The 57,085-nt window shown below is 56.9% G+C and carries 51 protein-coding genes, 2 tRNA genes and 1 pseudogene (2 of these 54 only partly in view); 25 read left to right on the top strand and 29 right to left on the bottom strand.

All coding sequences use genetic code 11. From position 1 onward, the window contains the following. From cobO to H6F57_RS09535, 3 genes are all read left to right on the top strand, one after another. Positions 1–43 carry the 3' end of a cob(I)yrinic acid a,c-diamide adenosyltransferase gene (cobO, locus tag H6F57_RS09545; RefSeq protein WP_190625373.1) on the top strand. It extends 635 nt beyond the left edge of the window, so the window shows 43 of its 678 coding nt (coding positions 636–678); the start codon falls outside the window, past its left edge; it ends in the stop codon at positions 41–43. A 202-nt stretch (positions 44–245) separates the two neighbouring features. Continuing rightward, the gene (locus H6F57_RS09540) at positions 246–986 is read left to right on the top strand and encodes an oxygenase MpaB family protein (RefSeq protein WP_199289553.1); all 741 of its coding nucleotides are present in this window, start codon (positions 246–248) and stop codon (positions 984–986) included. Between the two features lie 69 nt (positions 987–1,055). Further along, positions 1,056–1,646, top strand: coding sequence for a GIY-YIG nuclease family protein (locus H6F57_RS09535; RefSeq protein WP_190625372.1), 591 nt, complete (start codon positions 1,056–1,058; stop codon positions 1,644–1,646). A gap of 34 nt (positions 1,647–1,680) precedes the next feature. Here H6F57_RS09535 and H6F57_RS09530 read toward each other — a convergent pair whose 3' ends face one another. After that, positions 1,681–2,106: a YggT family protein gene (locus tag H6F57_RS09530; RefSeq protein ID WP_190625371.1), complete on the bottom strand. Its 426-nt coding sequence runs from the start codon at positions 2,104–2,106 to the stop codon at positions 1,681–1,683. 267 nt (positions 2,107–2,373) lie between these two features. Here H6F57_RS09530 and H6F57_RS09525 point away from each other — a divergent pair, with 267 nt between their 5' ends. Then, positions 2,374–2,901, top strand: coding sequence for a GNAT family N-acetyltransferase (locus H6F57_RS09525; RefSeq protein ID WP_190625370.1), 528 nt, complete (start codon positions 2,374–2,376; stop codon positions 2,899–2,901). Here H6F57_RS09525 and H6F57_RS09520 read toward each other — a convergent pair. The 6 genes from H6F57_RS09520 to H6F57_RS09495 all read right to left on the bottom strand — a co-directional run bounded on the left by H6F57_RS09520 (position 2,898) and on the right by H6F57_RS09495 (position 9,651). Then, on the bottom strand, positions 2,898–4,079 hold the full coding sequence (locus tag H6F57_RS09520) for a TRC40/GET3/ArsA family transport-energizing ATPase (protein WP_190625369.1): 1,182 nt from the start codon (positions 4,077–4,079) through the stop codon (positions 2,898–2,900). The genes H6F57_RS09525 and H6F57_RS09520 overlap by 4 nt on opposite strands. Before the next feature lie 486 nt (positions 4,080–4,565). Beyond that, positions 4,566–5,342, bottom strand: coding sequence for a YebC/PmpR family DNA-binding transcriptional regulator (locus H6F57_RS09515; RefSeq protein WP_190625368.1), 777 nt, complete (start codon positions 5,340–5,342; stop codon positions 4,566–4,568). 52 nt (positions 5,343–5,394) lie between these two features. Further along, entirely contained in the window at positions 5,395–6,462 is a 1,068-nt protein-coding gene (locus tag H6F57_RS09510) for a glucokinase (RefSeq protein ID WP_190625367.1), read from the bottom strand. Continuing rightward, on the bottom strand, positions 6,440–7,297 hold the full coding sequence (gene larE, locus H6F57_RS09505; RefSeq protein WP_190625366.1) for an ATP-dependent sacrificial sulfur transferase LarE: 858 nt from the start codon (positions 7,295–7,297) through the stop codon (positions 6,440–6,442). The genes H6F57_RS09510 and larE overlap by 23 nt, the downstream gene beginning before the upstream one ends. A gap of 153 nt (positions 7,298–7,450) precedes the next feature. Next, a complete protein-coding gene (locus H6F57_RS09500) occupies positions 7,451–8,659 on the bottom strand; it encodes a glycosyltransferase family 4 protein (protein WP_190625365.1) in 1,209 nt (402 codons plus the stop codon). Continuing rightward, positions 8,659–9,651, bottom strand: coding sequence for a glycosyltransferase (locus H6F57_RS09495; protein WP_190625364.1), 993 nt, complete (start codon positions 9,649–9,651; stop codon positions 8,659–8,661). The genes H6F57_RS09500 and H6F57_RS09495 overlap by 1 nt, the downstream gene beginning before the upstream one ends. A gap of 166 nt (positions 9,652–9,817) precedes the next feature. On the opposite strand from H6F57_RS09495, the gene H6F57_RS09490 reads away from it, so the two are divergent. Beyond that, a complete protein-coding gene (locus H6F57_RS09490; protein ID WP_190625363.1) occupies positions 9,818–10,732 on the top strand; it encodes a phosphodiester glycosidase family protein in 915 nt (304 codons plus the stop codon). Positions 10,733–10,749: 17 nt separating this feature from the next. Here the strand turns inward: H6F57_RS09490 and H6F57_RS09485 are convergent, their stop codons facing one another. The 5 genes and pseudogenes from H6F57_RS09485 to recJ all read right to left on the bottom strand — a co-directional run. Beyond that, positions 10,750–11,241 carry a hypothetical protein gene (locus H6F57_RS09485; protein WP_190625362.1) on the bottom strand — a complete coding sequence of 164 codons (492 nt, stop codon included), beginning with the start codon at positions 11,239–11,241 and terminating at the stop codon, positions 10,750–10,752. A 77-nt stretch (positions 11,242–11,318) separates the two neighbouring features. After that, positions 11,319–12,020 carry a lecithin retinol acyltransferase family protein gene (locus tag H6F57_RS09480; protein ID WP_190625361.1) on the bottom strand — a complete coding sequence of 234 codons (702 nt, stop codon included), beginning with the start codon at positions 12,018–12,020 and terminating at the stop codon, positions 11,319–11,321. 244 nt (positions 12,021–12,264) lie between these two features. Continuing rightward, positions 12,265–12,927 carry a hypothetical protein gene (locus H6F57_RS09475; protein WP_190794995.1) on the bottom strand — a complete coding sequence of 221 codons (663 nt, stop codon included), beginning with the start codon at positions 12,925–12,927 and terminating at the stop codon, positions 12,265–12,267. Then, positions 12,927–13,877: a reprolysin-like metallopeptidase gene (locus H6F57_RS09470; RefSeq protein ID WP_190625359.1), complete on the bottom strand. Its 951-nt coding sequence runs from the start codon at positions 13,875–13,877 to the stop codon at positions 12,927–12,929. Before H6F57_RS09470 ends, H6F57_RS09475 begins: the two co-directional genes overlap by 1 nt. Positions 13,878–15,515: 1,638 nt before the next feature. Then, positions 15,516–17,240, bottom strand: a pseudogene (gene recJ / locus H6F57_RS28305) (single-stranded-DNA-specific exonuclease RecJ); the annotation flags it as partial. A 222-nt stretch (positions 17,241–17,462) separates the two neighbouring features. Between recJ and H6F57_RS09460 the strand changes: the two are divergent. Together H6F57_RS09460 and H6F57_RS09455 are read left to right on the top strand one after the other, a co-directional pair. After that, positions 17,463–17,717 carry an AbrB/MazE/SpoVT family DNA-binding domain-containing protein gene (locus H6F57_RS09460; RefSeq protein ID WP_190625358.1) on the top strand — a complete coding sequence of 85 codons (255 nt, stop codon included), beginning with the start codon at positions 17,463–17,465 and terminating at the stop codon, positions 17,715–17,717. A 413-nt stretch (positions 17,718–18,130) separates the two neighbouring features. Then, positions 18,131–18,289, top strand: a complete 159-nt coding sequence (locus tag H6F57_RS09455; RefSeq protein WP_199289546.1) for a hypothetical protein — start codon at positions 18,131–18,133, stop codon at positions 18,287–18,289. A 10-nt stretch (positions 18,290–18,299) separates the two neighbouring features. On the opposite strand, the gene H6F57_RS09450 is transcribed toward H6F57_RS09455, so the two are convergent. From H6F57_RS09450 to H6F57_RS09440, 3 genes are all read right to left on the bottom strand, one after another. Beyond that, positions 18,300–18,381: transfer RNA gene (locus tag H6F57_RS09450), tRNA-Leu, on the bottom strand. Then, positions 18,360–19,226 carry a M48 family metallopeptidase gene (locus tag H6F57_RS09445; protein ID WP_190625356.1) on the bottom strand — a complete coding sequence of 289 codons (867 nt, stop codon included), beginning with the start codon at positions 19,224–19,226 and terminating at the stop codon, positions 18,360–18,362. The genes H6F57_RS09450 and H6F57_RS09445 overlap by 22 nt, the downstream gene beginning before the upstream one ends. A gap of 543 nt (positions 19,227–19,769) precedes the next feature. Next, complete coding sequence (locus H6F57_RS09440; protein ID WP_190625355.1) at positions 19,770–20,345, bottom strand: glyoxalase-like domain protein; 576 nt, start codon at positions 20,343–20,345, stop codon at positions 19,770–19,772. 288 nt (positions 20,346–20,633) lie between these two features. On the opposite strand from H6F57_RS09440, the gene H6F57_RS09435 reads away from it, so the two are divergent. Then, on the top strand, positions 20,634–21,398 hold the full coding sequence (locus tag H6F57_RS09435) for a sigma-70 family RNA polymerase sigma factor (RefSeq protein WP_190625354.1): 765 nt from the start codon (positions 20,634–20,636) through the stop codon (positions 21,396–21,398). A 34-nt stretch (positions 21,399–21,432) separates the two neighbouring features. Beyond that, positions 21,433–22,464, top strand: a complete 1,032-nt coding sequence (locus tag H6F57_RS09430) for a tetratricopeptide repeat protein (RefSeq protein ID WP_190625353.1) — start codon at positions 21,433–21,435, stop codon at positions 22,462–22,464. A gap of 84 nt (positions 22,465–22,548) precedes the next feature. Here H6F57_RS09430 and cphA read toward each other — a convergent pair whose 3' ends face one another. From cphA to H6F57_RS09400, 6 genes are all read right to left on the bottom strand, one after another. Next, complete coding sequence (gene cphA / locus H6F57_RS09425; protein ID WP_190625352.1) at positions 22,549–25,239, bottom strand: cyanophycin synthetase; 2,691 nt, start codon at positions 25,237–25,239, stop codon at positions 22,549–22,551. A gap of 197 nt (positions 25,240–25,436) precedes the next feature. After that, complete coding sequence (locus tag H6F57_RS09420; protein ID WP_190625351.1) at positions 25,437–26,180, bottom strand: DUF1995 family protein; 744 nt, start codon at positions 26,178–26,180, stop codon at positions 25,437–25,439. A 20-nt stretch (positions 26,181–26,200) separates the two neighbouring features. Then, positions 26,201–27,367, bottom strand: coding sequence for a cysteine desulfurase family protein (locus H6F57_RS09415; RefSeq protein WP_190625350.1), 1,167 nt, complete (start codon positions 27,365–27,367; stop codon positions 26,201–26,203). A 126-nt stretch (positions 27,368–27,493) separates the two neighbouring features. Then, the gene (locus tag H6F57_RS09410) at positions 27,494–28,402 is read right to left on the bottom strand and encodes a glycosyltransferase family A protein (protein ID WP_190625349.1); all 909 of its coding nucleotides are present in this window, start codon (positions 28,400–28,402) and stop codon (positions 27,494–27,496) included. 1,385 nt (positions 28,403–29,787) lie between these two features. Next, positions 29,788–30,639 (bottom strand): glycosyltransferase family 2 protein, encoded by an 852-nt coding sequence (locus tag H6F57_RS09405; RefSeq protein ID WP_190625348.1) that lies wholly within the window; start codon positions 30,637–30,639, stop codon positions 29,788–29,790. A gap of 399 nt (positions 30,640–31,038) precedes the next feature. Next, positions 31,039–31,503 (bottom strand): DUF309 domain-containing protein, encoded by a 465-nt coding sequence (locus H6F57_RS09400; protein ID WP_242024777.1) that lies wholly within the window; start codon positions 31,501–31,503, stop codon positions 31,039–31,041. 91 nt (positions 31,504–31,594) lie between these two features. On the opposite strand from H6F57_RS09400, the gene glmM reads away from it, so the two are divergent. The 16 genes from glmM to H6F57_RS09320 all read left to right on the top strand — a co-directional run bounded on the left by glmM (position 31,595) and on the right by H6F57_RS09320 (position 46,668). Continuing rightward, positions 31,595–33,067: a phosphoglucosamine mutase gene (gene glmM / locus H6F57_RS09395; RefSeq protein WP_190625347.1), complete on the top strand. Its 1,473-nt coding sequence runs from the start codon at positions 31,595–31,597 to the stop codon at positions 33,065–33,067. Positions 33,068–33,294: 227 nt separating this feature from the next. After that, positions 33,295–34,059 carry a hypothetical protein gene (locus H6F57_RS09390; RefSeq protein WP_190625346.1) on the top strand — a complete coding sequence of 255 codons (765 nt, stop codon included), beginning with the start codon at positions 33,295–33,297 and terminating at the stop codon, positions 34,057–34,059. Between the two features lie 152 nt (positions 34,060–34,211). Continuing rightward, positions 34,212–35,334, top strand: a protein-coding gene (prfB, locus tag H6F57_RS09385; RefSeq protein ID WP_190625382.1) for a peptide chain release factor 2 whose coding sequence is annotated in 2 segments (ribosomal slippage) — positions 34,212–34,283 and positions 34,285–35,334 — 1,122 coding nt in all. Because the reading frame shifts where the segments join, the coding sequence is not laid out codon by codon here. Positions 35,335–35,448: 114 nt separating this feature from the next. Continuing rightward, on the top strand, positions 35,449–35,643 hold the full coding sequence (locus H6F57_RS09380; RefSeq protein WP_190625345.1) for a DUF3285 domain-containing protein: 195 nt from the start codon (positions 35,449–35,451) through the stop codon (positions 35,641–35,643). Positions 35,644–35,646: 3 nt separating this feature from the next. Continuing rightward, positions 35,647–36,165 (top strand): rRNA maturation RNase YbeY, encoded by a 519-nt coding sequence (gene ybeY / locus H6F57_RS09375; RefSeq protein WP_190625344.1) that lies wholly within the window; start codon positions 35,647–35,649, stop codon positions 36,163–36,165. Between the two features lie 72 nt (positions 36,166–36,237). Beyond that, positions 36,238–36,702, top strand: a complete 465-nt coding sequence (locus H6F57_RS09370) for a diacylglycerol kinase family protein (RefSeq protein WP_190625343.1) — start codon at positions 36,238–36,240, stop codon at positions 36,700–36,702. Positions 36,703–36,736: 34 nt separating this feature from the next. Next, the gene (locus H6F57_RS09365; protein ID WP_190625342.1) at positions 36,737–37,342 is read left to right on the top strand and encodes an aminodeoxychorismate/anthranilate synthase component II; all 606 of its coding nucleotides are present in this window, start codon (positions 36,737–36,739) and stop codon (positions 37,340–37,342) included. A 182-nt stretch (positions 37,343–37,524) separates the two neighbouring features. Beyond that, a complete protein-coding gene (gene crtI / locus H6F57_RS09360; protein ID WP_190625341.1) occupies positions 37,525–39,168 on the top strand; it encodes a phytoene desaturase family protein in 1,644 nt (547 codons plus the stop codon). Between the two features lie 323 nt (positions 39,169–39,491). Then, a complete protein-coding gene (locus H6F57_RS09355; protein ID WP_190625340.1) occupies positions 39,492–40,259 on the top strand; it encodes an MBL fold metallo-hydrolase in 768 nt (255 codons plus the stop codon). A 128-nt stretch (positions 40,260–40,387) separates the two neighbouring features. After that, positions 40,388–41,698 (top strand): aminopeptidase P N-terminal domain-containing protein, encoded by a 1,311-nt coding sequence (locus tag H6F57_RS09350; RefSeq protein WP_190625339.1) that lies wholly within the window; start codon positions 40,388–40,390, stop codon positions 41,696–41,698. Positions 41,699–41,713: 15 nt separating this feature from the next. Then, positions 41,714–41,977: a hypothetical protein gene (locus tag H6F57_RS09345; protein ID WP_199289544.1), complete on the top strand. Its 264-nt coding sequence runs from the start codon at positions 41,714–41,716 to the stop codon at positions 41,975–41,977. A 137-nt stretch (positions 41,978–42,114) separates the two neighbouring features. Continuing rightward, positions 42,115–42,187: transfer RNA gene (locus H6F57_RS09340), tRNA-Val, on the top strand. Positions 42,188–42,544: 357 nt separating this feature from the next. After that, positions 42,545–44,863: an NACHT domain-containing NTPase gene (locus H6F57_RS09335; RefSeq protein ID WP_190625338.1), complete on the top strand. Its 2,319-nt coding sequence runs from the start codon at positions 42,545–42,547 to the stop codon at positions 44,861–44,863. A 405-nt stretch (positions 44,864–45,268) separates the two neighbouring features. Then, a complete protein-coding gene (locus H6F57_RS09330) occupies positions 45,269–45,472 on the top strand; it encodes a hypothetical protein (protein ID WP_190625337.1) in 204 nt (67 codons plus the stop codon). A 313-nt stretch (positions 45,473–45,785) separates the two neighbouring features. Beyond that, entirely contained in the window at positions 45,786–46,280 is a 495-nt protein-coding gene (locus H6F57_RS09325) for a response regulator (RefSeq protein WP_190625336.1), read from the top strand. Positions 46,281–46,431: 151 nt separating this feature from the next. Continuing rightward, a complete protein-coding gene (locus H6F57_RS09320) occupies positions 46,432–46,668 on the top strand; it encodes a DUF1830 domain-containing protein (protein ID WP_190625335.1) in 237 nt (78 codons plus the stop codon). Between the two features lie 21 nt (positions 46,669–46,689). Here H6F57_RS09320 and H6F57_RS09315 read toward each other — a convergent pair whose 3' ends face one another. The 8 genes from H6F57_RS09315 to H6F57_RS09280 form a co-directional block, all read right to left on the bottom strand. Beyond that, positions 46,690–47,811 (bottom strand): sensor domain-containing diguanylate cyclase, encoded by a 1,122-nt coding sequence (locus H6F57_RS09315; RefSeq protein WP_242024779.1) that lies wholly within the window; start codon positions 47,809–47,811, stop codon positions 46,690–46,692. 5 nt (positions 47,812–47,816) lie between these two features. Next, the gene (locus H6F57_RS09310) at positions 47,817–48,500 is read right to left on the bottom strand and encodes a PAS domain-containing protein (RefSeq protein WP_190625333.1); all 684 of its coding nucleotides are present in this window, start codon (positions 48,498–48,500) and stop codon (positions 47,817–47,819) included. A 429-nt stretch (positions 48,501–48,929) separates the two neighbouring features. After that, entirely contained in the window at positions 48,930–51,884 is a 2,955-nt protein-coding gene (locus tag H6F57_RS09305; protein WP_190625332.1) for a chemotaxis protein CheB, read from the bottom strand. A gap of 407 nt (positions 51,885–52,291) precedes the next feature. Beyond that, positions 52,292–52,537, bottom strand: a complete 246-nt coding sequence (locus H6F57_RS09300) for a hypothetical protein (protein WP_190625331.1) — start codon at positions 52,535–52,537, stop codon at positions 52,292–52,294. Positions 52,538–52,790: 253 nt separating this feature from the next. Next, on the bottom strand, positions 52,791–54,449 hold the full coding sequence (gene crtO, locus H6F57_RS09295) for a beta-carotene ketolase CrtO (RefSeq protein WP_190625330.1): 1,659 nt from the start codon (positions 54,447–54,449) through the stop codon (positions 52,791–52,793). 14 nt (positions 54,450–54,463) lie between these two features. Continuing rightward, positions 54,464–54,937, bottom strand: a complete 474-nt coding sequence (locus H6F57_RS09290) for a tryptophan-rich sensory protein (RefSeq protein WP_190625329.1) — start codon at positions 54,935–54,937, stop codon at positions 54,464–54,466. 168 nt (positions 54,938–55,105) lie between these two features. After that, positions 55,106–56,065, bottom strand: coding sequence for an aldo/keto reductase family protein (locus tag H6F57_RS09285; protein WP_190625328.1), 960 nt, complete (start codon positions 56,063–56,065; stop codon positions 55,106–55,108). Positions 56,066–56,298: 233 nt separating this feature from the next. Continuing rightward, positions 56,299–57,085, bottom strand: the 3' portion of a protein-coding gene (locus H6F57_RS09280) for an SDR family oxidoreductase (protein WP_190625327.1). Its footprint extends 158 nt past the window's final position; only the last 787 of its 945 coding nucleotides appear in the window; its start codon lies off the right edge, out of view; it ends in the stop codon at positions 56,299–56,301.

Raw genomic sequence — 57,085 nt, 5'->3', positions numbered from 1 at the left:
CCGCGAACAGGGAATCAAAGCCCAGCCCGGCATCGAATTCTAGGGTCTGCGCTGCCGTAGGGTGGGCACTGCCCACCATCAGAAAAACCGTTCCTAGGCCACCCCCTTAAGCCCAAACACCCCAACAACCTATGGATCGCTACGCCACCCTACGCTGCATCCAGAGCCTCAACCCTGAACGCGACCACGCCGAAATCTGCCACCTGCTGGTGGGCTACGAGTTTCCTTAGGATGTCACCCGCGCCCTGGAGGCTGCTCTGCTACGAACGTTTTGTATCCCCAGCGTATCGGCGCTGCTGGATAAAACTGGTGAGTTTCGCCACCACGCCCAAAAGCGCTACGACGACACCGGCATTGTGGTGTCTGAGGTGTTCAAGCACGGCTACGACAGCCCCCGAGGCGAAGCCTTTATTCAGCGCATGAATGCCATTCACCGCCACTACGCCATTGGCAATCGCGACTTCCTCTACGTGCTCTCAACCTTTGTATATGAGCCGATTCGGTGGTGCGATCGCTTTGGCTGGCGGCCTTTTTGTCAGCAGGAGCGGCTGGCCTGCTACTACTTCTGGCGAGCGATTGGCGATCGCATGGGTATTCACGACATTCCGCCTACCTACGAGGCGTTTGAGCAGTTCAACCGCGAGTTTGAGGCCGAGCAGTTTGCCTATGCCCCCACCAACCAGCGGGTTGCCGATGCCACCCGACATATGCTGCTGTCCTGGTTCCCCGTCGTCACCCGGCCAGTGGTGAACTGGGGGCTACCCTGCCTGCTCGACCCGCCCTTGCTAGCGGCGCTGGGATGGCAGCCGGTGCCGGTGGCGGTGCAGCAATTGGCTAACACCGCCCTCAAGACCCGCAGTCGTTTGCTGCGCCGCTTGCCGCCGCGCACCGAACCAGATTTCTTCGCCGATCAATCCATTCGCAGTTATCCCGAGGGTTACACCCTAGAGGATATTGGGCCAGAGGCGCTGCGATCGCGGCTGTAGGCACCCTGCCAACTCTAGCAGTGGGGTTATGCACTATCATCAAGAGCCGTAGCCGCTACCGGTAGCCCCATGCCCGACTATCAGCCCTCCCTGCTCTCCGACGCCGATCTGCGGGCAGCGGATCTGTCGTGGGCCTACAACCGTCCCGCGGGGTCGGCCATGCTAGCCGACGAACTCCAGAGCTGGAAGCAGCGGGTGGCCCAGTTTCAGGCCACCGTCAAGGCTGACCCGTCGGTGCAGGGGACGCTGTTTGATGTCGTCGATGCTTCGCCTGCCGATACGATTGACCCGTTTGCCCTGCCGCCTCAAAATGCCGAGTTTTGGCGAGGGCAATTCCAAGAATCGGGCGTGCCCGCTCTGTACTTTGTGGTCGATCACGACGCGGCGGTGCTGCTCTACGTAGGCGAAACCGTTAAGTCAAACCAGCGCTGGAAGGGAGTGCACGACTGCAAGCGCTACATTCTCAGCTATGTGGAAGCTCACCGGGTTCACCAGCTGCCCGTAGCGGTGAATATTGGTTTTTGGCCCCACGCCGACTGCGATCGCAAGGCCCGTCAGACTCTAGAGCAAGAGCTGATTCGCCACTGGCGATCGCCCTTCAACAAAGAAAACTGGGCAACCTGGAGTACCCCCTTTGTAGGCGGCAAACTGGAGGCCTAGCACCCGCCATGCCGACCTTTTGGGGTGAACACCGCTAACGACTCTGGAAGCCTGGGCCTTGGAGGTAGTTGACGAGGGCGATCGCCAAGCCCCCCAGCAGGGCATAGATGGCCATGGCAATCAAGTTGTTGAGGTCAAAAATTTGAGTGGCGTCAGCGTTAGTGGGGCTAATAAAGAGGGTCGAAAACGGCCGCATAAACGGCTCTGACAAGGTGTAAATAGTTTGGGCAAAGGGGTTATTGGGGTTAGCGCTAGACAGCCGCAGAAACAACCGCAGCGCCAGCAGTACCTCTAACGCCCCGACCAGCAGCACAATAGAGTTGCGCACCCAGGCCAACCGAGCCCGGCGCTGGGCTTCCCGCAGTCGCGCATGCTCCTGCCTGAGACGGTAAACCTCCTGGTTGTGAATGAGTTCTCGGCTGCGTTCAAACTCATCGTATCCGTTGGGTCTTTGGCTCATGGGGGTGTTATTGCCTGCAATTAACGGTTCTTGGGGGTAAAGCAACCGCTACGTTAGCTAAAACATAACGCAGCTTGGCCAGCGCTATAGTTTGGCTCACTTTATATAGGGTATGGCTTAGGAGCTATCTCGGCCAGAGATATTACCAAACCAGCACAAATAGTGCCTACCACCATAAATCAACGAGATAGGTAAGCTATAGGACATCGACGCCGCGATCGCCTAGTAGGGTAGCAATAATGGAGGGGCGCACCCAAGCAGCAAACCATGCCCCTGATGCAGAGCAGGAATCTCTGGTTTGAGCCGCTCACTGCGGCCCATGCCGACGAACTTTTTTCGATTTTGGTCACTCCCTCGGTCCTGGCTTTCATCGATCCGACTGAGAGTCTGCCAACTCGTGCAGATCTCAAGGCGGAGTACGCCAGCCGAGCGAGGGGGCCTGTGGATTCAGCTAACGAGCGATGGTTCAATGTAGCCGTACGCTTAAAAACCCCTCTAGCTCCAGCAATTGGCCGCCTTGAGGCAACAGGGTACGGCGAGTGGGGAGAGGTAGCCTACCTGTTTGGCGAAGCTTGGTGGGGAAAAGGATTAGCCTTTGAAGCCATGCTCTGGTGGCACGACTACCTAGCGGCAGCCGTCCCCGAAACTGTGTGGTGGGCGGCGGTGCACCCAGCCAACAACAGGAGTAGCCGGCTGCTGGCAAGGCTGGGGTACGAGGAAGTGGAACTTAGCCAGGCCCCCAACCTGGGCTCCTATGATCCAGGCGATCGCTGCTTTGTCCGGTCTGCTCCCTAGCCGGCACTGGCAAAGCGAATCTTCAGGTAGTCGTCTTCCATCTTGGCCCCGGCGGGTTGTAAGGCCGCCAAAGCCTGGGGCAGAACTAGGTTGCGGCGGTGGTTGCCAATGCGCACATTCAGCTCATCTGCCGACTTGCTCAGCTCGATTTGATCTTTGGGAATGCCAGGCAGATAGAGTTCCAGTCTATAGCAGCCATCCTCCTGCACCACGCGCAGGGTGGTCTCTTTGTAATAGACCTGAGTGGGGTCTTCGTCGGTGTAGAGAGTTTCTTTGAGGCGCTGGAGGGATTCCAGGCCGCACAGTTCTTCGGCAAATAGGGGCGCCTCTTTTACCGGCAGCGGGTGAAAGTTCTCGTGAATTTCGTGCCTGTACTGCTGCTGTTTTTCCTTCATCCGCTGGAAGAAGGGATCCTGCACTTCGTCGGGAATGATGCGGTTGGCGATCACCAGATCGGTGCCTACGTTATAGAGGCTGAGGTAGGCGTGGGCCCGCAGCGATTCTTTAATCACCATTTTTTCGGGGTTGGTGACCAAGCGCACGGAGGTGGTGCTCGCGTCGGTGAGCACTTTCTCTAGCTCAATCAGCTGCTCGTAAAATTCGTAGGGTGCATCCATCACCTCTTTGGTAGGCAGATTAAAGCCCGCCACCGGGCGAAAGAAGGGCTGCACCAGGGGCCGCAGGGCTTCGGAGACAGCCTGGAAGGGTTTGTAGAGTTTGCGCATATACCAGCCGGCCACCTCGGGCAGGCTGAGCAAGCGCAGGGCGGTGCCGGTGGGGGCCGAGTCGATGATTAGCACGTCGTACTCGCCTTCGTCGTGGTGGCGCTTCATGCGCACCAGGCTGAAGATTTCATCCATGCCGGGGAGAATGGCCAGCTCTTCAGCCTCAATGCCCTCTAGCCCACGGGCCTGAAGCACGTCGGTGATGTAGCGTTTCACCGCGCCCCAGTTGCCTTCGAGTTCCATCAGGGCGTCGAGTTCTGCGCCCCACAAGTTGGGCTGCACCAGGCGAGGCTCGTGGCCTAGTTCTATGTCGAAGCTGTCGGCTAGGGAGTGAGCGGGATCGGTGCTCAGTACCAGGGTTTTGTAGCCCAGTTCTGCGCAGCGTAGGCCCGTGGCGGCTGCGACGGAGGTTTTGCCGACGCCGCCTTTACCGGTCATTAACAATACCCGCATGTGGGTGTCCTCGCCTTTTCCGTTATGGTTTCCCTATTTTTATAATCTATAGGGTTTTTGAGGTTTCCGCAGGGAGGGAGATGGGGCATGTTGAGGAGTGAACCCCGAAAGGGTCATTTTTCCTATGCTTGAAGGTTTTTGGTGAAACCATTTCTGTCGTAGGGGTGAGCAGTTGTTCGCTCCAGCGGGGTATCTGTCCTGACTAGGGATTGGGGGACGACGGGCTAGTGGTTGGGGCAGGGTGGTAACGGCGCACAATAGGGGAAAATGCTCAATCTACTGCTGGGGGCGTTTCGCTGCCCCCAGACCCCCACGACCAGGGCCGTTCCGCCGCCCTGGACCCAACGGAAAGGAGTCACGGATCACGGGTTTAAACGTCTGTTCTGCAAATGGGCCAGTTGGTAGCTTCAGCTTCGTGGTTCACCAGTTTTAACTACTGTCTAGCGTTGAGTAGGGTGGGCATTGCCCACCATTTACCCCGATTTCCTAAGCCGCGATCGCATCCATCAACTCCTCGGCCATGTCGAAGTTAGCGGTGACGGACTGCACGTCGTCGAGGTCTTCGAGGGCATCCATGAGTCTAACCAGCAGGCGGGCCTGGTCGGGGTCATCGACGACTAAGGTGTTGCTGGGCAGCCAGCGTAGCTCCGCCTGGCTGATAGTTAACCCTTGAGCCTTGAGGTTGGTGTCGAGGGTCTCCAGATCGACGGGGGCGCAAAATAGCTCAGCAGCAGAAATTTCTTCGTCGCGACGACCTAGCACCGTGGTCAGTTCGTAGGTTTCGGCCCCGGCCTCCATGGCGGCTTCGAGCAGGGTTTCTTCGTCGCCGGGGTGGACGATGGTGACGACGCCTTTTTGCTCAAACATCCAGCCGACGCAGCCGGTTTCACCGAGGTTACCGTTGCTCTTGCTGAAGGCGGCGCGTAGGTCGGCGGCGGTGCGGTTGCGGTTGTCAGTGAGGGCCTCGATTAAGATGGCGACGCCGCCGGGGCCGTAGCCCTCGTAGCGGATGGCCTCGAAGCTGTTGTCGGCACTGAGGTTGCCAGAACCTTTGGCGATCGCCCTGTCAATATTGTCGTTAGGCACCCCCGCTGCTTTGGCCTTGTCGATGGCGGTGCGCAGCTGGAAGTTGCCCGCTGGGTCACCGCCCTGACGCGCCGCCACAATAATTTCTCGCGACATTTTGGCGAAGACTTTGCCCTTGACGGCATCGACCCGCGCTTTTTGGCGCTTGATGTTGGCCCACTTACTATGACCTGCCATACCTCAACAACAGATGCACTGCGCTCTTGATTTTATCGCCCTAAGGGCAACCTCATGAATCAACTAGAGGGGCAGCGGCTCTCAGAGCGGCTCCGATTAGGCCCACTTGAGGATTGAGCACGATGTGCACGGGCACCCGATCAAGCAGGGGGCTGACGCGACCCTTATGGGTAAAGGCGTCGAGGAACGTTCCGGCGGTCATGGCGTCGAGGTTTTTAGCGGCGATGCCTCCAGCTACATAGAGGCCACCGTAGGGCAGCAGCTTGAGAGCGAGGTTGCCCGCCTCGGCCCCGTAGGCGGAGACGAAAATTTCCATGGCTTTGTGAGAGAGGCGATCGCGACAGCCCACAGCGGCCTGGGCGATGACGGCACCGGGGTCAACGGTTTTGGTGGAGAGGCCGGTTTGGCGTTCCCAAGCGACGATCGCTTCGGCGATCTCTGGGGTTTCGGTGGCAAACTCGCGATCGCGCAAAAATTGGTAGATCGCCACAATCCCCTGGCCCGACACCACCCGCTCCACCGACACGCGAGAGATCTGGTGCTTGTCGATTAGATAGCGCATCAGCTGAAACTCTAGCTCTGAGCGGGGCGCAAAGTCGGCGTGCCCCCCTTCAGATGGAAATATCAGGGGGCGACCGCTCGTGGCTAGGGCAAACCCCTGCCCCAAGCCGGTGCCCGCGCCAATAATGGCCACCGGGGCGTTGCCATCGGGGTCGCCCGCTTGCAGGGTGTGGATGTCTTCGGCAGCGAGGCCAAAGACCCCGTAGCCGACGGCTTCAAAGTCGTTGATCAGCTCAACTCGGTCAAGGTCGAGTTCTACCTGTAGGCGATCGCCCTCTAGCGACCAGGCCAGGTTGGTCAGGCTGGAGGTGTTTTCCACGACTGGCCCGGCGATCGCAAAGCAGGCCCGCTCAGGAGCGTAGGCATGCCCGGCATCGATGGCGGCCTGGTGCAAAAATTCTTTCACCATCGGCACCAGGTCGGAGTAGGCCTGGCTAGAGTAAGTGCGCTCAAACTCGTTTTTGAGAATCACCGGGGTCGATGGACTGGGTTCGCTGGCTTCGACCAGGCGCAGAATGGTTTTGGTGCCACCAATATCACCGGCAAGCAGATAGGTCATGGCTGGAACGTTCTGAGGGGCTAACGACAGTTGCGGGCAGATCCTGGTTTAGCTTACCGCTGCGAAAGCCCTCTAGATCAAGGGTGACATATGTGAAACCGTAGTCTTGCAGCGCCTTTACCAGGGCTTCAAGCTCGGTGGCAGCTACAAATTCTTTAATATTTTCGACAGGAATTTCAATGCGGGCGGTGTCGGCCTGCGATCGCACCCTGAGCTGCCGCAGCCCCAAATGCCGCAGGTACAGCTCTGCTTGGCCCACCCGCCGCAGCTTCTCTAGGGTGATTGCCTCGCCGTAGGGGAAGCGTGAGCTGAGGCAGGGTTGTGCCGGTTTATCCCACCAGGGCAGACCCAGCAGGCGCGAGATCTCACGCACCTCAAACTTGGTGATGCCCACTTCGGCCAGGGGTGATCTGGCGCCGCGCTCTTGTGCCGCCTGAATGCCAGGGCGGTAGTCGCCCAGGTCATCGGCGTTGACGCCATCTACTACGTAGGGGTAGCCCTGCCTTAGGGCCAATGGCTTAAGGGTGTCGTGCAGCTCGCTCTTGCAGAAGTAGCAGCGGTTGACAGGGTTGGCCGCGTAATTGGGATTGTCTAGCTCGTGGGTAGCAACAATCTCATGGGCAATGCCGATTGCCGCCGCCTGCACCTGGGCTTCTTCTAAATCGGCGGGCATGAGCGAAGGGGAGTTGGCGGTGACGGCAAGGGCGCGATCGCCCAGCACGTCGTAGGCGACCTTGGCCACCAGGGTGCTGTCGATGCCGCCCGAATAGGCGATCAGTGCTCGCTCCATCCCAGCGAATAGGGCTTTGAGCTGGTCAAGTTTTTGCGACACCATAGTTGAGCTACAGAAATTGAAAGGATAGGGCCTAGAAATTGGGCTAGGCCAGAGGGCCGCCTACCCCATCCTACCGATGCCCCTTTCCCATTGACTATTTCTCACGGTCGCAGTATCTTTTGCCCTATTCAAACGGCGTTGGTGGCTTCAAATTCAGCCGTTCAGCACGGCTTCGTAGGCTTGCCCTGCGCGCTCCCAGGTGAAGGTGTTTTCAATCAGCTCCCGGCCACGCGCCGATAGGGTGGTCCGCAGTTCAGGCTGGTCAAAGAGTTGGCCGATCGCCCCGACATACTCATCAACAGTATTCGCCCGCAGCGCCCGCTGGGGCTGGTCTACGGCGAGACCTTCAAGGCCGCGATCGCTCGCCACGACTGGCACCCCCGCCGCCATTGCTTCTAGGGTTTTGTTCTTAATACCAAAGCCAATGCGCATGGGCACCACGCATACTGTCGCCCGGTGCAGATAATCCGCCACCGACGGCACTCGTCCAGTAACAACAACTCCCGGCAGATTGCCTAACGCCTCCACTTCTAACGTGGGTTTGTTGCCCACTAGGTAGAGGGTAGCGTCGGGGTAGCGCTGGCGCAGGGGCGGCAGAATAGCTTGGGCCAGATACTTGGCCGTATCTACATTGGCGATGTAGTCCATCGCGCCGACGAAAACCAGGCTGCGGCCGCCAGGGTCCGCGCGGCGATAGGGAAATTGCACCAGATCCACACCGTTAGGAACAACATGCAGGGGAGTAGTCCCGGCAATGGGAGCAAAGAATTGACGGTCTTCCTCAGTGGTGATCACAAGGTCAGAAAACTTTTGGGCGTAGCGGCGCTCGTAGCGGCGGAGCAGGGGTAGGTTGAGGCGATCGCGCAGCGGCTTCTCCGCCGTCCCGGTCTCTAACTGGTTCACCAGCGTGCCGTAGAGTGAGCTGTGAATATCCACCACTACTTTCTTGACTCGCTGACGATAGCTGGGGCGCACGAAGACTTCGTTGACGCTGTGCTCACAGGTAATGACGTCGCAGTGGACGCCTTCTACCCAGTCGTCGATCCACTGCTGCAGGGCGGGGGTGTGCAGGTAGGTGGTGCTTGGGGGTGTACCCGTAGCCAGAAAGTGAGCAAAGCGGCTGATTTTGCCAGGCAGTCCAGGCTGGAGGTCTGCGGCTGTAGGGCGAGGAAAGCACACCAGCTTATCCACGTGGGTGGACAGGGCCTCTACCTCTGCTGCCGTCACTTCGTCGGATCGCTGCGTCACCAGCGTAATCTCGTGCCGCTGAGCTAGGTGCTTGAGTAGATAAAACGTGCGAATTTGCGTACCTCCCAGCGTCGGTGGGTAGGGAAACGTTGTGGAGATCATCAAAATTCGCATCAGACGGGTTCTCCCAGACGAGTAATGGTGCGGGCAGTCTCGGGTAGCTTGGCCTGGGCCTGTCCCTGGGTGCGGGCGTGGGCGCACCACAAATCCAGCGGCGTGATCGCTAGCTCCAAAGCAGTGCCGCGCCCGTTCAGGAGCTTAACGGTTGCCTGGGGCAGCTCCTTTAGGCCCCAGCGCAGCAGACGATAGCGCATTTCTTTGGCGGTGAGGGGACGCATCAGATCTACACTGTGTAGGTCGTGCAGATAGCGGTTTGAGCAGCCGTAGCGATGCCATTGACTGTGCAGACCCTTCAGGCTATCTCGATGGCGATGGTAGACCACGGCATCGGCAGCATGGACGAGTTGCCACGAGGTAGTTTGCTGAATGCGCCAGCACAGGTCCGCGTCCCCGCCCGTGGTCAAATGGGGACGAAAGAGCCCAACTGTACCCAAAATTTCAGCCCGCACAGCTAGATTGGCCGTTTGACCGTAGGACAAAAAAGCATGGTTGAGGGTGTTGTGCTGGGAGAGGGTGCCCTGGCGATCGGCGTAGCGCTCTAGCCAGTTTTGGCTGGGTAAGGCCTTAATCTCCCCTGCCACCAGCCCGACAGAATGGTCGACAAAGGGCTGCACAAGGGAGACGAGCCAGTTAGGCTCAGGATGACAATCGGCGTCGGTAAAGGCGAGAATGTCACCCTTGGCGACGGCGATGCCAGCGTTGCGGGCGGCATAGGAGCTTTGGATGGCGCTATAGATGATGGCCCGCAGCCGAATACCTTGGGAGGCAGCAGTGGCGGCGGCGGTTCGCAGGAGGTCGGGGGTGCGATCGCAGCTCCCATTGTCCACCAGCAAAAAATCGACGCGATCGGCTGGATACTGTTGCCCCATCAGCCGTTGCACCAGTTCGGGCAGGTCGGCCTCACCGTTATAGATGGGCACAATCACCGACACCGAGGGGTAGATCATCGGCTGAGCCGCATCGGTTGTCACAGTGAGAACCGCCATCGTCTGTCACACAATCTGTAGGGCAAACTGGTTCCAGTATGCCCATCACCTCAGGGGATGTCCCGAATCTGGGTCGTTAGGCGCTGGTCGTTGATAGGAAATAAACCGACTGCAAGGACGATCGCGCTTCTCGCTATACTGCTGAACGCAACCCGTTGTTGGCTCTATGCGTTCTATCGTTCAACCTTCTCTCGCCGTTGGCCTGGCCTTTGCCCTGGGACTGTCGAGCTGCGCCCCTGTCCCCAATGGGGCTGACGCGGCTCTGGAGGATGTCGTCCCGGTAGCACCGGCGATGCCTCCGATTTACGAAACTGTGAGATTGCCCAGCGCGATCGCGCATGTGGTGACTATTCCTGACCCGGTGCGCTACCCGGTGCAGGTGGCGGCAGTTGATGGGCTGGCGCGGGTAGATCAGATTGCCTCCCAACTGTGTGGGGCTGGAGAGTGCGTGACTGCCGCCCTCAACGCCGGTTTTTTTGACCCCAACAATGGCCTCACTACGTCTTACGTTGTGAAGGATGGCGCACTGGTGGCCGACCCCAACCAAAACGAGCGGCTGATTGGCAATCCAGACCTGACCAGCTATATGGATAGGATTTTGAATCGCTCAGAATTTCGCCGCTACGATTGCGGCGGGACTCTAAGCTACGACATCACCTTCCATCAGGAGCCTGTGCCAGCGGGGTGCGCCCTAGTGGATGCCGTCGGTGCTGGCCCTCAGCTGCTGCCCCAGGATACGTCTGTGGAGGAAGGCTTTATCGATCGCGCCGCCCGCCGCGATGCCCTGGGTAGTCAGTCGCCCAACGCTCGCTCAGCGGTGGGCCTCAAGGCCGACGGCAGCGTGGTGCTGGTGATGGTAGCTCAGGTGCCAGGGGTGTCGCCCTCAGGAATGACAATGGGGGAAGTAGCAGCTTTTATGAGCGATCGCGGCGTCACCCAAGCACTCAACCTCGACGGTGGCAGCTCCTCAACGCTGATGTACGACGGCACTACCCATTACGGTCGTCTCAATGCCTCTGGCGAACTGGTGCAGCGCCCGGTGAAATCGATTCTCTGGGTCGAAAATCCGCAACTGCAATAGTCACCGGGCAAGCTCTGTTATGGGCAAAAGGCCTCTCCCCAATTCAGCACCGTTGACCGGCCAGAATCCGTACATTCAAAGGGGACGATCTGATTTTCCATCAGGCCAAAGGTTGCTTCCCAGTCTGTTTGATCGAGCTGAAACGTTACCATGCCGAGGGGTTGGCAACGATTGATCAAGCTAGTGCTGAGCTCAGTCATGAGTTGTGGCGACTGCATCACTTCTGGTGCAGATTGCCCTTGAACACGCAACAAGATGCCTATAGGTTTCTGCGCAGGATAGCTGCTGTATAGATCATCCAGATCAACCGCTGAGGCATTACTGATGAATGCTTTGTGCTCATCGTAGATCACAGTATTGGCCTCTTCTAGGGCCAATCGACATGCCTGAACAGCGTCCTCGTGAGAAGTTTGCGCTTGACTAGTTTGCGCCTGGCTGGGCTGAGGGAATTGAGCCATAAACAAAACGCAGGCAAAACTAACCAGTTGAGTCAGTTCTTTCTTTCTCATGGGACAGCTAGGGGTTACTAAGAGTGAGCGTAGTTTTCCCAGATCACTAGCGCTGTGCTCTACCATTCATTCTCCGCTTATTCCATCGCCAGTCGCCGCTCTGCGAATGCCCGATTGTGCTGGAGATTCAGCTCCAGTTCCACCAGTTCACTGAGCTGGGTAGTGAGGGTTTCAATGCGTTTATCGGCTGCGACCTTGCGGTGGAGAGCCGCTCTAGCGAGATCTTCTCGACCGATGGCTAGAGCCTTCCCGGCAACGTGGTGCCATTCGTCGGCTGTTTTATAGGCAGTTTGCTGATCGGCCAGGGTAGTGTTGTAGGCAGTGGCAATGTCGCCCAGAGCTTTTTGGAAGTTAGCGCGGGCTTCGGCGGGGGTGGTGGTGTGGCGATCGCCCTCGGCCAGTCGCCGCAGTTCAGGCAGGTTGAGCTGGTCGGTGCGCAGGCCAAAGTTGGCCAGCTGGCGGCTCTCGCTGCGGCCTGTGGTGCACCAGTTGGCAAAGTGTTCGCAGTTGTTGAGCAAGAGGTCGTACTGGCGCTCGCCCAAGCGGCTGGTGGCCCGCTCAACGACAACTTCAGGGTCATAGATTAGCGACTTACGAACGGTGTAAACCGGGTTGCTCCAGGAGAAGGCGTCGTAGCTGGTGCGGGCGATCTCGGCGATGTCTCGGGCTTTGCTGTAGTGAATGACGGTGCCATCGCCGCAGTCAATGCCGTGGTGCTGATATAGCCCAGGTATCCCTGCCAGATCGCGCATGACGTAAATTTGATCACCCTTGGCCATAGCTGCTGTCTCGTTGGAACAGTATTTTCAAAACCTTGAGATGGGCTGCAATTTGGGCAAGGCAAACGGTCGTTTGCCACCTACGACAGCCCAGTATCTAACAATGGAAACTTACCCAATTCCAGTTGAGGACTCATTGGCCGTTGCCTCTCATCAACAACCTGAGCCAGGCATTGGTTGCAGAATCACTCTTCTTCGTTATAGCAGCCCTATTTGTGGCTGGGCAGTGCGGGCATACACACCGCTAAAACCCCATTTCTCCCGTTGCCAAATCTAAGCTGAGCTGTCCTCCAGCGGTAGGAATTGTCATTCGATCGCCTGTGAGATCCATCTCGGGATTGCCGCTCAGCCAAAAGCCTTGGGCAGCTTGATCAACGACTTCCGCTCGCGACTGGCCAGTAACCTCGACAATATCGTCAAAGCTGTGCTGAGCCTCGACCTCCCCATTCAAACCCATCACCACAATGGCGCGGGGGCTGGCCACGTTGATCCATTCGTCCAGCAGTACGACGGTGCCGGCGTCATTTACCCGCGCCAGACGGGGGCCGTAGCTGTGGGGCAGGCTGTGTGACCAGACCTGTTGGCAGCGATCGCCCAGGGTCTCAAACAGGCTAGCGGTGGTGCGCTGAGTGCCAGCCTCGTCTTGCCCCAGCGTCAAAACGAGGTGGTAGCTGCCTGCGGGCGATGTCTCATGGCGCAGCATTGGCGGGTAAGGAATGGAATCCTGGCCAAGCACGGGCAGCGACTGCGATAGAAGAACGAAACTAGGCAGAGTAGCCCAACTAGACCAGGCTAGGCCTAAAGACGGCTGGGTGATGGTGGTTAAGGCGGTCTCACCAAAAGCGACAGCCCCGTTCACAGTCGCTACTACTCCCTGAGCCAGCAGCCAGCTACTCAGCATCGCCATCACCGCCCCCGGGGCTGCCAGCGTAGATAGCCCGCCAGCAGTATCGTCGTCAGCAGCGACATCGCCGGGCCATTGGGAATCGGTTGGGGAGTCTGCGTCGTTGCGGCAAAGGCGGCCTCAGGCAACAGAGCCAGGTCGGTGATTGGGGTTACTTTGGGCGGGGCGACCCAGGGTAAAGCGTCAGGAGCTGCGTCTGCCAGGGGAGGCAGTGTCGTGGGTAGTTCCCCTGGGGCGCGAGCGGCAGACGGGCCTGGCGCAGTGCGAGCAAAGCCGCTGTTACGAACTTCGTTAATTTGGCGATCGGTGAGCTGGTCTAGGCCCGCGCCATCGGGAGTAATGTCGTCAAGAGAACTGGGCGAATTGCGAAAGCTGCCATCGGTCATCAGATTATTTGCGCCGCCAGCCCCAAAGCTCTCATGGGTCAGGCCCAGGTTGTGGCCGATTTCGTGGGCCACCGTGTCGAGGCGACCAATGCCATTATTAAAGGTGAGAATATCGTCATCGATCAAAACGCCGTTTTGGCCAATCCAACCCAGGCCAAGGGTGTCAACCCCCTCATAGGGGAAAATACTTTCCACAAACCAGAGGCTGATGGGGCCAGAGGTGCGGGTTGAGAGCGGGTTACGCCCAAAGGCTCCGGCCCCGCCCGCAAAAGATAGCTCGGCAAACTCGTCTTGGTTGTCGATGGTGAGAAAGCGGCTGGCGTTGAGCCGGTTGGGGGCTAAAAAGCTGACGTCGAGATTGGCCTGGGCCCAGATTTTGCGGGTAGCTTCTTCAAACAGAGCCAGGTCGGCACAAAGGATGCCAAGGTCGTCGCACACCTGAATGGGCTGAATGCTGACAAACCGCATCGGGCCGCTGCTGCCCTGCCCTTCGCCCGAGCAGGACACCAGAGCCGCCGAGAGGCCGCAAACAATCAAAAACTGGGGCTTAAAAAGCGCGTTGGCCATTTGAGGTAGACACGATTGGCTCGGGTTGGGCAAAGCTGTCAAAACACCATACCCTGAGCAACCGTAGGATCAGGGAGATTATCCAAAAACTTTCTGTAAAATTCCCTTTTTTTGACGTTGGCCCAGCACTAAATGTTGCAGCATTTGCCCCTGCCACAGCGGCAGAGGGTTGCTAGAGCGCTGTAGCTGGGCTACCTGAGCCAGGTCAGAGGCGGCTTCGGCCCCGCCCCCGGTCAACCAGCGAGCAATGGGATGGTCCCAGCCCTGAAGAAATTCGTCGAGCATCACCCGGTGGCTGTCATCAATGGGGAAGGGGGTTTCGCTGGTGTCAGCGTGGGTGGTTTCGTGCAGCGCTTTCCGGGGTTTGTTGGTGGCGGCTAGGGCCTTGGCGGTCAGCGATCGCCAGGTTTCGCTCAGCAGCGGTGGCAGTGCCGCCAGACTGGCGGTTTGGGCCAGATCGCTGGCGAGGGCGGCCAGGTCGCGATCGCCGGTTTGCTCGCCATAGCTGGCAAAGTCGTCGAGCAGGGGCTGCAACAGCTCGCGCTCGAGCACCGTGGCTAGCCCAGCTACGGCCGTGGCATCGGCCATGGGGCCGCTGGTGGTAGACAGGTGAGCCACCGCGATGGCCAGATCTCTTTGGCTGTCGGCGCTGAGGCAAAACCAGACGCGATCGCTCAAACCCTGGCGCACCTGCTGCTTGGCGTCATCGAGCTTCAGCGGTGGAGAGGAAGCTAGGGCAACAACTGGCGGTTCTGCCAACGGCGGTGAGGCAGCTTTAGGGGCTGACTGAACCGACGCGGCTGGTTGAACTTTTGCGGGCAAAGGTGAGGCCTCGGTTGGCGTCACCTTTGCCCGCACTGAGGCTTTGGGCACCGCCACCGCTTGAACTGGCAGGGGTTGAATCTGGGCCGCTACCGAATCTGCTCTTTTCGCTTGAATGGGCTCGTCTTGGACTGGAGCTGGCTGAGGCTGCTGAACCTGAAGCTGAGCCTTTAACAGAGCTGCGCTCTCAGCTTTTAGCGCTTTTAGCTGGGTCTCTTTTTGGGCCAGTAGAGCGTTCTGTTCTGCCAGCAGGGCGTCCTTTTCGGCTAGCTGAGCTTCTGCCGCTGCCAGCCGCTGGGCCATCTGCTGAAGCTCTACCGCTGTCGCCCCGGCCCGCACCAGGTTGCCGTAGTGGGGTTCGCTGAGGTCAACCGGCTTGGCCGACTCACCTGGCAGGTAGAGCCAGCCCTGCTGATCGCCCCGGTTGACGACTAACCGCTGGCCCTCGGGGTTGCTGATGGTAAGGGTGGTGGTGTCTGAGGCCGTTTTGGTCGTAGCGGAGTAGCGGCGGTTGCTATAGGTAAACTCGGCGGCGTCCGTGGTTGGTGGAGCGATTCGCGAAGCAATCCGTCCCGGAATCGCAGATAGGGTTGTTGGCGGCGAAACGGGCTGAGGGGCGATCGCCTCTTCCCGTTCTACAACTAGCGCATCTGCTGTGCCCGTAGGTATCTCGGATACGCGTGTCGTTGGCGACCCCTTTTCCTCACCACTATTCGCTAGAGGAACAGACACAGACAACTTAGGTAGAGCCAGCTCTAGACGGGCTGGTAGCGGCTGACCTTTGGCGGTAGCGCTCACGGGTTCTGCCCCCGCTGCTAATCGCACCCCCACTAGCTCTAGCTCCACAGTAGTGGTGCCCTGCCATTCGTTTTGCTTGAGCTTGTAAGCTACATCAAGGCAATTGGGCAGGGGGTAGTACTCGCCCCAGCGCCAGGCGATCGCCTTAATTGTCTCGCCCCCAGCTTCTGCCAGCACCAGCTTGAGGTGGTCACGATTGCGGCCCACAGTCTGCTGCTCTAGCACCTGCACATTCGGCGTCCAAAACACTGGGTCGGGGTTCTCAATGCCGCAGGGGTGCAGGTGGTCGATCTGATCAAACAAGCCCTGGTGAATATCGCTTAACCTCGCCTGGCTGTCGATTTTAACCAGGGGCTTGAGCAGATCGACCGAGAGGGTTTGGCAGGCGTAGTGCGATAGCCGCGTGGTCACCTGGCGCAGGCGATTGGCCAAAAACGAGAAACCCCCCGCTGCCCGGTGGCCGCCAAACTTTTCCATCAGGTCGTGGCAGGTTTGCAGGGCCACAAACACATCAAACTCTGGAATGCTGCGCGCCGAGCCGCGAATCACCTTGTGGTCTTCATCCTCATAGGTGCCGATGAAGACGGGCACGCCGTAGCGCTCCACCAGCCGCGAGGCCACAATGCCGATGACGCCGTGGTGCCAGCCGGGTTGCACCACGACCAGCACACGATCGCGCTCAATATCCACTGTGCCCAGCGCCCGCTGCTGCTCACACCAGGCGATCGCCTCCTGCTCAATGCTCTGGCAGAGATCCTGGCGAGTGCCGTTGATCTGCTCGCACTGCATCGCTCGCTCCAGCGCTACTCCCACGTCATCGGTGGTGAGCAAATCAATCACAATCTGTGGCTCGCTGATCCGGCCCACGGCGTTGATGCGCGGTCCCAAACGAAAGCCAATGTGCTCCGGCTTCAGCGGCTTGCTCTGGTCGGCCAGCCCCGCTACCTGAATTAGCGCCTGAATGCCGAAAAGGCGCGATCGCGGCAATAGCCCTAGCCCCCGCCGTACCCAGCGGCGATTCACACCCGTCAGCGGAGCCAGGTCAGCGATGGTGCCCAGGGTAAACAGCTCTAGCAATGGCCCAGTCAAATCTTGGGTACGCCCCAGCGCCTGGGCCAGACACACCGCCAAAATGTAGGCCACTCCCACCCCAGCCACCCCTCGGTAAGGCGAGGTCTCGGGCAGCAGCTTGGGGTTCAAAATCGCGTTTGCTGGGGGAATCTCGGGGGGAATATCGTGGTGGTCGGTGACAATTACTGCCAAGCCCAACTCACGGGCGCGGGCGATCGGAGCCACCGCCGCAATGCCATTATCCACCGTGAGAATGATGCTTACACCCTCGGCGTAGCAGTCTTCGACAATGCGGGTATTGATGCCGTAGCCCTCAGCCATGCGGCTGGGGATGGTGTAGCTCACCTGCGCGCCAAGCGCCTTTAAAGCCCGCAGTAGCAGAGCGGTACTGGTCATGCCGTCGGCGTCATAGTCGCCGCAGATGGCGATCGCCTGCTGAGTGGCGATCGCTGTTACCAGCAGCTCTAGACTCGCCGCCAGGTCGGGGAACTCCGCTAGGGGCGATGGCAACTGCTGCCGCTCGGGATCAAGAAAGGCAGTGGCCTGCGTCGGGGTCGTAATGCCCCGATTAATCAATACCTGAGTCAGCAGCGGCGACAGCCCCGTAACCTGCGCTAAGGATGTTGCCAGGGGTGCATTTGCCGGTGCCACCTGCCACCGCTGGCGCGGCAGGCCAGCCGTGGCGGTTGTAGACGAGGTGGAGGGGGCTGCAGCAGACTCAGTCACAGTACAGAAGCACTAGATTGTGTGAACTAATCATAGCTGGAGTTCCCGATTTAATTGAACCCAACTCACCCCTGCTGAGATTCGTAACCCAGCTAGTCTAGAGCACTATGCCAGAATAGAAACCTAAGGCCGTCAGCATCAAACCATGACCTTTCCCAAGGCCGTCCTATGACTATCATTACCATTGACGAGTCTAGTCGGATCGAAATCCCCGCTGCCATTCGCATCCAACTTGGTCTTCATCCCCTCGAAAACCTTGAGCTAGAGGTTAGTGAAGGGCGCATCATTCTACATTTGCTGAGTCAATCCTCTCGACTTCGCCATGAGGGTACTGCTTTGGTTCTCGAAACTCCGCCTCTGAGCTCTCAAGAGGATATGAACAATCTGATTGAAAACCTGAGGGAAGACCGCATCCAGAGTTAGATGTCCCTATGAAGGCTGTCTTCGATACTTCAATGTTAATTGCTGCAACCTCACTAGCACCTTGTTGTTGCTCCACTCCAGCACAAGGTGATTTCCGCAAGAAACGCGTTTGATCAGGCCTTAACAAAAAACAGAATAAATTCTTATAAAATTAAGTTCGTCTAAACAAGAAATTTAACCTTGCGTCAGTCAAATTCACACCCCAAGATTTCAATGTGCTATTGGGGTCATTGCCATTGAGCCCTAATCGCCTTAAAGTTTGCTTCTCACAATCCAGGAAATAAGCATCACAACAAAATCTCTCATCTACTATTGGACTGCATAAAAATACTTGATTGTTTAGAAGGAGCATAATAGGCTCTCTACGATTATTTCTAAAATCTCCCATCACTGAACCTGGGCGCGAAAAAGTGATGCTCACCGTTAGAGGTCCAGCCTACGCTGTAGAGCGGGTCATCCATGAGCTGTATCGAGTTGGTTTTGCAGAGGTGCACGAATGGAGCAAGCCCATTCCCACAGGCAAGCTCAACGAAATTATGCGAGTCTTAACTCGTTACGTAATCTTTGATTGAGATGAATCAATGGGCGGAGCGAGACTCGAACTCGCACAACCGAAGTCGCCACATTTTGAGTGTGGTGCGTCTACCAATTCCGCCATCCGCCCTTGGATGCGCTCCCATTATACTCGACTGTCGGGCGTTTAACCAACTGGTAGTAATCATTGGTGCTGGCCCAGCGATCGATTTCCCTAGCGCGCAGGACGGGCACTGGGTGGGTAAGTCCCTGGGTACGCACCTGCTTGAGGGCTTCGCCAATAGCGTCGTCGCTGAGACTGTCGTAGGCGCGGGCCTGATCAATAAAGGCATCGACATTGAGCTGGTCAACGAGCGAGGGCGAGCCGCCGCAGAGCTTCATCAGCAAAGAAGCGACAATGCGGGGGTCTTGGGCGACCAGCAGGGCAGCGCGATCGCAGGTAAACTCAGCACAGCGCACCCACTCCATCAACTGATTTTGAAGACTCTGTGCCAGCACTTCGCCTAGAGGTAGCTGGCTAGCAGCCAGCGTGATCAGGTTGGCCAAGGTGAGGTAAACGCTGTGCTCACACTTGAGGTGGCCCAGTTCGTGGGCGATCACCGCCTGGGTTTCTGCCGGTGTCAGCAGTTCGATCAGCGCTGTGTGGATGACGATGAAAGGCTGCTCGCCGCGCATGGCAAAGGTGTAAGCGTTGGGCACCGGGTTTTGGCGCACGTAGAGTCGGGGCACCTCTAGGTCGAGAATGCGGCAGGCTTCGACCAACGACTGATGCAGCTCGGGCAGCTGGCGATCGCTCACCTGCAAGCTTGAGGCCAGATGGTCGAGGTGAAAGAACCGCTCTGCCAGAGGGGCCAGAGCCATACGCACCATCACATCGAGCCCTGGCAGCTGCTTAAGGGCGCGGGTGGCTTCTAGATCCAGAGGGTGGCGAAACTGGTCAGCGCGCAGCCCTACCAGCAGAGTTTTACCAGGCATAGTTTAAAGGCGAATCAGGGTGCGATCAGGGTATCTTCCATCGTAGCTTGGAGAAACCGGCTTGGCTGGGTTGGCAGTTTTCGCCCAGCAATTCTTATTTTGGCAAAAACTGTTCAAGCCCCCGACTTCCTATATGGTGATGACACCTGAGGCACCCAAGAGAGCCAGCGCCGTTGAAGGAACGGGATGTGTATGACATCACAATGGGTTCGTTTCGCCAGCGGTTGTCATCGCTATTAGACAAGCGCACTGGCATGAAACATCCACTATGGTATGCAGGTATGTAGATGCTAAGTGCAGCGGCAAGTTTGGCCAACATACCGCTTTTATCACGTTGCGATCGCCGCACTCCCCTACAACATTGTTATCAATCTAAGCTTCTATCTAGTACTTGACTAGACCGATTGTGACAGGCTCCAACAGTCTAGGGTTTAGGGTTTAGGGTGCCGGGTCTAAGGCAGGCCGTGAACCTGACACCTTAGACCTTGAACCCTCACTCACCTGTCACCTTTGGTTGGGTAGACGACTAGCATTAGCCAGCCACTAATCGTCAATTTCGGCTAGTTCGATCACCTGGTTGTCATAGTCTTTAACCAGAAAGTTGAGGGGCTTTTCGTTACGAATTTTGTGCTGCACGCCGCCTAGCTGCACGCGCATCAAGATGTATTCTAAACAGTTGTGGTCGAAGCAGACGTGGCGCTGCTGGTTGCGGTGGCCGAGGCTGGCACCACTCACCACGTGGAGCTGGGTGTTTTTGCGCAACTGATACCACAGCCCTTCGGGGCTGTTCATCACGTTTTGGTTGCCGAGGCTGGTAGCGCCGCCCAGGTACAGGGGGTCGAGACCAGCGGTGCCTAGGGTTTGCTCATAGTTGTAGTAGTAGTGCAGGGGCACCTCGGCGGCAGGCAGGTTGAGCATGCCTTCATAGAAGTGGCGGGCCACCTCCAGATCAGACACCATCACCGTGTAGACCTTAGGGGCACTCTTGAGAAACATCCACATGGCCCCGGCGTAGGCCACTAGCAGCAAGACCATAATTCCCTGGGTCGACATGATGCTGTCGAGGGGCAGCCCCAGCAGGGAAGCCAAGCGCAGGTTTAGAGAGCAGTCAAGCAGCATAGGCCCACTCACAGGGTAACGACAAGGGTGGTGATGGCACTCACCCCAATACTCAGTGTCTCGTAACCAGTGTATCAATTCTGCAATAAACTCCCCAGTTGCTGAGGTAGTTGTTGGGGTGGTAGCGACATCTTGAGCCCAGGTTGGGAAAATCTCTGGGTTTCAAAAAAAATACGTCGCCAAAAGCGCCATGGTAGGTATATTAAAGGCTGATTTACCCGCAGCCTGATTCAGTAGCGATCGCAGATCTGGGGGTGGCTTTGGTCAACGTTCTCCACGGCTCAAACTATGTCTAGCCCAGCACCTATTCCTAACTTTCCTGAGTGCGACCACAGGCTGGTGCAGTCGCTGCACCATTTGAGCGATCGCGAGCTGGTGCAGCTATTTCAACGCCACGGCGATGCAGGGCGCTACTTTACGGCAATTTTTTGTCGCTATAGCCCCATGGTCTATAGCCTGATTCGCCACTCGGCGCGATCGCCCGTGCAGGCCGAATACCTGTTTGCCCTGACTTGGCGGCACATTCTCCTTGAGCTGGGCGGGGTTGAATGCCCTGAGGCGGTGGCGGGCGAAGGGCCAGGCGCATTTACCCTACAGAACTGGCTGATCAATATCACCGCCCTGTGCATCAACCAAGCAGTGGTGCCCGAGGTCGAGACTATCCACTACTCTCTTGACCAGGCTACGCCTCCCCTCTGGTGTTACGTTGAGCAGGCCCTCGATCGCCTGCCTCCGGTAGAGCGACTAGTAGCGGTCATGGCCCTGACCTTTCGCTGGAGCGAGAACCGCATTGCTGCCTATCTTCAGGCTGAGGGAGAAGCCCTGACAGCGGCTGATGTGCGCCAAAAGCTGGGGCAGGCCTTTCAGCACCTAGAGTTGGCCCTGCCTGAGGATATTCGCCAGATTTACCTGGGCGATGCGTCGCTGCGCCCCGAACCTCTCCCCGACGACCTCGATGGTTTGCTAACCGTTCCCGATTTGGAGGGAGTGAGTCTAGGAGAGGCTAATCTAGTAAGCACCACTGGGGACTTTGGCAACGAATGGGCCAACTAATTTTGACCCGCAACGGGAGTCCTGGGGAGGGGCAATGGCAATGAAGCACATCGGTAAGAAGCACGTCGGCAAACTGGGCCTGGCGCTAGGTCTAATGCTGCTGGTTGGGCAGGCTGCCCCAGCCGCCAACCTGGAAGAACAGCTTGATCTGCGACCCAATAGCGCGACCCAGGGAGAGTCGCGGGATGTGGCTGACGGCTGGATGCAGCTGGGCAACCAGCAGCTGGCTGAGGGCAATCTCACCCAGGCCGTAGATTCTTGGGCCGAGGCGGCCGAGATCTATCGCCTACTGGGCGACGGTCAGTCGGCAGGGCGGGCTTACGGTTCTATGGGGGCAGCCTTCGCTACCCTAGACCGTTACCCCGAGGCCGAGCGAGCGTTTGTGCTGCGCATCGGCACCGCCCGCGACAACGACGACCTGCTCGGGCAGGTTTACGGCCTCAACAACTTGGGCAATCTCTACATCAACCAGGGCCGACTGAACGAGGGGCAGGCTCACTTTCAGGAGGCCCTGCAAATCGCCCGCACCACAGACGATTCGCGGGCGATCGGCATCTCCCTCAGCAACCTGGGCCAGGTGGCGGCCCAGCGGGGTGACTTAGATGTGGCAGTACAACTGCTCGAAGCCGCCACCAACTACCGCATTTTGGCCAGCGACTACGTAGGTGAGGCCCACTCGTCCAACAGCCTGGGGGATGTCTATGTGGCCCTAGGACGCGAGTCCAACGCCATTGGCGCTTATCGAGTAGGGCTGCGGGCCGGGGTTGAGGCGGGCGATCGCAATCTGCAAATTCGTGCCCTCGACGGTCTAATCGGCATTTACCTAGAGCGGGACGATCTGGTGCAGGCCAAGGCCTATCTCGACCGGCGTGCTGCCCTTACTCTGGGCACTGTGCCGCCCAATCTGCAAACCGCCCTTAGCTATCGAGCCTTGGGTGACTATTACATGCTGACGGGGGATGAAGCCCGAGCCGAGCAGGCCTTTGCGTTGGGTTTACAAATCGCGCGCGATCTCCAGCAAAAGTCTCTAGAGGCTGAGTTCATCAACCGACTGCTGGAGTTTTAGCCTGCTGCTACACCAGTTACTCGAAAGGGCTTCCCCAAAATCTGGGGAAGCCCTTTCGAGTGTGAGAGGCTAGTCGCCCATCGTCTAGGGATGCACCTGAGCGTATTGGTCGAAGGGGGCAGTCCTTAGCTCAGCGACACCGTTTAACTCTGGGTTCACCGCAGGCAGAGGGTTGCGGGCTTTGATTAAGGCGATCGCTCGGGTCACAGTTTCGGGCAAAATCACCACCAGGCTGTCATCCTCAGCGCCATCTAGAGCAGTGTTAATCGCCTCGGTTTCGTCGAGAATGATGCGGTAGCTGGCATGGCCAACCCCTTCTTCGATGCCGTGGATGATCCACTTGGCGGCGTCACCCCGACCCCGACCCCGGGTGTCGTCGTCCTCTTTAACCACGATGTCGTCAAACATCTGGGCCGCTAGCTTGCCGAGGCTGATGAAGTCATCGTCGCGGCGATCGCCGGGGCCACCGACCACGCCAATGCGCTTGCCCGGCCAGTTTTTCACAAAGCCGCCCAGGGCTTCGTAGCTAGCCGGGTTGTGGGCATAGTCGACCAGGGCGTGGAACCGGCCCAGGTTAAACAGGTTCATGCGGCCTGGGGTTTGATCAGTGGAGGCCTCAAAGGTGTGCAGAGCCTGACGAATATAGCCGATGTCAACCCCCTGGGCAAAGGCCGCCAAACTGGCCGCCAGAGCGTTGGCGATTTGGAAGGGTGCCTTGCCGCCCATGGTCAGGGGCACCTTGTCAGCCTGCTCAATGCGCAACAGCCAGTCGCCCTTGAGAATGGATAGATAGCCCTGCTCGTAGACGGCGGCCAAGCCCCCCTGCTGGGAATGCTTGCGCACCAGCTCATTGTGGGGATCCATGGAGAAGTAGGCCACCTGGCTCTTCACCTTTTGGGCCATCGCCGCCACCAGCGGATCGTCGGCGTTGAGCACCGCGTAGCCACTAGGCCGCACAGTTTCGGCCACTACGCCCTTGAGGTGAGCCATGTCTTCTAGGGTTTCGATATCGCCTAGGCCCATGTGGTCGGCGGCAACGTTGAGCACCATGCCAATGTCACAGTCTTTGAAGGCTAGACCCGATCGCAGAATTCCGCCCCGCGCCGTCTCCAGCACTGCTACCTCCACGGTCGGATCCTGCAAGATTACCTGGGCGCTTTGGGGGCCGGTGGTGTCACCGGGCTCTACCATGTTGTCGCCGATGTAGATGCCGTCGGTGGTGGTGAAGCCCACCATCTGTCCGGTTTGCTTGAAAATGTGGGCGGTGAGGCGGGTGGTGGTGGTTTTACCGTTAGTACCCGTAATTGCCACTACTGGAATGCGGGCAGGCTGACCCGGCGGAAACAGCATGGCCAAAATCGGCTCGGCCACGTTGCGGGCGATGCCGACGCTGGGGCACACGTGCATACGCAGTCCGGGAGCGGCGTTGACCTCTACAATCACCCCGTCTACCTCGCGCAGGGGCTTAGAGATGTCGGTGGTGACCACGTCAATGCCGGCAATATCGAGCCCGATGGTTTTGGCGATGCGCTGGGCCACCCAAATGTTGTCGGGGTGAATATCGTCGGTGCGATCGATGGCGATACCGCCAGTGCTGAGGTTGGCGGTGGCTCTCAGGTAGCACATTTCGCCCGCGGGCAGCACGGTGTCGAGGGTGTAGCCCTTGCGATCGAGCAGCTGCCAGGTGGTGCGATCGACCTCAATGCGGGTCAACAGGTTGTCGTGGCCTACCCCGCGGCGGGGGTCTTGGTTAGTGATGTCGATCAGCTGCTCGATGGTTGATTTACCGTCGCCAACCACGTGGGCGGGCACTCGCTCAGCTACCGCAATTACCCGGCCGTTGATCACCAGCACGCGGTGGTCGCGGCCCTGATAAAAGCGTTCGACAATCACGCCACTGGAAACCTCTCTGGCTGCTTCGTAGGCTTCTTCTGCGGCTTCAAAGGTGTCGATGTCGATGGTAATGCCGCGCCCGTGGTTGCCGTCGAGGGGCTTAATCACAATGGGGTAGCCGCCCACAGCCTCGATCGCATTCTCAAGCTCATCGAGATAGTTGATCACGGTGCCCCGAGGCACGGGAACTCCGGCGTTGCGCAGGATTTGCTTGGTGCCCTCTTTGTCGGACGCCAGCTCTACCGCCAAAATGCTGGTCTTGCTGCTCAGGGTGGCCTGCACCCGCTGCTGGTAGCGGCCGTAGCCGAGCTGAATCATCGCTCGGGTGGAGAGCTGCATCCAGGGAATGTCTTGAATTTCGGCGGCGCGCACAATGGCTTCGGTGCTGGGGCCGAGGGCCGCGTCGAGGCGAAACTCGGCGAGGTCGGCCAGGTCTTGTTCCAGCTCTGTCTTAGAGTAGTGACCAGTTTCGATCAGGCTGTTGCACAGGCGCACAGCTGCGCGGGCGGCATAGCGTCCGGCCTGCTCGTTTTGGTACTCAAACACCACCTGATACACCCCGGTTTCGACCACGCTGCGGGTGCGACCAAAGCCAACGGGCATGCCGGCCATGGTTTGCAGCTCAAGGGCAACATGCTCAACAATGTGGCCCATGTAGGTGCCCTGGCGCACCCGACTCAAGAAACCGCCCCGGTGTCCTGGAGAACAAAAGTGCTCGATCAAGCTAGGGAGCGTTTCTACCAGCGCTTCGTAAAACCCAGGAATCTGGTCGGAGGGGCGGTCGGCAAGGTCTTCTAAGTCCAGCCGCATCAGTATCAGATTGGGATAGCGGATGCTCCAGTAGTTTGGCCCTCGTAGAGTCTGGGTTTTGAGAATTCGCATGGGCTGTCGTAACTCACCAGTCGTGGAACAGGGTTGGCCTGAGAGCAGCGCCGATCGGCAGGGATGATCGGGCCGGGGTGTAGTGCAGTATAACCCCACCTCAGGACCCAAGACAGTATCCCCGAGGCACGATCTTGGTGGCAACCGGGGGAATAATTTGGCAACAATGCCCGCCGTAGCTGACTTCTGTCGCCAGTCTACTGGGTCAGGGCGCGAATGAATCCTTGGAGTTCGTTTAGAAAACCACCTCGTTTGCCCTTTGGGGCCGCCGCGCCTGGCTCGCTGGAGTCGGCGGTGGCCTCGCCCATCAAAATGCGATCGATCGCTTCGCTGGAGGGCTTTTGGGGCAATTCAGCCAGCAGCTCATAACCGGCGTCGGTCTCTTGCCATACCTGCCAGGGGTTGGGGTAGCAGCGCAACAGCACGGCACCCTCCATGGGCCGCAAGTAATAGATCGACTCCAGGGTGCTGAGGAAGCGATCGCGCAGCTGCCTCCCAGCATAGCCAATGCCGATGGTGGCCACGTCTTCAAGCTTGGGGTTGAGCATGATCACAAAGGCATCGCCCGCCTGGGCACACATCTCTTCGACCTGATTGACTTCGAGCGACGAGGGTTCTACAAACAGGTAGGCCTGGTCACCCGGCTCCATCTCGCTGTGGAGCTCGCCAATGGCACGCACCACAAACTCAGGGTTGCCCCAGTCGCGGCGAGCCAGAGCCGCCGCCCCAGCGTCGGGAAAATATATTTTGAAGCTCAGGCCCAGCTCTTGCAGGGCGGGGTAAAACTGCTGGGCCACGGGCATGCCCTTCAGCTCGGAGTAGGCCAGCTCGACCACCATCCGAGGCACCCCCGCCTGGATGGCAGCCTGGGTGGCTATTCGAGCCTGGGCGATCGCGTCTTCGAGACTGGCCGGAACACCCGTAGTTGTTACAGAATCCATAGCACTATCCATAGCAGGCTCTACACCGGAGATAAGGTCAAAGGGATGAGGGTGCGCTGGAGCACCTGACGCAGCACCATCGCTGTCCAGTCGATGTCGGCGGCGGTGGTGTGCCGCCCCAGGCTGAGGCGAATGCCGCAGCGGGCCGCGCGATCGCCATAGCCCATGGCCAGCAGCACCGGGCTGGGGCTGATCTGGCCGCTGTGGCAGGCTGACCCGGCGCTAATGCCAATGCCCGCCAGATTCATCTCGCGCACCAGGGTGCGGCCGCTGACGCGATCGCCATCGGCGACGGTGATGCAAAAGCTAACGTGGTGGGGCAACCGGTGGCGGCGATCGCCTGTGGGCGCTAGCTCAACCATATTGGCCAGCTGCTCAAAGAGGCGATCGCGTAGCCCCATCAGCCGCAGGGTTTCCCTAGGCATTTCTGCCGCCGCCAGGGCTGCCGCCGCTCCAAACCCAGCCAGCACCGGCACTGCCTGGGTGCCCGATCGCAGGCCAAACTCCTGGCCGCCCCCGCCTAGCAGCGGCTCTAGCTCAACTCTGGGGCGCACATACAGCGCCCCAGCCCCCTGGGGGCCATAGATCTTGTGGCTAGAGATCGACAGCAGATCGACCGGCAGAGTTTGCACATCAATGGGCAGCCGCCCCGCCACCTGCACCGCATCGGTGTGAAACAGCGCGCCGTGGTCACGGGCTATCTGCCCCAGCACCTCAATGGGTTGCAGGGTGCCCACCTCGCTCTGGCCGTAAATAATAGACACCAGCACGGTATTGTCGCGCAGGGCCTGGCGCAGATCTGCCGGGCTCACCTGCCCCTGAGCATCCACCGCCAGCCGGGTCACCTGCCAGCCCAGCTGCTCAAGGTGCTGAGCTGGCTGCTCAATGGCAGAATGCTCCACCGACGAAATAATTATGTGCTGGGGCACCCGGTAACGCCTGGCCACCCCTAGCAGCGCTAGATTATCGGCCTCGGTGCCCCCCGCCGTAAAGACCACCGAGTTGATATCAGCGTTGAGCAGCAAGGCCACCTGCAAGCGCGCCTGCTCTAAAACAGTGGCGGCTTGGTTACCCCAGTGGTGCAGACTTGAGGGATTGCCCCACTGCTCGGACATGGCGGCCTCCATAGCCGCGATCGCCTCCTGACGAGGGGGCGTGGTAGCGCTGTAATCTAAATAAATCTGCATAGCGGGCTCGACAAGAGAACAGCGCACCCCTCGGGCACAAAGTCCATCCTAGCAGGGAGCGCTATCCCTGACGGGCAAACAAAACTATGCCAGCTACGACCCACTTTTGACTGAGGTGCCACGGCCCTATGACTTGGTCGCCAGAGCTACCGCCAACGGGGCAACCACGGGGGGACTGGGTACCTCGGCGGTGCTGAGTAAGCGGTTAACTACGCCCATGTGCCAACCTAAGCGCCAGACGCTGTTGTGGGACTTTAACCCAGTTCCTAAAACCCGCAGCCCCCACAGCGGAATGAGTACTACGCGCGGCGCTAGCCCATGGAGCTGCATACCCTGATCGCGGTAGCGCAGATAGAGGGTAGCGAGGCCGTAGCCCCAGTTGTAGGCTTTGCGATAGGTTGCCTGGCGGGCCTCCACAAACGACTGCTCAGTGCCATTACCGTGGCGGTAATGCACCACCGCCTCGGGCACATAGGTCAAGGAGTGACCGGCCATTTGCACGCGAATGCAGTAGTCGGCGTCTTCTAGGTGGGGAATCATTTCATCAAACCCGCCCACTGACTCGTGAATATCTTTGCGGATCGCTAACACGGCGCCCCCAGCAAAGGGATAAAAGGGCGTTCTAAAGTTGTGCAGACCCTGGTTTTGAGGAGTGTTGACAGCGCCCGGATTGAGCATTTCGTTATCAATGCGTCCGGCTAGAAAACCATGGCTGGCAAAGGCTTGCTCTAACGCCTCAAGCCACCCCTGATCGACGACATCATCGGCATCGCAGAAGGCCAGGTAGTTGCTGGCGGCGGCCTTGGCCCCGCTGTTGCGGGCGTGGGAAGCGCCCCGAACCCTGGCGGCATCAATCACTTTTAGGCGTGGTAGGCGATCGCGATATTGCTCAACCACGGCAAGGGTGTTATCGGTGGAGCCATTGTCGGCCACAATCACTTCGTAGGGAGTTACGGTTTGCTTGGCCAAAGCCTCAAGCTGCTGAGCAATTACCGCTTCAGAATTAAGACAGGGAATAACAACGCTTATCTTCATGATGACGACTCAAAATATACTACAGATAACCTGCGATCTGGTGCTCCCCATTTAGAGTTTGTCGCTCTATATCCCCAGCATGTTTCAGCTAGAGTGATAGTCAGCAAATCTTATTAACTAACTAAACCGGATTATTCACTTGAATAGATTAATAAGCATGATCTCATGCCATACGCTAACAGTCACATCAACCAAAAGATGGATTTTATTCTCCCTGTTATTTTAGGAGTCGTTGACTGTTGACAAAAGTAAACAATTTCTTCGATTCAAGATAAGAAACATATGCATTTCAGCTTTCTCTAAAGAGTCGAATGTAATACCTTGCTTCCAATATCCTGATTTTAGATACATCTCCGTGGTAGCGGAACGAATTCTATTGAACACACTATGGAGCAGTAAAAAAGTCCTGCCTAGACCATTAAAAATCACCTTTCCCTTTCAGTGTCGGCAAAAATTCTGTATTTTAAGGGGAAAGGATAACATTTTCAAGCACTCGATTTAGTAAACGTGCCAGCTCTGGAAAAGCTATTTTAGGAGAATCCTATATGGCAGTTTTTTGATCCACCACACGACTTTTCTTGGCTCACTGGATGCTTTTTCTTTCTAATTAATTAAATCAAACTTCGCTGACAACCTAAGCTCGAATCAATAGATGCTCTTAGGTAGAGGCTTTTTTTGGAAGAAATGATTTAATAATCTTCTGAAACGTCTGATGAGTTTTTAGAGATAGCGTGAGCAGGACATCCTCAAGCTTTAAAGCCTGATGCTTTTGCCCAAAATATCTATCGTCTAGATTTCGATTAAATCCAAACATAACTCTAAAGCATTCACTTGATTTCCTGGAAAAATCAAGCTTAGGCCAAGAGCATTTAAGCGCTCAGTATTCTTTAGGGGGGACTTAGTAGTGAAAAGGCTCGAAATGAAAGTGTGGCGATGTTCACGACGTACTTGCTCCTTATGCTAGATAGCCCTGTTAATGCAGGCAACTTAAGTTTCTCAATAACAAAACTCGGCATCAAACACGCCGGAACCTCGTTATTGCCCGTGGACGCTGGGGAACACAAGCCGTTATGGGGGACTAATCAAGCTAGAGGCAGGCGAAACGTGAGACATGCGTTTTCTCTACTAACTCAGGAGATGATTGCATTTGTGTAAAAGAATAACGTCAGTACTTGTATTCTCTCGTAAAGATTATATGAAGTGAAAGAGCCTGTAGTAATGATTCCGTAAAGTCCAACGTAGTAATATCTTTTGCAGAACTATGTAAAAAGCTCTTTTATCTAGAAGCTGGGCTTCAGCTTAAAAGTAGGGGCAAGGTCTATTCACTACGCCATGCTCTAGAACCGCTTCCTGACGAGCAGAGCCAGGCTTCCTGGGGCATCGAGCTACGACCCAGCCAGCAGCCGATTGACCACGCCCATGTGCCAACCTAAGCGCCAGATGCTGTTGTGGGACTTTAACCCAGTCCCTAACACTCGCAGCCCCCACAGCGGAATTAGCACCAGGCGTGGCGGTAGCCCGTGCAACTGCATGCCCTGATCGCGATAGCGCAGGTAAAGGGTGGCTAATCCATAGCCCCAGTTGTGGGCTTTGCGGTAAGTCGCTCGGCGGGCCTCTAAAAAGGGCTGTTCGGTGTCTGTGGCGTAGCGATAGTGCATCACCGCGTCAGGCACAAACACCAGGGGATAACCGGCCATCTGCACACGAATGCAGTAATCAGCGTCTTCTAAGTGAGGAATGGTTTCGTCGAACCCGCCCACCGCTGCGTGAATGTCTTTGCGAATGGCCAACCCGCAACCCCCGGCAAAGGGATAAAAGGGCGTTCTAAAGTTTTGCAGGCCGTCGGTTTGCGAGGTGTTGGTTGTATCGTTGTTGAGTTTTTCGTAGTCGAGGCGGCAGGCTAGAAAACTATGGCTGGCAAAGGCTTGTCCCATGGCCTCAATCCACCCCTCACCGACGATGTCATCGGCATCGCAGAAGGCTAAATAGTCGCTGGTGGCGGCTTTGGCGCCCACATTGCGGGCGTGGGAAGCACCCTGAACCTCGGCAGCATCAATGACCTTGAACCATGGCAGGCGATCGCAGTATTGCTCAGCCACAGCGCGGCTGTTGTCGGTAGAGTTGTTGTCGACCACGATTACTTCGTAGGGGGCGACGGTTTGCTTGGCTAGAGCCTCTAGCTGCTGCTCAATCACCGACGCGGCATTGAAGCAGGGGATGATAACGCTGATTTGCATTGTGACGATTCAGATTGTAACGATTCAGGATGGGTAGACAATCCGCGATCGCAGTGCTTCGTGGTTACTGACTTGGGCCGTTTGGCTAAGTTCTCTGTTTAGGGAGCTAGAGCGAACCGCCAGGGCGGGACTCGACTCGCAATGCCCCGCCAGTGTATAAACCCCGCCTTCCAAAAACAAGAGATTTTATAAAAGAAATTCTATAAATAGACAGACGTAGCTAATACAGACGGACATAGTCTCAGGACTTGATAGCGGCTCTATGGCGGCAGCGTGCAAAGACAGAGCGCACTAAGGGATCCAATAGGATTGTCTGGAGGTACATTACTGTAAAATTCGGCACACAATTGCATCCTTCAGGACGGTTCTGCTAATTGTGTCGCTTAAAAACGACTGGGGCTACGCCGATATGTGTAGTGCTGGCAAGTGGTGCTCGACTCCAGCGATCGCCACTACGGCCTTCGGGTCAACCCCCGCCGCTGGCTCTCCCTGGGCCTGGAGCGCCGCCGCTGCTACGTCAGCCACTCGCTCACGGCCACTCTGTTGCAGGGCGGTTAACCAAGCCCAACCACAGTCAACCAGGCGCTCCACATCTACGCCCCCGTGGGTGGGTTCAAAGGGGCGCAGGCGGTTTGTTCCTTCCCCTAGCAAAATGCTGGCCCCTTGCCAGTTGTGGTTGCCCAGGTGATAGAGCCCCACCGCAATTTGCAAAATGCCTTGATAAAACGGCTTTTCGAGGGTGTTGGCCTCCATCCAAATGGCTTCGAGCACATCGTGGCAGGCGTAGTACTCGCCTTGGTTAAACAGGGCAACACCTTCCTCTAGGCGGGGATCAACACTATCGCTAGGCATATCGATGGCCATAACTATGGGGGAACTGGCCTAAAGGGATAGTTCCATCCTAAGGCAGAGGTGTTATCCTCCACTGTGAGTGTGAGGTGTGAGGAAAATTAACATGGTAAGTTCTCCGGTGAGGCCGACGGGCACGGTACCTGTCAGCCAGCAACTCATTGATACTGAGGCCGTTGTCGAGCGATCGCTGAAGGGATTGAGCGGCCTACAACTTCCCGCCGGTCCTCTGTTTGGTACTGACGGCATTCGCGGCAAAGCAGGGGAGCTGTTAAATGCTCCCCTAGCCATGGAAATTGGCTACTGGGCTGGGCAGATCATGCAGGCGCAGGGCTTGACCGACGGGCCAATTATTCTGGGCCAAGACTCTCGCACCTCTGGCCACATGCTGGCTACCGCCCTCTCCGCTGGGTTAACCTCGGCAGGGCTAGATGTGTGGCACATTGGGCTCTGCCCAACCCCAGCTGTGGCTTACCTGGCTGAGTCGTGCCAGGCCCTGGGCGGCATTATGATCTCGGCTAGCCACAACCCGCCGGCAGACAACGGCATTAAGTTTTTTGGCGGAGACGGCACTAAGTTATCTAGCCATGTGCAGGCCACCATTGAAGCGGCCCTGCGGGGTCAGGCCACGGCGATCGCCGCTGGGTCTAGCTGGGGGCAGTGCTATTACCGCCCTGAGCTAGTCAACCGCTACGCCAGCTTCCTGCACGAGCCCCTGCTGCCCGGCCTCGATTTGGCGGGCATGAAGGTGGTGCTCGACATGGCCTGGGGCTCTGCCACTCGCTTAGCTGAGCAGGTCTTTGTAGAGGCTGGGGCTGAGGTGATTGCCCTGCACGGTGTCCCCGACGGCGATCGCATCAACGTCGACTGTGGCTCGACTCACCTGGAGCCTTTAAAGGCCGCTATTCAAGCCCACGGAGCTGACCTGGGTTTTGCCTTCGACGGCGATGCCGACCGGGTGATGGCGGTGGATGCCCAGGGCCGCGTGGTCGATGGCGACTACATTCTCTATCTCTGGGGCAAGCGGCTGCAAGAGCAGGGTCAACTGCCCAACGACACCCTGATTTCTACGGTGATGGCCAATCTGGGCTTTGAGCGCGCCTGGGAAAAGCTGGGTGGCACCCTGGTGCGTACCCAAGTCGGCGATCAACATGTCTATAGTGAAATGGTTCGCCGGGGGGCCAAGCTCGGGGGCGAACAGTCGGGCCACATTCTCTGTCACCACTACAGCCTGACCGGCGACGGCATTCTCACCGCTCTGCATCTGGCAACCCTAGTACAGACACTGGGTGGCTCCCTGGCGGCCCTGGTAGATGACAGCTTCCAAACCTATCCGCAGAAGCTTCAGAATGTGATGGTGGCCGATCGCGATCGCCGCCTCAACTGGCAAGACTGCGCCCCCGTTTGCCAGGCCGTGGTCGCCGCCGAGCAAGCCATGGGTGACGCGGGTCGGGTGCTGGTGCGACCCTCCGGCACCGAGCCGGTCATTCGAGTCATGGTCGAGGCCGCAGACGCGGGCCTCGTCGATCGCTGGACCCAGCACATTGTGCAGGTGGTAAGTCAGCATTTAGCGGTGTAGCCACTCAGAATCCCTAGGCTTTGGAAAAACCTAGGGATTCTGAATCTGTGCAAGTAACAGGGCTAGACGTTCCTCAAAAATCACCTAATCCCAGAACTAGCTAGGAACAGCTGAAAAACCGGTATAGCAGCCACGCTTAGCCAAAGTGCAGCGGCCACCATAGGGGCAGATCGACGGGGGATGTTTCCTCAACCGATCTGCCCCTTAATTGCGTTTGGAGCCTAGCCATGGTGGCGAGCTTTTTCAGCCTGGTGTTGGTGGTACTTTTGCTAGGCATTTTTGGCCTGGCCCAGTGGTGGCAAATCCCCGTGGGCAACTTTGCTGACTGGGTTGTGGGCTTGGCCAGCTTTGGCTGGCTGCTAACGATTACCACCGTGCCCTGGAATATCTACTTTGAGGCCAAGGGGGCGCTGAGCGAAGCGACCCTGTCAGCAGAAAACGGCATTGCGGTGGACGATCGCCAGATTGACTACGTGCGATCGCTGGCCCGCTGGTCCCTACGGCTTATCCTCGGTCTGCACCTGCTTACCGCTCTGGGCCTCTATCTGCTCTCCAGCACGGGCGTCAGCCAGCTCGGCTACTGGGGCTCAGCCGCCGCCCTGTTGCTCAGCGGCCTGCGCCCTGCCGTCCGCACCTACCAGTATTTTGCCGCCCGCATTGCCGCCATTCAGCAGCAGTTTAAGTACCCCCACGAAGATGTGGTGTGGCTGCGCGATCGCCTCACCCAGGCCGAAACCAAGCTAGAGGAGCTCACCACCCAGCTCGATACCGTCGACCCCGCCTCTTGGGCCGCCACCGAGCAGCGCCAGCGCCAGGCCCTGCGGCAGGATCTCACTGTGCTCGCCACCGAGGTCACGACGCTGGTGGCGACCAACCAGGCAGAGCACCAGCGGTTAGCCTTGGAAGGACAGCAGGCGATCGCCCAGCTCAGCGCCGACGGCCAGTTTCTAGAGCACGTGCGCGAAATCATTCGCTTCTTCAAAGCAGCCTAGAGAATCGAAAGTAGTGGGTGATGGAATATGAAGCGTAAAAACAGTATCCAAAATTCCTCTTCCTCCATCCATCCCCTCACCCATCCCTACATTTCTAACCCCCAAGATTCGCTATAGTGATTTCCCAAGCCAGAAACACCCTCACTTTCATGATCGACACTACCGACCTCAAGCGCGAGCTTGACGAACTCACCAATCGCCTGGGTAAAACTCAGGAGTATCTTTGACATTCCTGCCCTCGAAGCCCGCATTCAAGACCTAGAGCAGGTCGCCGCTCAGCCAGAGTTTTGGGATGACCAGAGCAAGGCCCAAGACACCCTGCAGGAGCTGAGCGACTATAAGGCCAACCTCAGCCAGCTCACCACCTGGCAAAGTAGTCTCGACGACACCGTCGCCATCCTTGAGCTGCTGCAAGAGGATCAGGACGAATCTCTTTTTCAAGAAGCTCAGGCCACCGTCACCGGCCTCAGCCAGGAGCTCGATCAGTGGGAGCTTCAGCAGTTGCTCTCTGGCCCCTACGATAAGAAAGGAGCGGTGCTCACGCTCAATGCTGGGGCGGGGGGCACCGATGCCCAAGACTGGGCTGAGATGCTACTGCGCATGTATACCCGCTGGGCTGAGCGTCAGGGCTACCAGGTGCACCTGGTGGAAATATCCGATGGTGAAGAGGCCGGACTCAAGTCAGCCACCCTGGAGATTACCGGGCGCTACGCCTACGGCTACCTCAAGTCCGAAAAAGGTACCCACCGCCTAGTGCGAATTTCGCCGTTTAACGCCAACGGCAAGCGTCAGACCAGCTTTGCTGGGGTGGAGATCATGCCGATTCTTGACCAGAATATCGAGCTAGACATCCCCGAAAAAGACCTGGAAATCAAGACCTCGCGATCGGGTGGAGCCGGCGGCCAAAACGTCAACAAGGTGGAGACGGCAGTGCGCATTACCCACTTGCCTACGGGAATTTCAGTGCGCTGCACCCAGGAGCGATCGCAGCTGCAAAACCGCGAAAAGGCCATGATTATCCTCAAGGCCAAGCTGCTGATTATTGCTCAAGAACAGCAGGCCAAAGCGATCGCTGAAATTCGCGGCGATATGGTCGAAGCTAGCTGGGGCGCGCAGATTCGCAACTACGTATTTCATCCCTATCAGCTGGTCAAAGATCTGCGCACTGGGGTTGAGACCACGGCGATCGACGACGTAATGGCTGGGGAACTTGAAGCTTTTATCCAAGCCTATCTGCGCCAGGAGAATCAGGTGCTACAAGAGCAGACGGCCTAGGGCGTGGGGCGTAATCTGATGAAGTCAGTAACCGGAGCGCCCGCCAACAGTGCCCCCCGCTACCCGCCCAGAAAACCCGGTACATTAAAACTATCTGCACTGTGACAATCTTTTATGAGTCAAGACCCGCCTACCCTGGACCCGACTGCCACGCCCTCGCCTTCAGCCCCTGCTGAAGCGCCCCCCAGTTTTGTCAAACTGGCCATGCGCAACATGGTGAAGAAGGGCGGCAAGTCGCTGTTTCACTTCTCGCTGACCGTGACTGCTCTGCTGAGCCTGCTGGTGGGTCTAGCCTACCTGACCCGTTAACCTATGGTTGCAACTACTTTCCCTGTGCCCACCTTAGAGGTGGCCCTAGATCCAGAGCATCCCGAGGCTGAGGTGATATCGGCCGACGAGTGGGAGACTTGGTTCACCCAGTGGGGCCAGCAGATGGCCCTGGAGGGCTCGCCCATTGGGGCCTACGAGCTATCGCTCAAACTCACGACCGATGGGGCGATCGCCGCCCTCAACCACCAGTTTCGCCAGCTCGACCAGCCCACCGACGTACTTTCCTTTGCCGCGCTCGAAACCGATTTTCCTCAAATAGACGAAATTTTAACGACAGAGCCCCTTTATTTGGGCGACATTATTATTTCCCTAGACACCGCCGCTCGCCAAGCGATAGAAGCAGGCCACTCTTTGCGTTGGGAAACGGCCTGGCTAGCCGCCCACGGATTTTTGCACCTGCTGGGCTGGGATCACCCCGATGACCCAAGTCTGGTAGAAATGCTGGACAAACAAAGCGAATTGCTTACCGCCGCTGGGTTAAAGTCTGAAGAAGTAGGCTAGATTAGCCCTGATTCGTCCTCCACGGTACGGTATAGGGGCATATCGCCCAATGGCTTCTATAAGTAGTTATCTATGACCCTCTATAGCGAAAAATCTGAGACAGCGGTGTCGGTGCCTGATGCTAACCTCAGCCCGGTAGACCGCTCGCTCTCCTGGAAGGTAGCCACCAATCTGCTTGTGAGCTTCAGCTATGCCTGGCAGGGAGTGTCTTACGCCTTTCGCACCCAGCGTAACTTTCGCATTCACGTGGTGGTAGGTAGCTTTGCGGTGAGTTTGGCGATCGCCCTCAGCCTTGCCCCAGTAGAAGTGGCGGTCATCATCCTCACCTGCGGCATTGTGCTCACCATGGAGCTAGTCAACACCGCCTTAGAGTCGGTGGTCGATCTCGCTGTCGAGCAGACCTACCACGAACTCGCTAAGATCGCCAAAGACTGCGCCGCCGCCGCCGTGCTGATTTCAGCGCTGATCTCGGTGTCGGTGGCTGCCTGCCTGCTGCTGCCGCCGCTGTGGCAGCTTCTGCAACCCCAGTTTTTTTAGCCTCAGCTTTCTAAACCCCACTCTGCCTGCACCCATGATTTTGGTCATCGACAACTACGACAGCTTCACCTACAACCTGGTGCAATATCTGGGTGAACTGGGGGCTGAGCTACCGGTGGCGGGCGACCTGTGCGTGTTTCGCAACGACGAAATTACCGTGGACGAGATCATGGCTCTCAATCCCGACGGCATCGTCATTTCCCCCGGCCCCGGCACCCCTGCTGACTCAGGAGTTTCGCTGGAGATCATCGAAAAGCTTGGCCCCGCTGTGCCTGTCCTCGGTGTATGTCTGGGCCACCAGAGCATCGGTCAGGTGTTTGGCGGCAACGTGGTGCGAGCGGCCGAACTCATGCACGGCAAAACCTCTCCCGTCTTCCACACCGGCCAAGGTGTTTTTGCCGGTCTAGAGAATCCGTTTCAGGCTACCCGCTACCACAGCCTAGTGATCGATCGCCCCACCTGCCCCGAGGCACTTGAGATTACCGCCTGGGTCGAAGATGGCACCATTATGGGCGTGCAGCACCGCGACTACCCGCACCTGCAAGGGGTACAATTTCACCCAGAGAGCATTCTCACCGAGTCAGGCCTGCAAATCCTGCGGAACTTTTTGATGACCCTGCCCGTACCTGTTGCAGCTTAAGGCGGGCTCGTTTAGGTTAGCTCATTTAGCCTACCCCTTTTAACTCAAGACACAATTACCTCAGACCTGCTACCGGGATTTGCTTGCGAGGTGGCCCGCCTGTTTGCAGCGCGAGGTTGACCAGCAGTAGTAGAATACAGACAAGTTATTAACGTTTGTAACAGATCTCTCAGGAGTCGAGCATGGGCCGGAAGCAGGCGATCGTGATTGGGGCTGGGGTCGGCGGGCTATCCATGGGTATTCGCCTGCAAAGTCTGGGGTTTGACACCACTATCGTCGAGGCGCTAGATGCCCCTGGCGGTCGGGCCTACGTGCGCCGCGAGCAGGGCTTTACCTTCGACATGGGGCCAACGGTGATCACGGTGCCTCACTTTATCGAAGAGCTGTTTTCGCTAGAGCGCGATCGCGCTGACCTCACCACCGAAGACTTCCCCTCCACCATCGTCGATGAGAATAAGCGCATCAAAGAAGGGGTTTCGGGTGGTCCCAACACCAGCCGCTACGTGCAGATCGTTCCGATTCTGCCCTTCTACCGCATCTACTTCGACGACGGAACATTCTTCGACTACGACGGCGACGAAGCCAACACCCGTCGGCAAATTCTAGAGCTAGGCGAACCCGGCGACCTGGAGGGCTATGAGCGCTTCCATGAGCAGTCACGCGCCATCTTTGAACGGGGCTTTTTAGAGCTAGGCTACACCCACTTTGGCGATGTCGGCACCATGCTCAAGGTGGCCCCCGACCTGCTCAAGCTCGACGCCGTGCGCAACCTGTTTCGCTTTAGCAGCCGCTACTTTAAGAGCGACAAGCTGCGCCAGGTCTTCACCTTTGAGCCGCTGCTGGTGGGCGGCAACCCCCTGTCGGTGCCTGCCATCTACGCCATGATCCACTTCGTCGAAAAGACTTGGGGCATTCACTTTGCTATGGGTGGCACGGGGGCACTGGTGCAGGGCTTCGTGAAAAAGTTTGAGGATCTGGGCGGCAAAATCAGATATAACGCGCCGGTCAGCAAAATCAACGTCACCCGCAAGGACGGCAAAAAGGTAGCTACGGGTGTCACTCTGGGCGACGGCTTGACGATGACTGCCGACGTCGTAGTGTCGAATGCCGATTGGGCCACCACCTACGGCAAGCTGATCGAACCCCAGTACCGCTTCTGGAACAGCGACCTGCGGGTGAAGCTGTCTCAGCAGTCGATGTCGGTGTTTGTGATCTACTTTGGCTTTAAGGCCGACGGCAACGAAACCGAGAAACTGCGCCACCACACGATCATCCTTGGCCCCCGCTACGAAGAGTTGCTGAAAGATATCTTTGGCCGCAAGATTTTCCCCAAAGATTTCTCTCAGTACCTGCACCTGCCCAGCCTGACCGATCCCTCCTTGGCTCCGCCCGGACATCACGCCGCCTACACCTTGCTGCCGATGCCTAACAACAAGTCTGGGATTGACTGGAACGAGATGGGCGATCGCCTCAAAGACATCGTCTTTGACTTTCTCGACGAGCGCGGCTACCTGCCCAACCTGAGAGAGCGGCTGGTGTGTCACAGCTACATCACCCCCGACTACTTTGAAAATACTCTTGACGCCTACGCGGGCAATGCCTTTGGTCTTGAGCCCCTGCTGGTGCAGTCAGCCTTCTTCCGGCCTCACAACCGCAGCGAAGACATCAACGGCCTCTACTTAGTAGGTGCTGGCACCCAACCCGGCGCGGGTACCCCCAGCGTGATGATGTCGGCCAAAATGACGGCACGGCTGGTAGCCGAGGACTACGGTGTGGCGGACGATGTCGTCAGCGGTAAAGCCAGCCCCGAGCTAAGCGTTCGATAGCGCAGGGCTGATGTAGGGTGAGCACTGCCCACCAACTCCTGCTACGGCGTGCCTATTCTAATCGAGCTGCCCTATACCATAGGCGGTGCATTGCAGTCCACAACTGGACTGGGGACTGCCCAGTGTTTGGGGCCTTGTAGGCAGGGCTGCGCCCTTGGCGCTTGTCCCCTATTGGTGGCTGGGCATAACCAGCTTTAGAATCGCCAATTCAAAATTGGTACGTCCAGTTCCATGGCTGGCTCAAAATGGGGCAATAAACTGGCGGTTTGCGGTCTAAACTAGGCTAGCCAAAGCTATACGTACTGTGTGGGAGTAAGAGCGCAATGAAACGGCGACAACTACTGGGTTATGCAGGGGCAGGGTTGGGGGCCACCCTAGGGCTAGGGCTAGTCGGCTCCGCAGCCCAGGCTCAAAGCACAGGTGTTACGATCCGCAGCCTAGGCCATACAGCCTTTCTCTTTACTGGCGGCGGGCGACGCATTTTGGTCAACCCCTTTCGCCCCATTGGCTGCACCGCCGGCTTCCCCTCCCCAGCCGTGCCCGCCGATCTGGTGATGATTAGCAGCCGCCTGTTTGACGAAGGCTATCTGGATGACCTACCCAACGAACCCCGCGTGCTCACCGACCCCGGCATCTACGACTTTGAAAACCTGAGGGTGCAAGGCATTCTTACCCCCCACGATCGCCAGGGTGGGCGGCGCTTTGGCAATAACACCATCTGGAAGTGGACTCAAGGTGGCGTCACCATTGTCCACATGGGCGGAGCCGCTGCACCGCTGGGGGTGGAGGAGCAGATCTTGCTGGGCCGCCCGGATATCATGCTCGTGCCCGTGGGTGGTGGCCCCAAAGCCTACACCCCTGCTGAGGCGGTGCAGGCCGTGCAGGTGCTGAAGCCTAAAATTGCCATTCCGACTCACTATTTGACAACTGTGGCTGGCGAAAGCTGCGAGCTTTCTCCTGTGGATGAGTTTTTAAGCCTGATGCAGGGCACTCCAGTGACTCGGGCCACCAACGGTTCTTTGAGCCTGCGCCCCAACGACCTGCCTAGCCAGGGAATGCGGATTCAGGTTTACCAATATCCCAGAGCTTAGCCTCTGCCTCCAAGGCACAGGCCCAGAGCACAGGCCCAAAGCACGGATCTCTGCGGTGAACGCTAATATCTCTTAGCATTTACAGAAGCAACCCGTCTCGCCACCATCTAACCCAATTTCCCTTCGCTATGACTTCCTCCTACGCCCACCGTCGTCAGCGTGCAATGGACCTCATTGGTGGCGGCACGGCCGTTTTTGCCAGCGCCCCACCGGCGGTGATGCACAACGACGTAGACTACCCCTTTCGCCAGGACAGCAATTTTTACTACCTGACGGGGTTTAACGAGCCGGGTGCGGTGGCCGTGCTGGCTCCCCACCACGACGAGCACAAGTTTGTGCTGTTTGTGCGGCCTAAGGATCCTGAAAAAGAAACCTGGTCGGGCTACCGGGTGGGGGTAGATCTGGCCAAGGAGCGCTTTGGGGCCGATGAGGTCTACCCCATTGGTGAACTGGATGAGCACTTGCCCAAGTATTTGGAAAAGGCCGCTCGCCTCTACTACCACTTTGGCCATGACCAAGCCTTGAATGACAAGGTGATGCGCCACTGGCAGCGGCTGCTGGCCACCTACTACAAACGCGGCACCGGCCCGGTGGCGATTGAAGACGCCACCCTGATGATGCAGACCCTGCGGCGGGTGAAGTCGACAGAAGAGCTGGATTTGCTGAGAAGGGCGATTGCGATCGCCGCCAAAGCCCACAACCACGCCCGCGACATTACCCGCCCTGGTCGATTTGAGTACGAAATTCAGGCCGAGATGGAGCACATCTTTCGCCTAGAAGGGGCGATGGGGCCGGCTTACACGTCGATTGTGGCCTCGGGGGCAAACGCCTGCATTCTGCACTACGTCGAGAACAACTGCCAGATGCAGGAGGGTGACCTGTTGCTAATCGACGCGGGCTGCGCCTACGACTACTACAACGCCGACATCACCCGCACCTTCCCGGTGGGAGGGCGCTTTAGCGATGAGCAGCGGATTTTGTATGAGCTGGTGCTGGAGGCGCAGCTGCGGGCGATCGCGGCCGTTAAACCCGGTGCTCCCTTCAATGAGTTCCACGATGCCGCCACCCGCACCATTACCGAGGGGCTGGTGGAACTGGGCTTGCTGGCAGGAAGCGTGGACACCCTGATTGAAGAGAAGAAGCACAAAGCCTTCTTTATGCACGGCACTGGCCACTTTTTGGGGTTAGACGTTCACGACACAGGTATTTTACGCAACCCCGATAAAACCTGGCGGCCCTTTGAGGTGGGTAACGTGGTCACAGTCGAGCCCGGAATCTACATTTCCCCCACCTATGAACCGGTAGAAGGGCAGCCCCAGATCGACGATCGCTGGCGGGGCATTGGTATTCGCATCGAAGACGACGTGCTGGTGAACGAAACCGGCTGCGAGGTTCTGACCGCTGCGGTGCCCAAAGCACTAAAGGATATGGAACGTTGAGGAATTTGTGAAACTATGATTGGCACTCAATCAACTGCAAAAACGGTCTTTCTCCTGGTCTCCATGGTGGGTTGGCTGCTGGTGGGAGCAGCTCTGATGTATCTCTTTCCAGCGATCGCTGATGGGCTGATGGGCAGCGATCTCACCCACCTGTGGATGACTAATCTCGCCCGTAGCGGCTACAATCCTATCCTCGGCTGGGTGGGGGGCAGCATCGTTCTGGCGGTGACAGTGACGGGCAACTGGGTGTGGTATCAGTACTTTGAAGGTAAGCGTTAGGGACCTACAAAGCAGAGGCTACTTTTAGTGAGTGGGTTTGACGGTGAGAAGGCCTGCGAGTTTGGAGAAAATTTGTGGGGCGATCGCGCAAAATAGCCCCTATCCTCTGCTAAGATATGAAACTGCGAATGCAGCACGGGCGATTAGCTCAGTTGGTAGAGCGCCTGCCTTACAAGCAGGATGTCACTGGTTCGAGTCCAGTATCGCCCATACAAGAAAAAGCAGAGCCGATAATCTTATCAGCTCTGCTTTTTTATAGTCAGTTTGCAACCTTTGATATGCGCAGGGCAGTTTTCTTGAAACTGTCGATGGGTTAGGCCTAGAACGGACATAGTTGTGCGCAAGAAGACACTAGTTTGTGCAGCACGACTTTTAACGTGCGAACCGATAAATGCTTCTCTAGGGAAGAGGTGAGGGGTCGAGGTTTTGGGATTCAAATTTGCTATGGGATGTTGCTGCGCCTAGTCGTTCTGGAAAAGGCGCTACTATTAACTTCATATAGCTTCATATACGACAACTGCTTTTTATTCCGTTTAAATTCACAATTTAGGATACTTTTTTTACGGTATGGCCAAGCGATCGCTAAAGGCCTCGCCCGCTGGTATTCAGCGAGCTAAGCGCGCGTTTGCGCTCAAGGGGTGGACTCAAGAAAATTTAGCCGGAGAGGTGAATCTCAAGACCCGCCAGCCGGTCTGGCGATTTTTTACCGGGCAGCCGGTAGATCGCCAGGTGTTTATGGAGGTTTGCCAGATTTTAGACCTCGACTGGCGAGAGGTTGCTGCCGACCCGCCCGCCGACTTTCTAGAACCGGGGGAGGATCTGGAGCCGCGCCTGCTGACAGTGGATGAACTGGTGGCGGAGGTGCGATCGCAGCACTACGACACGATTCAGCACCAGTGCGGCATTCTGCAACTGCTCGATATTGGCCACCCAGTCAACATCGACGACATCTATGTCGAGGTCAACATTCTTGAAGCCGTGGCTAACCAGCAGTGGCTAGAGATTGCTGAGCTAAACAATTTGGCCCCGACCGAGTTTGACCGGGTGGGGCTAGGGGATGTTGACCACCCCCAAATTTCTGGTGTAGAAGCGGTTAAAACCCACGGCAAGTTGCGGGTGCTGGGCAAGCCGGGGGTGGGCAAAACCACCTTTTTGCAGCACCTGGCCGTGCAGTGTAATCAGGGCGAGTTTGCCCCCGAGCAAGTGCCCCTATTTATCGTGCTGCGGGAGTTTGCCGAAGCGACCAAACGCCAGGGTGACTTTAGCCTATTCAGCTACATTCACCAAACCCTGCTCACCGCTGGCCTCGCCGACCCAGCCCAGCTCGAAACACTGCTCACCGAGGGGCGGGTGCTGATGCTGATGGACGGCATTGATGAGGTGCTCAATCAGGATATCAACGCCGTTATTCGAGAGATTCGCACATTTTCAGACAAGTACCACCGCAATCGGTACGTGGTGTCGTGCCGTACAGCGGCCCAAAAGCTGGCCCTGCACGGCTTTACCGATGTAGAAATTGCCCCCTTTAGCCCGGCGCAGATTGCCACCTTTGCCCAAAAGTGGTTTGTCGCTTTGGGTAAAACCGCTACTTCCCAGGCCCAGGCCCAGGCCGCCCAGTTCGTCCAAAAGCTGGATCTGCCCGAAAACTGGCAATTTCGGCAGCTGGTGGTGACGCCCCTATTTTTGCACATGGCCTGCTGGGTGTTTCAGGGGGAAGGACAGTTCCCCACCAAGCGCACAGCCTTTTACAAGCAAGGTCTCGACTTGCTGCTGGGCAAATGGGATGAGACTAAGGGGGTGGAGCGCGACGGTATTTATCGAGGCTTTTTGCTGCCCCAAAAAATGAAGCTGCTGAGTCAGCTAGCCGCTGTCACCTTTGAGCAGGGGCAGTACTTTTTTGAGCAGCGCACCATTGAGCACTACATCGAAGACTACCTGCAAAACCTGCCAGGCACCGTTCTCGAACCCGAAGAACTCCAGCTCGAAAGCGAGGCCATGCTGAAGGCGATCGAGGCTCAGCACGGGCTACTGATCGAGCGGGCGCGGGGCATTTTCTCGTTCTCGTATCTGGCGTTTCAAGAATACCTAACGGCGCGCAAAATCGTTGCCACCCACAACTTGCGGGCGCTGGAGCAGGCGCTAGGAGGACTGGTCAGCCACATCACCGACCCCCACTGGCACGAGGTGTTTTTGCTCACCGCTGCCATGCTGCGCAGCGCCGACTCGCTGGTGCAGCTGATGAAACAGGAGATCGACGCTCTGGTGGCCCAAGACCCCCACCTGCAAGATTTTTTGATGTGGGCCAGCCAAAAATCTCAGACCGTTCCCCCTGAGCCTAAGCTGGCTACTACCCGCGCCTTTTATCTGGCCATGGCCCAAAGCCCTCACACCGCCGATCAGTTTGCCCTGGCTAGCACCCTCGATCAGGGCATTTTTCTAGATGCCGCCTTAGAAAATCTGCTGGTGGAGTTTGCTGTTGACCGCAGCCAAGATTTTGCCCATGTGCATGCCTGTAGTGAGGCACTTAGCAACATTTTGGTCATGGTGCTCGATGCCGGATTTTATAAGTCACTTCAGCAGCTGAAGGATCAACTGCCTGCCGCGCACCAAAGCCAGGAGCGATTGCAAGCCTGGTGGCAAGACAGCTACCCGGCCTGGGTTGAGCAGATTAAACGTTCGATCATTGACTACCGCAATATTCACCACCCCTGGCGGTTTAGCCCTGAGCAAGAGCAGGTGCTAAAGCGCTACTACGACGCCAACCAGCTGCTGGTGGATTGTTTGAACAGCAACTGTGAAGTGACCGAAACTATTCGCCAAGAGATTGAAGCGACGCTGCTGCTACCTCAGAAGGAATTGGAGGAGCGGGAGTGGCAAGGAGAGTAGGGCGCTACAAAATCACCGCAAAAGCCATCCAGTAAAAGGATGAGAATAGAAAAGCGAAAAATGGGGAAGAATGCCCGCTAGGCTTGCACTTCAGTATTTTGGGCTACTCTAACCCAGACTTCACCTGCTATGGCGCAAGTTTGTTCGAATTGCTACAGCTTTATGCCTGCTAACCACAAACTTATACCTCAAGCAATCTAGGCTTACGGAAGTTTTTTGCTTATTTCCTTGTCTTAATCAATTCAGACGCGAAATACAACCTCTGTCTATCAAAATTATGAGAGAGGTTGAGCAATCTTCTCCACCCTTCTGCGTTAGTCTCGTTCCTTAACTATTAGACACGTCCATATTGAGCTGTTGCAAGACTCAGCCGCCCGAGGTTAAGCAGATTAAAAAGGTGATTAAGTGAGCATTGTTAAAACATTAATTGTCAATGCCGACGCCGAGTGCCGCTACCTCACTCTGGGGGAGGTAGATCAGATCAAGATGCCCTTAAAGGGGATAGCTAAAAGTATTCGCGCTATGAAAACCGTAGCCACCGCCCTCTCACCCGAAGGTGGCAGCGAGGTTGGCACCTATTTTGACGGCCTGATTCAGGCGTTTTTGTAGGCTGTTGCAGCCTGTTTGTGAAACGGATAATTTAATAATGACTACCTTTTCTCAGTTGGTTTCTAACCCAAAGAAAGTCTACGGCTGCCCCAGCGCGATCGCTCAAAAGCGGTCTGTGGGGGTTAGACACCTGTGCCTCTGCTGCTCAAATGTATTGCTTCGCCATGCGAGATCAAACCAGGTGTATTGGCGCTGTAGCCATTGCTATCAAGCGATGCCTTTGCTAGGAGATACCGTAGCGTTTATGGCCTAGGCCAACCAGCACTTTTCGGTAATTTTTGCACTTTGGTGATTTATTACAGAGGGCAATAGTGTGTCTGATACAAGCCAAACCCTTTCTAATCCTGACCTACTCAAGGATGTTCAGATACTTGTCGTTGATAATGATGCTGACAGCCGATATCTCTACGAAGTGTTGTTTGAAACCTGCGGCGCACAGGTAACAGCTGGTGAATCTATAGCCGCTGCCATAGCTCTTTTAGAAGATTTGGTTCCCGACATTTTGATCTGTGAAGTTAGTTTTTTTGGTGAAAATATACTACCGCTGCTTCAGAGAATAGAAAACGTGGCCTTAGACCGAAAGCAGACTATCCCAATTCTTGTGATTTCTTCCTATTGCTTAACGAAGTTTGCCCAAAAATTTTTTCCAGTAGTTGAAGACTATCTGCTCAAGCCTATTGATGTTTGTAAGTTGGTTGATGAAGTTTGGAATTTAGTTGACTTAGCCAAGTCAACTGAAAAAGCTAATATTCGAGATTGGGTCATGAGGCACAGAGATGGGGCAAAGCTCTGTGCTGTCAATGTGTAGTCACAGAACAATTTTTCCTTGGAGAGAGTGAAGCAAACTATACCCCCAGTCTCCTAAAATAAGCAAAAGAAAAGAGAAGACCGAAAAAACTCCAAAAATCTTCTTCCTAAAGAGAGGCGTATTTCTTTTAAATTCTAAGTCGCCAAACCCATTGCTAGATAAAGCCCCTGCGCCTATTCTTTGCTACTACATCAACGACACAGCAGACACGCAAATTGTTCGGATGGTGAGTGATCCGAAATACCATTTTGAGCGCATCGTCCTTCCCAAAGAAGGGGTTTTATTCGAGGCGTTTTTGAATTCTTACCTAGAAGTTCATGCGCCTTTTCCAGATGAAACTCGAATAACTCGCTCTGAGTGTAAATTGTTGCGGGTGAATGAAGGATAGATTAACCAACTGTAGCGATTACTAGCTTTCTTGAATTTGTTCGCCATCGCCAAAGCATTCGATGGTCAACCCCGGCTGGTAGAAACGGTAGGTATTGCGGCCCTGGTTTTTGGCCTGATAGAGGGCATGGTCGGCGTGACGCAGCAGGGTAGTGGGGTCGGTGCCATCCTGCGGAAAGAGCGCGATGCCGACGCTGGTGCCTATGTGCAGCTGATGGTCATTAATGGCGAAGGTGGGTTGCAGGCTCTCTAAAATGCGATCGCAGGTGCGCCCTACCGCATCTGCCTCAGTCAGCCGAGAGAGCACCAAAATAAACTCATCGCCGCCCCAGCGCACCAGTAGGTCTTCGCTGCGCAGACAGTGGGTCAGGCGCTGAGCCACCTGGTGCAGCATTTGGTCGCCGACCTCGTGGCCTAGGCTGTCATTAATATCTTTAAATTTGTCGAGGTCTAAAAAGGCCACCGCCACCTTGGTCTGTTGGCGCTTGGCCTGGGCCAGCACCTTGGGCAGGTAAGTGTCAAGAAAGGCGCGGTTGGGTAGCTCAGTGAGCCGGTCGTAAAAGGCTTGGTGGTGAATTTTGGCCTCGGCCTGCTTTTTTTCGGTGATGTCGCGCACTAGCCAGCGCAGGTGGGCTTCGCCACCCTCCCGGCTAGCAGAAACGGTCATGGCGACATCGATGGCCGCACCCTCTCGGGGCACAATCTGGGTTTCCCAGGTTTTGATGGGCAGTGGGGTTGTGCCATTGATCTGGGCCAGCATGGTGTAGAGGGCGCGGCGGTGCTTGATGGGGAGAAACAGCACCATGGGTTTGCCCACTAGCGACTCTTGGGGCAGGTGCAGCAAGACAGCCATCGCCACATTGCCCGCCTGAATGATGCCCTTGGCGTCGCTCACCAGGTAGCCATCCGGGGCGAGGTTAAACAAGTCTTGGTAGCGCTGACGCTCAATCTCGAGCTGCTGACGGTAGTCGGCCAGGGTCTGATTTTGCGAAATTAGCTCTTCGTGGGCAGTGCGCAACTCTTCGAGCACCAGGCTGAGGTCGTCTAGGGCTAGGGCCATCAGCTCGGGCTGAATGGGTGACGTGCTGGCGTGCTGGTGCAGCAACAGTGCTCGCTGCTGTACCGCGTCGATGCGCTTAAACATGATATTCACTGCGGCCTCCCCTGACGGCAGTCGCTGAGGTCTTGGCACAGTTGGGCATTGGCCTGCATGAGTTCGGCGGTGCGAGCGGCGACTAGACCTTCAAGATCGGCGTGGGCCGCCTGGAGCTGCTGCTCTATGCGGCGCTGCTGAGAAATATCTCGCAGCGACCAAAGAATGGTTGTGGTTTCTCGACGGCTGGCTTTGAGGAAGTTGGTGGCGATCGCCGCCGTAACTGGCTCCCCCTGCCGCGATTTGAGGCTGACTTCCCATGGCTCGGCAGGGTTGGGCCGAGCCAGTCGCCGCTGAAACTCTGACCAGTCGCCCTGCTCGATCAGTACCACCAGGGGTTTGCCCACCAATCCGGCCTGGGGCAGGGCAAACAATATTTCTGCCGCCCGGTTAGCGTGATAAATTTTGCCCGTGGCATCGGTGACTAAATAACCATCGGGGGCCAGCTCAAACAGGGTGCGGTAGCGCTGGTGCTCAAGGTCAACTTGGTAGCGAGTGTCGCTGAGCATCTGGTTTTGCTGGTGCAGCTCTGCATCTACTGCCTGTAGCTCTTCGAGCACGAGGTAGAGATCTTTGAGGGCCAGCTCTAGCAAGGCGGGGTCGATAGGGTTGGTGGTGGCCTGCTCGCGCAGCCGAAGGGCGCGTTGGTAGACTGCCTCGATTTGATGAGAGATACTCATGAGTCAGCTTCCATAAGGATGGTCGATCATCCAAAAAAGCAGCTAGCGGCACCTTCCTCAAGGGTTTAATTTAAGCTTAAAAAGCGCTTGTTTTCTAATCTTTTATTATATCAACATTTTCCGCTAGATATAGCCACTGGTCGATTGAGCCTGCCTTTGCTAATAAGGGTAAGCTCAGGCATTTATAACAAGTTTCCTCAATACTATGTCAGCTCAAAGCCTGTGGTTTTATTCAGAAAACTCTATTTTTAGGCTTAACTTGGCCTAATTTACTCTAAAGAAATACTGTCCTTTTGGGCGAAACCTACTCTGCTTGACCATGGTGCTGCTGGCGTATAGGCAGGTTAATTTTTGCTGTCATTTAAGCCTTAATCAGCGCTTCACTATACATTCCATCGGTTAAATTAAACCATTTTCTGCGGGCACCCTTTATCCGCCGTTGGCAGTGCGAGCGAGCACAGTTTCAATGGCTAGTAAAACTAAATCGTCACCGTTGACCTGGGTCATCTTGCGGGCGTTGAGCCGCATGGTCTGGGGGCCAATGATCTCAAAGTTGTGCACCACTTCAAAGTCGTCGACCTGCAAGTTTTGGGGTAGCAGGTCGTGGAGCAGCGATCGCAGCTGAGGAATATTCCACTGGCCGTTGCCCAGCTCAAAGATCAACTGCCCCTCGGTGTCGCCGGGGCTGACCTGAAAGGTCTGATAAAACTGCCGATTTGCCGTCACCACCCGCAGGTCATGGGTGAGCACCACCAGGGCCTCGCGCACGGTCTGCACAATGGCGTCGGCGTAGTCGCGGGCCTGGCGCAGCTTGTCGTCGCTGCGTTTGAGACTGTCGATATCCACCAGCACCACCACCGCCCCGTCGATGCGGTTGTCGAGGGTGCGGTAGGGGCGAATGCGCAGGTCGTACCAGCGGCCCTCCTGATCTTGCACCTCCTGGCTGCTCTGCTCTAGGGTGTTGATCACCGCCAAGATGTGGGCCTCAAGGTCGTCTACTGCCAGGCGATGGTTGATGTTGCCCAAGGGGCGACCCACATCGCCGGGGATCAGGTTAAACAGGGTCGCGGCGGTGGGGGTAAAGCGGCGAATTCTGAGGTCGTCCTCCAACATCAAAATGGGAATGTGGATGCTGCTGAGCAGGTTTTGAAAGTCGTCGCTGATGCGGGTGGTTTCGGTGTTGCGGCGGTAGAGCTCGTCGTTGATAGTGCTGAGTTCTTCGTTGGTGGCCTGAATTTCTTCCTTGGCAGTTTGCAGCTCTTCGTTGGTGCTTTGCAGCTCTTCGTTGCTGGAAAGAATTTCTTCATTGGCGGCCCGCAGATCTTGGTTGGTGGCCTCCTGCTCTTGGATGATCGATTGCAGGTGCGATCGCGTGGTGTCGAGATCTTGCTGGAGCGCGAGGTTTTCTTGCCGATACTGGCTCTCTAGGTCGGCGGCAGGGATATCGACCTCGGCAGCGGTGCCATCTGGCACTAAATCGGTAAAAAACACCAGGTAGTAGGCTTTGTCAGCAGGCTGGGGGCTGAGGGGCACAACCTCAATTTGCACGGGGCGATCGCCTGCTTCGATCAGCAGCGATCGCCGCTGCACCGCCTGGCTAGTTTGCCTCGCCTGGTAGAAAGCCGTACGCAGGTCGAGCCGCAGCCCCTCCTTAGCCATGGTGAGCAGGTTGAGGCTGGCGCGACCGGGGGCAGGCTCCAGATAAGTCCCCGTCTGCCCCCGAAACTGCAAAATATCTAGCCGATCATTCACCAACACCCCCGCCGGGCCGTAGCGGTTGAGCACCGTCTGGTCGGCCAGGCCATAGAGGTCGATATCTGGAATGCGCACTCGGGGCGGGTCGGGCCGAGGGGGCAGAGAGCTGGGGGTGTAGGTGGTGGGGTCAAAGTCAAAGCTCAAAGGCAGCGACGACGACTGCTTAGCGTAAAGCTTGTAGCGGCTATCCACCAGCGAAAACAGGTAGCTAAACTCCCCCGCCGTCTCCGATGACCCCAGCAGCAAAAAGCCGTCGGGCTTGAGGCCATAGTGAAACATGGGCAGCACTTTGTTCTGCAACGCCGCCCCAAAATAAATCAGCACATTGCGGCAGCTAATTAGATCGAGGCGTGAGAAGGGCGGGTCGGCGCTTAGATTTTGGCAGGCAAAAATGCACAGTTCTCGCACCACTTTGTTGACTTGGTAACCACCGTCGGTAGGCACAAAAAACCGCTGCAACCGCTCGGGCGACACGTCGGTCACATGGCCGGTCGAGTACCAGCCAAAGCGGGCTATCTCAATAGCTAGCTCGCTGACATCGGTAGCAAAAATTTGAATTGGCTGGCTGGTGCTGTGGCGACTCATGTATTCCAGCAGACAAATGGCGATCGAGTAGGCTTCTTGGCCCGTCGAGCAGCCCGCCACCCAAATGCGCAGGGGCAGGTCAGGGGTGCTCTCCCTCAGCAGCGCCGGAAACACTGTCTGCTCCAAGGCCGTAAATACGTCCCCATCGCGAAAGAAGCTGGTTACCCCAATCAAAATTTCCTGGTGTAGGGCCGTCATCTCCTCGGGGTGAGCCTGGAGGTACTGGCCGTAGCTCTCTAGGTTCTCCAGATGATGTAGAGCCATGCGGCGAAAGATGCGCCGCTTGACAGTGGTGGGTTTGTACTGGGCAAAGTCAATTTTGGTGGCCCGCTTCAGCAAGGTGAGAACGGTGGACAGCCCAGTATCGCTCGAGGCCTCATCCTGAGGCACGGCCACCGGTTCTGCTGGGCTGGGGCTGGTGATGTAGGGGTGGGCGCTGAGGTTGGCCAGGGTCTGGGCAATGTCTTCTGGCGTTTGAATAAAATCGACCTGCCCAGTGGCGATCGCCATGTGGGGCATGCTGCTAAATTTTGCTGACGCCTCCGACTGCGAAAAGGTGATGCCCCCCGCCGCCTTGATCGCCTCTAACCCTAGGGTGCCGTCGGCATTGGCCCCTGAAAGCACCACGCCAATGGCTTTGGTGCCCCGCTCTTGAGCCAGGGCGTTAAAGAAAGTGTCGATAATGTGGCTGCCCGACCGCGGTCGGGGTTGCAGCCGTAGCTCACCCGCCACAATGGTCATCGCCTGGTTTGGGGGGATGACGTAGACATGGTTGGGGGCGATCGCCACCCCATCGACCACCTCCAGCACCGGCATCTCGGTGGTGCGGCCCATAATCTCGCTCAGCAGGCTGGGCTGGCTGGGGTCTAAATGCTGCACCAGCACAAAGGCCATGCCCGTAGTGGTGGGTAAATGGCTGATCAGTTGAGTAAACGCTTCTAGCCCCCCCGCCGATGCCCCAATTGCCACCACTGGAAACATTTCCTCGGGTTGGGCAGAGGCCGGTGGAGCCTCATCGGCAGGGGAAGGTTTTGGGAGAGCCATACCTGGGGTGAGCCACGGTCTAATAATTGCGCTGAGCCGGTCTAGATTCAATCAGTATGACGGCTCAACCCCGATATCTCCCACGACTTTGTCTGCGTAGCCACTGCCCTCGGCCACAGCTTCATTCTGCCCCTTTAATAGCAGGCCACCTCTAACCCTTTCGAACTGAATGCCCCTGGCTGCTGCTCGCGTTAGATTGCTAGATGCCGCCCTAACCCAGGTGGTTAAGGCGGCATCTAGCAATCTTTTGGGAACGCCTTGCGCTGCAAAGGTTCCGCAGCTCCGATAGCTATACCCTTGGCGTGGCCTGGTGACAGCTAACGGCAACCGCATTAGGCGCGGCTCTGTCGCAAGCTCACCTGGTACCAAACGGCCATGGGGTCTGTAACTATAGAGGTGCTGACCGTTTAACGTTTGCCAATCTTGCCCAGCTCAATCATTAGGAGCGCGCCACCGCTGGCAAAAGCGCCGCCGAGCATGCCCTGTGCCACCTGCATTTTGGGAGATTCGCTGAGGCAGTGCCCAGGCATTGTCTGCGATTGGGTACAGGCCTGGGTTTTAGCACGCGCTGCGCCACCGCCCAAGAGGATACCGACCGAGATCGCTAGGGTGGTGCCCCACAACATGACATTTTTTTCGCGTTGGATAAACATTTCGGTAGTTGACAAACGGTTGCTTTAGCATGCCCAACTACATCAATTTTTATAACGTGTGTCTGTCATTGACCTCCCCAAATTTTCCAGGAATGCTGGACGTGGTTGGCGGTCAGGCGGCTGGTAACGCCGTCCATGGGGGTGATAGGTTACAGCAACAATTCTTGCAGAAAAGCCTCCTGAGGTTTTGACTCAGGAGGCTTTTCTGCATCGGGTAGAGCCCTAAGGACGCCATTGTTAAGGCGAGCTAGCATCACGACCCAGAGAGCCATTGACCAAGAATGCCTAGGGGGTTTTGCTGCTGTAGAAACTGGCGGGCGCAGTTGCGGCCCGGCATGCCTGAAATTGAACCTCCAGGATGGGTACCTGCCCCGGTTAAAAAGAGCTGCTCAATAGGGGTCTGGTAGTTAGCAATCTCTGGCAGAGGGCGAAAGGGCATCATCAAATCTAGCGTCATATCGAAGTGGTAATAGTTGCCTTTTTCGACGCCAAGGCGATCGCTGATTTCGGCGGGGCTTTCGACCCGGCGGGCAATCATGGACGACTTGAGGTTGGGGGCGTAGGTGGCCAGCTTGTCCAGTACGCGATCGGCCACCTGCTGTTTGCGGTCTTCGGTCCAGCCAGTGCCCATGAGGCCAGTGCCTGCTGCCCCTTCGATGGCGTAGGGCGCAAAAAACTCAATCCAGAGGGTGTGCTGGCCGGGCGGAGCCAGAGAGGGGTCAAGCAGGGAGGGAATCACCGCATACATCGAGGGATTTTCGTCGGGGATGCGGCCAATGTGGGGATCGCTGTGGGCTAGCTCCACGTGATCGATCGAGTCGGCGATCAAAACAGCCCCAGTCCAGTAGTCATCGCGGTGCTGGTGATACTCAAAGCGGGGCAGCTCAGACAGGGCACAATCGATTTTCATAATGGCGTCGTTGTGGCTGGTGACCCGCCGCTGAAGGCGATCGCGCAATATTCCATCGGCCCTATCGATATCGGCGGCATCAACCAGTTGAAGAAACACCCGCTTGGCATCTAGGCTAGAAATCACTCCTTTTTGAGCGCGATACTCCTCGCCGTTTGCCACCCGCACACCCACCGCTTTGCCTTGGTCGATCAAGATTTTGGTGACGGGTTTTTCAGTCCAAATTTGACCGCCCAGGCTGGTCACTAGCCGCACCAGAGCAGCGGTCAAGGCTCCAGTACCACCTTTGGGGCGAGCCACACCGGGATGGTGGCGCATGGCCATCATCATGCCTCCGATGGCGCTGGTCTTTTGGGAGGGGGGCACGCTTAGCTCCGAGGCCAGGCGGGCCAACGGGGCTCTGAGAAATTCGGCGTCGAAGTGCTCTTGAATGGCATCTTCGGCACTGGTAAACAGAGTGCGAAACAAATCCAGAGTTTTGCGATCGGAACCCAGCAGTGAAACAAGGTCTTTGACATTGGTCAGACTGTAGTTGGCAAGAATGTCGATCAAGGATTTAGGCGGTGCGTTAAAGATGGGCACAATCGCTGAAATTAGACGCTGCCAAAAGTCGATATACTCCCTATATCGCTGGGCATCTTGGGGGCTAAAATAGGCAATTTCTTCACAGGTTTTCTCTACCGATTTGTGGGCAAAGAAATATTTGCCATTGGGATGGGGACAAAACACCAGCGGATCGCAAAAGAGGTACTCCAGACCATACTTATGCAGCTCTAGTTCCTGCACGACGGGCCCGAGATGGATGAAAGCATGGTCGATCGCACAGAGGTTGAAGTGAAACCCTGGTGCCTGATCTGGCATGATCTCTTCGGTGGTGGCAGCCCCGCCGGGGATCGAATTTTTTTCTAGCAGTAAAACCGAGTAGCCCGCTTTCAGCAGATAGGCTGCACAGATCAAGGCGTTGTGACCAGCCCCGATTAGAATTACGTCGTAGGTTTGCATAGCGTGCTACTCAACTAGCCAGCGCTGGGATTGAGGTCTATCATCTGGCCGGTGGTGTAGGTGCCAACTGGGCTCCAGAGCACATAGGGAAGGAGGAGCAGGGCAGCAAGCTCAGAAATGGGAAAAACCCTAAGCATGAGTAGAACGCCTAAAACCACCCCTAGCCCACCCAACACGGTGCCAACCTTCAGACTTCTAAACCACAGGGTGGCAGGAATATAGGCAACGGTAATGACTTCTACTAAGAGATAGAAACCCATCAACAGCCAGGTTTTAGAACTGCCAGGATCATCCTGCCAAACAAGGCAAGCTGAGAACGCTCCACAGGCAAAAACCACCGTCCAAATCAGCGGGATGGCGGGTTCAAAGAAAAGCCACCTGGGGCGATCGAGGCGCATCCCCCAAAAAACGTCTCGGGGTCTAATAAAACTGCTACCTAGGGCAACCAGGAAGGTTATTCCCCCAATTATCATCCAGCTGTCGTGCATCTTAGGGCCAGGTTTCAACCTGCATGAAACTTTTTTTGGAGACTAAATCAAGCCTCGTATATCGATAAATTGTTCCAGTTTCTTTTGCTGCCGCCGTCAGTCTTCAGTAGGAATTCGCAATTTTCCATGGGTAAGGAAACTGAGAGAAATCGTAGTTAACTGAACGCTTCACTTCCTTGCTGGCTGCGGCAGGGCCGGAGCTAGTACCTGGTCGATCTCCTGCAATACTTCAGAACTGAGCTCAACCCCAGAGGCGGCGGCATTGTCGGCCACCTGTTCGGGACGACTGGCTCCAATAATGGCCGATGTCACCCGCCGATCGCGCAGAATCCAGGCAAGGGCCAGCTGGGCCATGGAGAGGTTGAGCTGTTGGGCAATGGGCTGGAGGTTTTGCACGGCACTGAGCACGCGATCGCTCCTCAGCTCGTTCATAAACTTATTCATTTTGTCGTTGGCCGCGCGGGAGTCGGCGGGCGGCGTCGCCCCCGGCTTGTACTTACCGGTGAGCACACCCTGAGCCAGGGGCGACCAGACAATCTGCCCAATGCCGTGGTCGGCACAGAGAGGAAACACCTCGGCCTCGGGCTGCCGCCACAGCATGGAGTATTGGGGCTGGCTAGAGACAAACTTTTCTACGTTAGGTAGGTCCAGCGCCGCCTGAATCTGGGTGGAGCTCCATTCGCTAAAGCCGATGTAGCGGGCTTTGCCCTGCTGCACCACAGCGGTCAGGGCGGCCATGGTTTCCTCTAGGGGCGTGTTGGGGTCGTAGCGATGGCACTGGTAGAGATCAACATAGTCAGTGCCCAGGCGCTGCAAAGAGGCGTCGATTTGTTTATAAATCTGCGCCGCCGACAGCCCCTGATCGCTCTGCGACATGGGGAAGAAGACCTTGGTGGCCAGCACGTAGGAGCTGCGATCGCGCCCTCGCAATACCTCTCCCAAAAACGACTCTGCGGCTCCACGTCCGTAGACGTTGGCTGTGTCAATAAAATTGATACCGACATCAAAGGCTTTGTGCACGCAGGCTTCCGCCTGCTGCCGCTCTACCCCACCGCCGTAGGTTAACCACGACCCCAGGGCAATTTCTGAAACGGTGAGGTCGCTATCCCCTAGCTGCCGATATTTCATCTTAAATCTCCTGCATCAATCGAGTTGAGACAATATCTAGAACCCTGGGCTCGAACTGACTAGGCTAGTTGATGCTTAAACCCAACAACATCCCTGGGCTAACCAGGCTAGGCAGCAACTGGCAGAATCCCCAACTTGGTCTGACAAAAGGTGATAGGTTATGCCGAGCAGCCTATCCATCCCCCAGCGTCATCCTGCCGGGCATTCTGCCGTCGATTAGGCCGTTGCCGAGGTCAGTGCCCAAACATGAGTTTGTGCAGCCAATCCGACAGGCTGGGCACGGTGAGTTTGTCAAAGTCTCCCTTCACCTGCTCATAGCCCGGCATCGGCTCAAACAGACCGTCTGGAGCCTGGGGAGTTTTAAGATCATCGGTGCGCTGACCGCCAAAGCCAACATAGTTGAGGGCAACGTCCATCAGCCCCGGCGACAACCGCTGGCCCCAGTCGAGCAGGCGACCCACATCTCCGACAATGTAATCGCGGATTGGGTTCTCAGCGGCATAGAGAATGGCATCCGTAACCAGGCTCGGGTCATAGTAGGGCGGAATGCCTGTGGGCTTAACGCCGACTTTGGTGCGCATGTGGTTATAGAAGGGAGTGTTGATCACCGCTGGCTTAATGCTGGTGACATTGATGCCATACCCCTCGTGCTCTAGCTCTACCCGCAGCGATTCGAGAAAGCCCTCTAACCCGTGTTTAGCCGTTGAGTAGGCACTCTGCAACGGCAGTCCTCGCCGCCCCTCCATGGACGAAATAGCAATCAGTGAACCTTGTCTCGCTTGTTTGAGGTGGGGCAGGGCTACCTTGGCCCCATAGACTTGGCCCATCAGGGTAACGTCAATCACCCGGCGAAACTCTTCAATGGTCATGGTCTCGAAGGGCGCGAGGATGCCAGCGGCGGCGCAGTGCACCCAAGTATCGATGCGGCCAAAACTCGCGATCGCGGCATCTGCGATCGCGCTAACCTGATCAAATTGGGCGACATCGGCGGTAACGGCGATCGCCTCTCCGCCCAACCGC

Source organism: Leptolyngbya sp. FACHB-60, assembly GCF_014695775.1.
Lineage (GTDB): Bacteria > Cyanobacteriota > Cyanobacteriia > Phormidesmidales > Phormidesmidaceae > Nodosilinea.
This window is presented reverse-complemented; position numbering and strand designations above follow the sequence as displayed.

What these genes read in the sequence shown, in the direction of transcription:
- H6F57_RS09285 (WP_190625328.1), bottom strand. Translation starts at nt 56,065, where the DNA reads ATGAAATATCGGCAGCTAGGGGATAGCGACCTCACCGTTTCAGAAATT.
- H6F57_RS09410 (WP_190625349.1), bottom strand. Translation starts at nt 28,402, where the DNA reads ATGAAGATAAGCGTTGTTATTCCCTGTCTTAATTCTGAAGCGGTAATT.
- H6F57_RS09530 (WP_190625371.1), bottom strand. Translation starts at nt 2,106, where the DNA reads ATGAGCCAAAGACCCAACGGATACGATGAGTTTGAACGCAGCCGAGAA.
- ybeY (WP_190625344.1), top strand. Translation starts at nt 35,647, where the DNA reads ATGGTTGCAACTACTTTCCCTGTGCCCACCTTAGAGGTGGCCCTAGAT.
- H6F57_RS09475 (WP_190794995.1), bottom strand. Translation starts at nt 12,927, where the DNA reads ATGGCGATGCTGAGTAGCTGGCTGCTGGCTCAGGGAGTAGTAGCGACT.
- H6F57_RS09300 (WP_190625331.1), bottom strand. Translation starts at nt 52,537, where the DNA reads ATGTTTATCCAACGCGAAAAAAATGTCATGTTGTGGGGCACCACCCTA.
- H6F57_RS09390 (WP_190625346.1), top strand. Translation starts at nt 33,295, where the DNA reads ATGGTGGCGAGCTTTTTCAGCCTGGTGTTGGTGGTACTTTTGCTAGGC.
- H6F57_RS09440 (WP_190625355.1), bottom strand. Translation starts at nt 20,345, where the DNA reads ATGCTGCTTGACTGCTCTCTAAACCTGCGCTTGGCTTCCCTGCTGGGG.
- H6F57_RS09495 (WP_190625364.1), bottom strand. Translation starts at nt 9,651, where the DNA reads ATGGCGGTTCTCACTGTGACAACCGATGCGGCTCAGCCGATGATCTAC.
- H6F57_RS09430 (WP_190625353.1), top strand. Translation starts at nt 21,433, where the DNA reads ATGGCAATGAAGCACATCGGTAAGAAGCACGTCGGCAAACTGGGCCTG.
- H6F57_RS09455 (WP_199289546.1), top strand. Translation starts at nt 18,131, where the DNA reads ATGCTCACCGTTAGAGGTCCAGCCTACGCTGTAGAGCGGGTCATCCAT.
- H6F57_RS09515 (WP_190625368.1), bottom strand. Translation starts at nt 5,342, where the DNA reads ATGGCAGGTCATAGTAAGTGGGCCAACATCAAGCGCCAAAAAGCGCGG.
- H6F57_RS09305 (WP_190625332.1), bottom strand. Translation starts at nt 51,884, where the DNA reads ATGGCTCTCCCAAAACCTTCCCCTGCCGATGAGGCTCCACCGGCCTCT.
- H6F57_RS09290 (WP_190625329.1), bottom strand. Translation starts at nt 54,937, where the DNA reads ATGCACGACAGCTGGATGATAATTGGGGGAATAACCTTCCTGGTTGCC.
- glmM (WP_190625347.1), top strand. Translation starts at nt 31,595, where the DNA reads ATGGTAAGTTCTCCGGTGAGGCCGACGGGCACGGTACCTGTCAGCCAG.
- H6F57_RS09435 (WP_190625354.1), top strand. Translation starts at nt 20,634, where the DNA reads ATGTCTAGCCCAGCACCTATTCCTAACTTTCCTGAGTGCGACCACAGG.
- H6F57_RS09345 (WP_199289544.1), top strand. Translation starts at nt 41,714, where the DNA reads ATGATTGGCACTCAATCAACTGCAAAAACGGTCTTTCTCCTGGTCTCC.
- H6F57_RS09420 (WP_190625351.1), bottom strand. Translation starts at nt 26,180, where the DNA reads ATGGATTCTGTAACAACTACGGGTGTTCCGGCCAGTCTCGAAGACGCG.
- H6F57_RS09380 (WP_190625345.1), top strand. Translation starts at nt 35,449, where the DNA reads ATGAGTCAAGACCCGCCTACCCTGGACCCGACTGCCACGCCCTCGCCT.
- H6F57_RS09470 (WP_190625359.1), bottom strand. Translation starts at nt 13,877, where the DNA reads ATGGCCAACGCGCTTTTTAAGCCCCAGTTTTTGATTGTTTGCGGCCTC.
- H6F57_RS09335 (WP_190625338.1), top strand. Translation starts at nt 42,545, where the DNA reads ATGGCCAAGCGATCGCTAAAGGCCTCGCCCGCTGGTATTCAGCGAGCT.
- larE (WP_190625366.1), bottom strand. Translation starts at nt 7,297, where the DNA reads ATGGTGTCGCAAAAACTTGACCAGCTCAAAGCCCTATTCGCTGGGATG.
- H6F57_RS09315 (WP_242024779.1), bottom strand. Translation starts at nt 47,811, where the DNA reads ATGTTTAAGCGCATCGACGCGGTACAGCAGCGAGCACTGTTGCTGCAC.
- H6F57_RS09520 (WP_190625369.1), bottom strand. Translation starts at nt 4,079, where the DNA reads ATGCGGGTATTGTTAATGACCGGTAAAGGCGGCGTCGGCAAAACCTCC.
- H6F57_RS09480 (WP_190625361.1), bottom strand. Translation starts at nt 12,020, where the DNA reads ATGGCCAAGGGTGATCAAATTTACGTCATGCGCGATCTGGCAGGGATA.
- H6F57_RS09525 (WP_190625370.1), top strand. Translation starts at nt 2,374, where the DNA reads ATGCCCCTGATGCAGAGCAGGAATCTCTGGTTTGAGCCGCTCACTGCG.
- H6F57_RS09365 (WP_190625342.1), top strand. Translation starts at nt 36,737, where the DNA reads ATGATTTTGGTCATCGACAACTACGACAGCTTCACCTACAACCTGGTG.
- H6F57_RS09310 (WP_190625333.1), bottom strand. Translation starts at nt 48,500, where the DNA reads ATGAGTATCTCTCATCAAATCGAGGCAGTCTACCAACGCGCCCTTCGG.
- cphA (WP_190625352.1), bottom strand. Translation starts at nt 25,239, where the DNA reads ATGCGAATTCTCAAAACCCAGACTCTACGAGGGCCAAACTACTGGAGC.
- H6F57_RS09370 (WP_190625343.1), top strand. Translation starts at nt 36,238, where the DNA reads ATGACCCTCTATAGCGAAAAATCTGAGACAGCGGTGTCGGTGCCTGAT.
- H6F57_RS09535 (WP_190625372.1), top strand. Translation starts at nt 1,056, where the DNA reads ATGCCCGACTATCAGCCCTCCCTGCTCTCCGACGCCGATCTGCGGGCA.
- H6F57_RS09490 (WP_190625363.1), top strand. Translation starts at nt 9,818, where the DNA reads ATGCGTTCTATCGTTCAACCTTCTCTCGCCGTTGGCCTGGCCTTTGCC.
- H6F57_RS09350 (WP_190625339.1), top strand. Translation starts at nt 40,388, where the DNA reads ATGACTTCCTCCTACGCCCACCGTCGTCAGCGTGCAATGGACCTCATT.
- H6F57_RS09445 (WP_190625356.1), bottom strand. Translation starts at nt 19,226, where the DNA reads ATGCCTGGTAAAACTCTGCTGGTAGGGCTGCGCGCTGACCAGTTTCGC.
- crtO (WP_190625330.1), bottom strand. Translation starts at nt 54,449, where the DNA reads ATGCAAACCTACGACGTAATTCTAATCGGGGCTGGTCACAACGCCTTG.
- H6F57_RS09355 (WP_190625340.1), top strand. Translation starts at nt 39,492, where the DNA reads ATGAAACGGCGACAACTACTGGGTTATGCAGGGGCAGGGTTGGGGGCC.
- H6F57_RS09400 (WP_242024777.1), bottom strand. Translation starts at nt 31,503, where the DNA reads ATGGCCATCGATATGCCTAGCGATAGTGTTGATCCCCGCCTAGAGGAA.
- H6F57_RS09415 (WP_190625350.1), bottom strand. Translation starts at nt 27,367, where the DNA reads ATGCAGATTTATTTAGATTACAGCGCTACCACGCCCCCTCGTCAGGAG.
- H6F57_RS09510 (WP_190625367.1), bottom strand. Translation starts at nt 6,462, where the DNA reads ATGACCTATCTGCTTGCCGGTGATATTGGTGGCACCAAAACCATTCTG.
- H6F57_RS09485 (WP_190625362.1), bottom strand. Translation starts at nt 11,241, where the DNA reads ATGAGAAAGAAAGAACTGACTCAACTGGTTAGTTTTGCCTGCGTTTTG.
- H6F57_RS09405 (WP_190625348.1), bottom strand. Translation starts at nt 30,639, where the DNA reads ATGCAAATCAGCGTTATCATCCCCTGCTTCAATGCCGCGTCGGTGATT.
- crtI (WP_190625341.1), top strand. Translation starts at nt 37,525, where the DNA reads ATGGGCCGGAAGCAGGCGATCGTGATTGGGGCTGGGGTCGGCGGGCTA.
- H6F57_RS09460 (WP_190625358.1), top strand. Translation starts at nt 17,463, where the DNA reads ATGACTATCATTACCATTGACGAGTCTAGTCGGATCGAAATCCCCGCT.
- H6F57_RS09500 (WP_190625365.1), bottom strand. Translation starts at nt 8,659, where the DNA reads ATGCGAATTTTGATGATCTCCACAACGTTTCCCTACCCACCGACGCTG.